This is a genomic window from Streptomyces sp. NBC_01546 (assembly GCF_045208355.1).
GTDB lineage: Bacteria > Actinomycetota > Actinomycetes > Streptomycetales > Streptomycetaceae > Streptomyces.
In genome coordinates, this window is record NZ_CP109380.1 from 288358 (window position 1) to 343947 (window position 55590).

At 69.6% G+C, this 55590-nt stretch carries 56 protein-coding genes, 5 pseudogenes and 1 riboswitch (1 of these 62 only partly in view); of the genes and pseudogenes, 24 read left to right on the forward strand and 37 right to left on the reverse strand.

Annotation, left to right across the window (positions count from 1 at the left end; all coding sequences use genetic code 11):
- The 5 genes and pseudogenes from OHA89_RS40005 to OHA89_RS40025 all read right to left on the reverse strand — a co-directional run.
- On the reverse strand, nt 1–396 hold the 5' portion of the coding sequence (locus OHA89_RS40005) for a hypothetical protein (RefSeq protein ID WP_331761829.1). Its footprint begins 45 nt before the window's first position; only the first 396 of its 441 coding nucleotides appear in the window; the start codon lies at nt 394–396; its stop codon lies beyond the left edge, outside the window.
- On the reverse strand, nt 393–1067 hold the full coding sequence (locus OHA89_RS40010) for a GGDEF domain-containing protein (protein WP_331761831.1): 675 nt from the start codon (nt 1065–1067) through the stop codon (nt 393–395). Before OHA89_RS40010 ends, OHA89_RS40005 begins: the two co-directional genes overlap by 4 nt.
- Before the next feature lie 55 nt (nt 1068–1122).
- A pseudogene (locus OHA89_RS40015) lies at nt 1123–1584 on the reverse strand (AAA family ATPase); the annotation flags it as partial.
- 59 nt (nt 1585–1643) lie between these two features.
- On the reverse strand, nt 1644–2153 hold the full coding sequence (locus OHA89_RS40020; RefSeq protein WP_331761833.1) for a hypothetical protein: 510 nt from the start codon (nt 2151–2153) through the stop codon (nt 1644–1646).
- Nucleotides 2150–2353, reverse strand: coding sequence for a hypothetical protein (locus OHA89_RS40025; RefSeq protein ID WP_331761835.1), 204 nt, complete (start codon nt 2351–2353; stop codon nt 2150–2152). Before OHA89_RS40025 ends, OHA89_RS40020 begins: the two co-directional genes overlap by 4 nt.
- Nucleotides 2354–2467: 114 nt before the next feature.
- On the opposite strand from OHA89_RS40025, the gene OHA89_RS40030 reads away from it, so the two are divergent.
- Nucleotides 2468–2662, forward strand: coding sequence for a hypothetical protein (locus tag OHA89_RS40030; RefSeq protein ID WP_331761837.1), 195 nt, complete (start codon nt 2468–2470; stop codon nt 2660–2662).
- An 84-nt stretch (nt 2663–2746) separates the two neighbouring features.
- Here OHA89_RS40030 and OHA89_RS40035 read toward each other — a convergent pair whose 3' ends face one another.
- From OHA89_RS40035 to OHA89_RS40100, 14 genes and pseudogenes are all read right to left on the reverse strand, one after another.
- Nucleotides 2747–3250 (reverse strand): hypothetical protein, encoded by a 504-nt coding sequence (locus OHA89_RS40035; RefSeq protein WP_331761839.1) that lies wholly within the window; start codon nt 3248–3250, stop codon nt 2747–2749.
- 82 nt (nt 3251–3332) lie between these two features.
- A complete protein-coding gene (locus tag OHA89_RS40040) occupies nt 3333–3542 on the reverse strand; it encodes a hypothetical protein (RefSeq protein ID WP_331761841.1) in 210 nt (69 codons plus the stop codon).
- A 28-nt stretch (nt 3543–3570) separates the two neighbouring features.
- Complete coding sequence (locus tag OHA89_RS40045; protein ID WP_331761843.1) at nt 3571–3762, reverse strand: hypothetical protein; 192 nt, start codon at nt 3760–3762, stop codon at nt 3571–3573.
- A 76-nt stretch (nt 3763–3838) separates the two neighbouring features.
- Nucleotides 3839–5278 (reverse strand): ATP-binding protein, encoded by a 1440-nt coding sequence (locus OHA89_RS40050; RefSeq protein ID WP_331761845.1) that lies wholly within the window; start codon nt 5276–5278, stop codon nt 3839–3841.
- Entirely contained in the window at nt 5275–6117 is an 843-nt protein-coding gene (locus OHA89_RS40055) for a hypothetical protein (protein ID WP_331761846.1), read from the reverse strand. Before OHA89_RS40055 ends, OHA89_RS40050 begins: the two co-directional genes overlap by 4 nt.
- A gap of 82 nt (nt 6118–6199) precedes the next feature.
- On the reverse strand, nt 6200–6634 hold the full coding sequence (locus OHA89_RS40060) for a hypothetical protein (protein WP_331761848.1): 435 nt from the start codon (nt 6632–6634) through the stop codon (nt 6200–6202).
- Between the two features lie 11 nt (nt 6635–6645).
- Nucleotides 6646–8946, reverse strand: coding sequence for a hypothetical protein (locus OHA89_RS40065; protein WP_331761850.1), 2301 nt, complete (start codon nt 8944–8946; stop codon nt 6646–6648).
- A gap of 133 nt (nt 8947–9079) precedes the next feature.
- A complete protein-coding gene (locus OHA89_RS40070; protein WP_331761852.1) occupies nt 9080–9280 on the reverse strand; it encodes a hypothetical protein in 201 nt (66 codons plus the stop codon).
- 3 nt (nt 9281–9283) lie between these two features.
- Complete coding sequence (locus OHA89_RS40075) at nt 9284–9739, reverse strand: hypothetical protein (RefSeq protein WP_406368898.1); 456 nt, start codon at nt 9737–9739, stop codon at nt 9284–9286.
- Between the two features lie 304 nt (nt 9740–10043).
- Entirely contained in the window at nt 10044–12377 is a 2334-nt protein-coding gene (locus OHA89_RS40080) for a DUF2637 domain-containing protein (protein WP_331761857.1), read from the reverse strand.
- Nucleotides 12378–12526: 149 nt separating this feature from the next.
- Entirely contained in the window at nt 12527–12895 is a 369-nt protein-coding gene (locus tag OHA89_RS40085; RefSeq protein ID WP_331761858.1) for a hypothetical protein, read from the reverse strand.
- Between the two features lie 263 nt (nt 12896–13158).
- Nucleotides 13159–13404, reverse strand: a pseudogene (locus OHA89_RS40090) (DUF5999 family protein); the annotation flags it as partial.
- A gap of 239 nt (nt 13405–13643) precedes the next feature.
- On the reverse strand, nt 13644–13916 hold the full coding sequence (locus OHA89_RS40095; RefSeq protein WP_331761860.1) for a WhiB family transcriptional regulator: 273 nt from the start codon (nt 13914–13916) through the stop codon (nt 13644–13646).
- Nucleotides 13917–14152: 236 nt separating this feature from the next.
- Nucleotides 14153–14719 (reverse strand): hypothetical protein, encoded by a 567-nt coding sequence (locus OHA89_RS40100; RefSeq protein WP_331761862.1) that lies wholly within the window; start codon nt 14717–14719, stop codon nt 14153–14155.
- A gap of 367 nt (nt 14720–15086) precedes the next feature.
- Here OHA89_RS40100 and OHA89_RS40105 point away from each other — a divergent pair, with 367 nt between their 5' ends.
- The 7 genes and pseudogenes from OHA89_RS40105 to dnaB form a co-directional block, all read left to right on the forward strand.
- Nucleotides 15087–15419 (forward strand): winged helix-turn-helix domain-containing protein, encoded by a 333-nt coding sequence (locus OHA89_RS40105; protein WP_331761864.1) that lies wholly within the window; start codon nt 15087–15089, stop codon nt 15417–15419.
- Nucleotides 15420–15574: 155 nt separating this feature from the next.
- On the forward strand, nt 15575–16975 hold the full coding sequence (locus OHA89_RS40110; RefSeq protein ID WP_406368901.1) for a helix-turn-helix domain-containing protein: 1401 nt from the start codon (nt 15575–15577) through the stop codon (nt 16973–16975).
- Nucleotides 16976–17009: 34 nt separating this feature from the next.
- A pseudogene (locus OHA89_RS40115) lies at nt 17010–18208 on the forward strand (dihydrofolate reductase family protein).
- Nucleotides 18209–18367: 159 nt separating this feature from the next.
- Nucleotides 18368–18673: a helix-turn-helix transcriptional regulator gene (locus tag OHA89_RS40120; protein ID WP_331761868.1), complete on the forward strand. Its 306-nt coding sequence runs from the start codon at nt 18368–18370 to the stop codon at nt 18671–18673.
- Between the two features lie 898 nt (nt 18674–19571).
- The gene (locus tag OHA89_RS40125; RefSeq protein WP_406368904.1) at nt 19572–21281 is read left to right on the forward strand and encodes a hypothetical protein; all 1710 of its coding nucleotides are present in this window, start codon (nt 19572–19574) and stop codon (nt 21279–21281) included.
- Nucleotides 21281–21907, forward strand: coding sequence for a DciA family protein (locus tag OHA89_RS40130; RefSeq protein WP_331761872.1), 627 nt, complete (start codon nt 21281–21283; stop codon nt 21905–21907). The genes OHA89_RS40125 and OHA89_RS40130 overlap by 1 nt, the downstream gene beginning before the upstream one ends.
- Nucleotides 21908–22271: 364 nt before the next feature.
- Nucleotides 22272–23594: pseudogene (gene dnaB / locus OHA89_RS40135) on the forward strand (replicative DNA helicase); the annotation flags it as partial.
- A 228-nt stretch (nt 23595–23822) separates the two neighbouring features.
- Here dnaB and OHA89_RS40140 read toward each other — a convergent pair.
- The 3 genes from OHA89_RS40140 to OHA89_RS40150 form a co-directional block, all read right to left on the reverse strand.
- Nucleotides 23823–24137: a hypothetical protein gene (locus tag OHA89_RS40140; RefSeq protein ID WP_406368906.1), complete on the reverse strand. Its 315-nt coding sequence runs from the start codon at nt 24135–24137 to the stop codon at nt 23823–23825.
- A 290-nt stretch (nt 24138–24427) separates the two neighbouring features.
- Entirely contained in the window at nt 24428–24841 is a 414-nt protein-coding gene (locus tag OHA89_RS40145) for a hypothetical protein (protein WP_406368908.1), read from the reverse strand.
- A gap of 157 nt (nt 24842–24998) precedes the next feature.
- Nucleotides 24999–25235, reverse strand: a complete 237-nt coding sequence (locus OHA89_RS40150) for a hypothetical protein (RefSeq protein WP_331761877.1) — start codon at nt 25233–25235, stop codon at nt 24999–25001.
- A 250-nt stretch (nt 25236–25485) separates the two neighbouring features.
- On the opposite strand from OHA89_RS40150, the gene OHA89_RS40155 reads away from it, so the two are divergent.
- Together OHA89_RS40155 and OHA89_RS40160 are read left to right on the forward strand one after the other, a co-directional pair.
- Nucleotides 25486–25701 (forward strand): hypothetical protein, encoded by a 216-nt coding sequence (locus OHA89_RS40155; protein ID WP_331761878.1) that lies wholly within the window; start codon nt 25486–25488, stop codon nt 25699–25701.
- Between the two features lie 50 nt (nt 25702–25751).
- Entirely contained in the window at nt 25752–26216 is a 465-nt protein-coding gene (locus OHA89_RS40160) for a hypothetical protein (protein WP_331761879.1), read from the forward strand.
- An 88-nt stretch (nt 26217–26304) separates the two neighbouring features.
- On the opposite strand, the gene OHA89_RS40165 is transcribed toward OHA89_RS40160, so the two are convergent.
- On the reverse strand, nt 26305–27201 hold the full coding sequence (locus tag OHA89_RS40165; protein WP_331761880.1) for a recombinase family protein: 897 nt from the start codon (nt 27199–27201) through the stop codon (nt 26305–26307).
- A gap of 282 nt (nt 27202–27483) precedes the next feature.
- Between OHA89_RS40165 and OHA89_RS40170 the strand changes: the two genes are divergently transcribed.
- Nucleotides 27484–28353: an IS5 family transposase gene (locus OHA89_RS40170; protein ID WP_257552065.1), complete on the forward strand. Its 870-nt coding sequence runs from the start codon at nt 27484–27486 to the stop codon at nt 28351–28353.
- Between the two features lie 98 nt (nt 28354–28451).
- Here the strand turns inward: OHA89_RS40170 and OHA89_RS40175 are convergent, their stop codons facing one another.
- Nucleotides 28452–29525 carry a hypothetical protein gene (locus OHA89_RS40175; protein ID WP_331761884.1) on the reverse strand — a complete coding sequence of 358 codons (1074 nt, stop codon included), beginning with the start codon at nt 29523–29525 and terminating at the stop codon, nt 28452–28454.
- 125 nt (nt 29526–29650) lie between these two features.
- On the opposite strand from OHA89_RS40175, the gene OHA89_RS40180 reads away from it, so the two are divergent.
- On the forward strand, nt 29651–29896 hold the full coding sequence (locus OHA89_RS40180; RefSeq protein WP_331761886.1) for a hypothetical protein: 246 nt from the start codon (nt 29651–29653) through the stop codon (nt 29894–29896).
- Nucleotides 29897–30059: 163 nt separating this feature from the next.
- Entirely contained in the window at nt 30060–30665 is a 606-nt protein-coding gene (locus OHA89_RS40185; RefSeq protein ID WP_331761888.1) for a hypothetical protein, read from the forward strand.
- A 134-nt stretch (nt 30666–30799) separates the two neighbouring features.
- On the opposite strand, the gene OHA89_RS40190 is transcribed toward OHA89_RS40185, so the two are convergent.
- The 4 genes from OHA89_RS40190 to OHA89_RS40205 form a co-directional block, all read right to left on the reverse strand.
- Nucleotides 30800–31582 carry a hypothetical protein gene (locus OHA89_RS40190; protein WP_331761891.1) on the reverse strand — a complete coding sequence of 261 codons (783 nt, stop codon included), beginning with the start codon at nt 31580–31582 and terminating at the stop codon, nt 30800–30802.
- A 123-nt stretch (nt 31583–31705) separates the two neighbouring features.
- Nucleotides 31706–32605: a hypothetical protein gene (locus OHA89_RS40195; RefSeq protein ID WP_331761893.1), complete on the reverse strand. Its 900-nt coding sequence runs from the start codon at nt 32603–32605 to the stop codon at nt 31706–31708.
- Between the two features lie 199 nt (nt 32606–32804).
- Nucleotides 32805–33611, reverse strand: coding sequence for a hypothetical protein (locus OHA89_RS40200; RefSeq protein WP_331761895.1), 807 nt, complete (start codon nt 33609–33611; stop codon nt 32805–32807).
- Nucleotides 33612–33619: 8 nt separating this feature from the next.
- Nucleotides 33620–34795, reverse strand: a complete 1176-nt coding sequence (locus tag OHA89_RS40205; RefSeq protein ID WP_331761897.1) for a JmjC domain-containing protein — start codon at nt 34793–34795, stop codon at nt 33620–33622.
- A 356-nt stretch (nt 34796–35151) separates the two neighbouring features.
- Here OHA89_RS40205 and OHA89_RS40210 point away from each other — a divergent pair, with 356 nt between their 5' ends.
- Nucleotides 35152–36396: a transcriptional regulator gene (locus tag OHA89_RS40210; RefSeq protein WP_331761899.1), complete on the forward strand. Its 1245-nt coding sequence runs from the start codon at nt 35152–35154 to the stop codon at nt 36394–36396.
- 100 nt (nt 36397–36496) lie between these two features.
- A riboswitch (cobalamin riboswitch) is annotated at nt 36497–36652 on the forward strand.
- 175 nt (nt 36653–36827) lie between these two features.
- Nucleotides 36828–37076, forward strand: a complete 249-nt coding sequence (locus OHA89_RS40215) for a hypothetical protein (protein WP_331761901.1) — start codon at nt 36828–36830, stop codon at nt 37074–37076.
- Nucleotides 37077–37152: 76 nt separating this feature from the next.
- On the opposite strand, the gene OHA89_RS40220 is transcribed toward OHA89_RS40215, so the two are convergent.
- The 3 genes from OHA89_RS40220 to OHA89_RS40230 form a co-directional block, all read right to left on the reverse strand.
- Nucleotides 37153–37377, reverse strand: coding sequence for a hypothetical protein (locus tag OHA89_RS40220; protein ID WP_331761903.1), 225 nt, complete (start codon nt 37375–37377; stop codon nt 37153–37155).
- 754 nt (nt 37378–38131) lie between these two features.
- Complete coding sequence (locus tag OHA89_RS40225; protein WP_406368915.1) at nt 38132–38614, reverse strand: hypothetical protein; 483 nt, start codon at nt 38612–38614, stop codon at nt 38132–38134.
- A 164-nt stretch (nt 38615–38778) separates the two neighbouring features.
- Complete coding sequence (locus OHA89_RS40230) at nt 38779–38952, reverse strand: hypothetical protein (RefSeq protein WP_331761906.1); 174 nt, start codon at nt 38950–38952, stop codon at nt 38779–38781.
- A 123-nt stretch (nt 38953–39075) separates the two neighbouring features.
- Between OHA89_RS40230 and OHA89_RS40235 the strand changes: the two genes are divergently transcribed.
- Both OHA89_RS40235 and OHA89_RS40240 read left to right on the forward strand, forming a co-directional pair.
- Entirely contained in the window at nt 39076–39273 is a 198-nt protein-coding gene (locus OHA89_RS40235; RefSeq protein WP_331761908.1) for a hypothetical protein, read from the forward strand.
- 97 nt (nt 39274–39370) lie between these two features.
- Nucleotides 39371–39685 carry a hypothetical protein gene (locus OHA89_RS40240; RefSeq protein WP_331761909.1) on the forward strand — a complete coding sequence of 105 codons (315 nt, stop codon included), beginning with the start codon at nt 39371–39373 and terminating at the stop codon, nt 39683–39685.
- 226 nt (nt 39686–39911) lie between these two features.
- Here the strand turns inward: OHA89_RS40240 and OHA89_RS40245 are convergent, their stop codons facing one another.
- On the reverse strand, nt 39912–41726 hold the full coding sequence (locus tag OHA89_RS40245) for a hypothetical protein (RefSeq protein ID WP_331761911.1): 1815 nt from the start codon (nt 41724–41726) through the stop codon (nt 39912–39914).
- A gap of 505 nt (nt 41727–42231) precedes the next feature.
- Between OHA89_RS40245 and OHA89_RS40250 the strand changes: the two genes are divergently transcribed.
- Nucleotides 42232–42549 (forward strand): hypothetical protein, encoded by a 318-nt coding sequence (locus OHA89_RS40250; RefSeq protein ID WP_331761912.1) that lies wholly within the window; start codon nt 42232–42234, stop codon nt 42547–42549.
- A gap of 138 nt (nt 42550–42687) precedes the next feature.
- Here the strand turns inward: OHA89_RS40250 and OHA89_RS40255 are convergent.
- Together OHA89_RS40255 and OHA89_RS40260 are read right to left on the reverse strand one after the other, a co-directional pair.
- Nucleotides 42688–42897: pseudogene (locus OHA89_RS40255) on the reverse strand (DUF402 domain-containing protein); the annotation flags it as partial.
- Between the two features lie 641 nt (nt 42898–43538).
- A complete protein-coding gene (locus OHA89_RS40260; RefSeq protein ID WP_406368918.1) occupies nt 43539–44015 on the reverse strand; it encodes a hypothetical protein in 477 nt (158 codons plus the stop codon).
- Between OHA89_RS40260 and OHA89_RS40265 the strand changes: the two genes are divergently transcribed.
- The 3 genes from OHA89_RS40265 to OHA89_RS40275 all read left to right on the forward strand — a co-directional run bounded on the left by OHA89_RS40265 (nt 44008) and on the right by OHA89_RS40275 (nt 47346).
- Nucleotides 44008–46398 carry a trypsin-like serine peptidase gene (locus tag OHA89_RS40265; protein ID WP_406368920.1) on the forward strand — a complete coding sequence of 797 codons (2391 nt, stop codon included), beginning with the start codon at nt 44008–44010 and terminating at the stop codon, nt 46396–46398. The two genes, OHA89_RS40260 and OHA89_RS40265, sit on opposite strands and share 8 nt — an antisense overlap.
- A 28-nt stretch (nt 46399–46426) precedes the next feature.
- Nucleotides 46427–46762, forward strand: a complete 336-nt coding sequence (locus OHA89_RS40270) for a hypothetical protein (RefSeq protein ID WP_406368922.1) — start codon at nt 46427–46429, stop codon at nt 46760–46762.
- A 110-nt stretch (nt 46763–46872) separates the two neighbouring features.
- Nucleotides 46873–47346 carry a hypothetical protein gene (locus OHA89_RS40275; RefSeq protein ID WP_406368924.1) on the forward strand — a complete coding sequence of 158 codons (474 nt, stop codon included), beginning with the start codon at nt 46873–46875 and terminating at the stop codon, nt 47344–47346.
- A 203-nt stretch (nt 47347–47549) separates the two neighbouring features.
- Here the strand turns inward: OHA89_RS40275 and OHA89_RS40280 are convergent, their stop codons facing one another.
- Nucleotides 47550–48296, reverse strand: a complete 747-nt coding sequence (locus OHA89_RS40280) for a hypothetical protein (RefSeq protein ID WP_331761916.1) — start codon at nt 48294–48296, stop codon at nt 47550–47552.
- Nucleotides 48297–48509: 213 nt separating this feature from the next.
- Entirely contained in the window at nt 48510–49220 is a 711-nt protein-coding gene (locus OHA89_RS40285) for an HNH endonuclease family protein (RefSeq protein WP_331762031.1), read from the reverse strand.
- A 572-nt stretch (nt 49221–49792) separates the two neighbouring features.
- On the opposite strand from OHA89_RS40285, the gene OHA89_RS40290 reads away from it, so the two are divergent.
- From OHA89_RS40290 to OHA89_RS40300, 3 genes are all read left to right on the forward strand, one after another.
- A complete protein-coding gene (locus OHA89_RS40290; protein WP_406368927.1) occupies nt 49793–50374 on the forward strand; it encodes an RNA polymerase sigma factor in 582 nt (193 codons plus the stop codon).
- 875 nt (nt 50375–51249) lie between these two features.
- Nucleotides 51250–52053 (forward strand): IclR family transcriptional regulator, encoded by an 804-nt coding sequence (locus tag OHA89_RS40295; RefSeq protein ID WP_406368975.1) that lies wholly within the window; start codon nt 51250–51252, stop codon nt 52051–52053.
- Between the two features lie 206 nt (nt 52054–52259).
- Nucleotides 52260–53849, forward strand: a complete 1590-nt coding sequence (locus OHA89_RS40300; RefSeq protein WP_331761920.1) for a hypothetical protein — start codon at nt 52260–52262, stop codon at nt 53847–53849.
- An 879-nt stretch (nt 53850–54728) separates the two neighbouring features.
- On the opposite strand, the gene OHA89_RS40305 is transcribed toward OHA89_RS40300, so the two are convergent.
- Nucleotides 54729–55496, reverse strand: coding sequence for a DUF3800 domain-containing protein (locus OHA89_RS40305; protein WP_406368929.1), 768 nt, complete (start codon nt 55494–55496; stop codon nt 54729–54731).
- Nucleotides 55497–55590: the final 94 nt, after the last annotated feature.

Sequence of the window (55590 nt, forward strand, 5' to 3'; positions counted from 1 at the left end):
GTCCGGCGTCGGCTTCCAGGGCACGACCTGCCCGCGTGCGGGGACGGGCAGGGGCAGCTCCTGGACGTCGGCGAGCACCAGGTGCCAGGCGCCGGGGAGGGCCCACTGCGAGCAGAGCGGCGCTCCCTCGGGGTCCTGGTGGCAGTCGGTGATCCGGGCGATGCCGACGACCGCGCCGGTGACCAGCTGGCGGTCGCGGATCGTGCGGCTGATCAGCGGGGCGCGCAGGGCGGGCCGATCGATGGTCTTGCTCGTGTGCAGCAGCACCCAGCCGGTCCGCCACCGGCTGGGCCGGTTCTCCACGGTCTTGGCACCGGCGAGGATGCAGGTCGCGTACGGCTGCCGGATGCTGATGCTGCGGATCCAGTCGCCCTCGGGCAGGGTCGCGGCGCTCATGCGGCCCGCCCCCACACGCTGGTGCCCGGACGGCCGGCCCGGCGGCCATTAATGGACGGCACCGTGACGTGCTGCCGCGCGGCGAGGATCGCCCGGCCGGTGTGCTTGCCGTCGTACAGGGCAGCGTCGGCGGCGCGTTGCAGCAGGCTCAGGTCGTGGGAGCCGACCGCGTTCGGGGTGGCGGCGCCGACCGAGGCGCCGACGTCGACCGTGCGGCCGTCGTCCAGGGCGATCGGGGTGTGCAGCATCCGGACCAGCTGCGCGAGGCGCTGCTCCAGGCGCTCGGCGGGCAGCTCCAGGACGACGGCGAACTCATCGCCTCCGAGCCGGCCGACGGATGCGCGCGGGCCTGCCCAGGCGGTGAGCCGGGCGGCGGTCGCGGCCAGGACGGCGTCCCCGGCGGCGTGGCCCATCGTGTCGTTCACGGCCTTGAAGTGGTCCTGGTCGACCAGGACCACGGCCACGTCGTCGTGCCGGGCAAGGAGCCGGCGGGCGCGGGCGGTGTAGGAGTCGCGGCGCAGCAGGCCGGTCAGCGGATCGCGGCGGGTGGCGGCGAGCCGCTTGTGGAGCGCGACGGCGTGGACCGCCCAGCCGGTCAACGGCAGTGCGGCGGTGGTCAGTAAGAGTGCGCGCTGCCCGAACCGGGCCTGTGCGCGCAGGACGGAGTCCATACTGGTGATCTCCCTCTCGTCTCGTACGGGGTGGGTAGGCCCGGGGCAGCCGTTCGTTGAAGCCCTCGGCCTGCAGCTTCGGGTGGGAGCGGACCATCGCGGTGTGCTGCGCGCGGACGGTGTCGTCCGGCACGGTCCGGTTGGCTGGCCGCGGGCCCTGGCGCTCCACGCACACAGGGGCCGGGGTGGAGACCATGACCGCGACGGCGGGCATGTTGTGGCGCTTGGCGGCGGCGACCAGCGGGGCCCGTGCCGCGGAGGTGACGTTCGTGGCGTCGACGACGGTGAACAGGCGCCGGCACATGCGGCTCTCCAGAAGCAGGTGCAGGGCGGCGACGGCGTCGCCGGTCGCCTCCTGGTCGCCGGCGTCGCCGCTGACCACCTCGCGCAGGGCGTCCAGGGACAGGACCTGGGAGGCGGGCCAGGTCCGCGCGAGCGTCGACTTGCCCGCTCCACTGGCTCCGATCAGGACGACCAGGCAGGCATCCGGCAGGTACGGGAAGGTCAGCGACGTCATGCGTGGGGCTCCTTGGATCTCGGGTGCGGACGGGGTGAGGCGCGTGCGGGAGGGCCGGGTCACCGGGTGGTCGCCTTGGTGGTGGCGATGAGCGCGGCGACGGTCTCGCAGCCGTGGTGGAACGCGCCGTCGAGGTGGAACGCCCCGTTCAGGCCCTGCGAGGCGAGCCGGTAGAAGCCGCCCTTGCCGGTCTTGTCGGCGAGCTTCTCCAGCAGGCCCTTGCCCGGGACGCGGCGATCCGCGGCGTAGTGCGTGCCGAAGGACACCGCGAGCGCGGCGGCGGCCGCCGCGGGGTGGACCCGGATGCCGAGCGCGCGGGCGCCGAGCCCGGCGACGACCGCCTGCGTGGCCACATAGGTCAGGCAGTGGTGCAGGCACGCGGCACGGCCACTGGCCGTTCCGTGGGTGGTCTCCTTCTCGGTGACCGGGTCCTTGTAGGTGACCGGGTGGTCGTCGGAGGCGCCCTTCACGCGGGCGCAGAAATCGGATTGGACCCAAAAGTCTCCGATGGCGCTTCCGGCGCGGGTCAGTCCGAGCAGGGCGGCGAAGACGGCGGGACGGTGCGTCATGCTGGGGTTCTCCTGATCTCGAAGAGGTGAGGGAGCGGGCGGCCGGCCTTTGCCGGTGCTGCGGCCGCCCGGGTTGTGCGGCCCTCCTCGATCAGCAGGGGCGGGGCCGCGGGGTGGCCGAGGGCCTGGCCGTGGTCGGTGGCCGGGGGCTCCTGGCGCGGGCCGGGGATGTTCGGGGTGCGGTCGTTGTGGTCAGCCACGGTCGGCTTCTCCTTCGAGAACGGTGACGGCGCGTACGGGATGGGCATGGCTCTGTTGCCGGGGCCTGGTGGTGCGACAGGCTGGGGCAGGCCAGGGAGCAGCAAGGGGGCGTGATGGCAGTCGAGTTCGATTCGGTGATCGCCGATGGGGTGATCTATCCGGCGTTCACGGACGACGACGGCGTGCTGTGGATCGACGACGAGGACGACTACGAGGTGGTCGTCGACCACGCGATCGTCGACGGGGTGATCTACGAGGCGGAGGTCGATGGGTACGGCCGCCTGCTGATCTACCTGGACGACGACTGAGCGCGCGGGCTGCTCCGGGCGGCCTGCCCCGTACTCGACTCCCGGCCAGCAGGGCGGGGTTCGAGTACGACGCAGGGTGCCGGGTCAGTTGTGGATGTCGTTGCGGGTGCGGGCGAAGAACATGCCGCGCGTGGTGCTGTGGTTGTTGATCTCGGTCCGCATGGTGACCGGGCCCTCGTAGATGTTCTTGGTGACGGCGGAGCGGGCGCGGTTGATCGCGCCGCCGATCGCGGTGGCGGCCATGGCGAGGCCGGCGAACGGCAGGGTGACCATCAGGACTCCGGCGAGGCTGACGGAGGCGAGGCCCTGCAGGACCAGCCAGGCGCCGCAGCCGATGCCGGTGACCCCGGCGCCGACGCCGATGGAGGCCACGGCGATTCCGGCCGCCCAGGCGGGCACGATCCGGTGGTCGGGCTGGTGGACGGGCGGGGTGTCGCCGTAGGCGGGCACGGGGGAGTGGTCGCGGTACGACGTCGGGAAGTGACGAACCGGCTCCTCGATGCGGAAGCTCGCGTCCATGATCCGCTTGGCTTCGGCTGCGGCCTCGGCGTCGGACATCGGGCGGCCGGCGGTGGGGTGGAAGTCCATCGTGCTGTCTCCGTTCGGGTACGGGTGCGCCCTCCCGGCCGTGGCGGCGGGGAGGGCGCGAGGGTGGGGGGAGCGGGCGGGGTTAGTGCCAGCTGGGGGCGGCCTCGAGTTCGGCGAGCGTCGGGTACTGCCGGAGTCGCAGGGCGGCCTGCGGGCCGGTCTCCGGCTCGAGCTGCTCCTGGCCGCCGTTCTTGCGTCCGGCGAGCAGCAGCTCGTTCAGCAGTCGGCGGGCCTCGGGGTCGTTGGCGAGGACGGTGGCGGCTTCGTCGATGACGGCCAGGGGGCGGTTCATGGTGGGCTCCGACCGGTTCGTGGGCGGGCTATCCGAGGGTGCTGATCCATCCGGCGATGTTGCTGATCGCGCCGTTGATGGCGGGCGCGATGCCGGTGGAGGCGAGGGTGAAGCCGAAGAGGACGGCGGCGAGCGCGGGCCACAGACGCAGGTAGCCGGTGCGCACCAGGACCACGACGAGGATTCCGGCGAAGAAGACCAGGGAGATGGTCAGCGCCACAGCGGGTGAGCTCCTTCAGAAAGGCCGGCGGCCGGGCGGGCGCGGTGGCCAGCCCGGCCGATGACGGGGGAGTGGGTCAGTTCCTGATCGCGGTCAGGGTGTTGCGGACGCTGCCGAGCTTGACCTCGCGGCCGCCGTCGGCGTTGACCAGCTCCAGGATCTGGAGCGCGTCCAGCGGGTCGTCGTGCGCGTCCAGGACGGCCTGGATGCGGTCGCGCAGGGTGCGGGCGCGGGGCTTGGGCACCGAGGCCGGGACGGGGGAGGGGGCCGCCTTGGCTCCGCCGCCGCCCTTCTTCTTGCCGCCGCCTTCGCCGTCTTCGTCTTCCTCGGGCTCGGGGAAGACGGCTCGGTACGCCTCCATGCCGTCCAGGCGCTGGCAGTAGGCGTCACCGATGAGGCCCCAGGCATCCTCTTCGATCTCGGGCGGGGCGCCGGGCCCGTACAGGTCGAGGACCATCGGGTCCAGGCCCTCGGTGGGCTCGTCGGAGCCGATGTTCCAGAACCGCATCTTGCTGGTCGGGTAGCGGCCGTTGACGTTGTAGGCGGTGCCCTGGGTGCCGGGCAGGTCGCTGTCGTCGTGCTCCTCGTCGAACTGCGAGACGAGGTCGACTTCGCCCGCGTACTTCGGGATCGGCGCGAGGACCTGCCCGGCGGGCAGCAGGCCGTCGGTCACCAGCTGCTTCATCATCGAGCTGGTCCAGCGAAGCAACACGACTTCGCCTTCCTTCAACATCGCGCGCAGGGTGTCGCTGCCGCCCATCTCTTCGAGGTGGCCGGCCTGCGCGAACAGGCCGATGCCGACGCCGAGGGAGCGGCCGGTGCGGCCGATGTCCTTGATGTAGAACGTCGCTTCGTCCCGGTAGGGGGCGCCCTTCTCCAGGAGGCGGTTGGCCTCGTCGATGATCTGGTAGATCAGCGGGTCGGGCCGGTCGCGCAGGAACTTGGAGCGGCCCAGGCGGGCGTAGCGCTCCTGGCGGTCCATCATGGTCAGCCACGTCGTGCGCAGCTGCGCCATCGTGCCTTCCTGCGTGGTGACCCGCCAGGCCACGTTGCCGTCCGAACCGGGCCCGGCCTGCCCGTACGCCTCGGGCGCGGACTGGCCGCCCTTGAGGTCGGCGTAGAGGACGGCGATCCCGGACCGCTTCATCGCGGCGAGGATGATCTGCCCTGCTGTGGACTTGCCCGCGCCGGTGGTGCCGAACAGCAGCAGGCGCTGCGCGGAGCCGCTCGCCGGGTCATACAGGCGCAGCAGGGAGGGCCGGCCGTTGTGGTAGCGGCCGATCCAGATGCGGCCGCGTTCGTCCATGACCAGCATCTGCGGGTCGGCGAGGATCACGCGGGCGAGCGGGTCGTCCGGGTAGATGGTGACCAGCGCCTTGGTGCCCATGACGCTGGTCTCCACCGCGAGCCGGTTGACGTCCCCGATGTGCAGCGCTGCGGCGAGGCGTTGCGGGTGGTAGGTGATGATGTCGCCGGGCTCGGCCGCTTCCACGGTCAGCTCGTAGATCCTGCTCATGCGGGGAGCTCCTTGGTCTCCTCGTCGGGGATGTCGACGGTGCGGATCGCGGTGATGACGGTGGAGGGCATGCCCTTGGGTGCGATGAGCTTCTCCCAGGCGGTGTAGATGTCCAGGGCTTCTTCGGGGGCCTGGCCGACGGCGAGGCGCCGCACCCCGGCTCCCTGCCGGGGAACGGAGGTGATGGCGATGTCGCCCTCGGGCCAGTTGATGGCCGCGGACAGCTCCAGCAGGTCGATCTTCGGGACCGGCTTGCCCGGGAGGGTGGAGCGGATGACGGCGGTCATCGACTCCTCACCGGTGCGTTCGATCTGCTCCAGCACCGTGTTCGGGGCGGCGCCGCCCTCGATGGCGACGTGCTGCGCCCAGTACGCGGCCATCGGGTGCTGCGGCCCGGCCGGGACGTTCTCCTGGGTCAGGAGCTCCTGGGTCTGCTCGATGGCCTCGGGGGTCAGCGACTTCTCGCGGCCGACTAGGACGCGGGCTACGCGGGCCGGGCGCACGTACAGCACGGCGGCGGTCCAGCCGGCGTCCGCGAGGAGCTCCCAGTACCAGTCGATGCCCGGGATGATGCGCTGCGCGGTGAGCAGGACGGCCATGGACACCGAGGGGGCCATGTAGAGGCCCATGGCGGTGTTGCCCGTCGCGTCGCGCCGCAGGGTCAGCGACCACGCGGCGCCCCATCCGGCGCAGCCGAGGGCGGCCAGGACGGAGGGGCCGTAGAAGTCGTGGGTAAAGGCGCCGGTGGCGAGCGCGCCGGTGCCGGCCACGGTGGCGACGCGGCCGAAGGCGTTGCGGGCCAGGGCGAAGCGGCTGCGCAGGGGTCCGAGGCGGATCATCGGTGGGCTCTCCTTAAGGGGCATAGGGAAGGGCGGCGAACCCTCTCGGGGTTCGCCGCCCTTCGTGCTGGTGCGGGGTGGGTCAGCGGTTGCTGTAGAAGGTGCGGTCGGCCATCTCGATGCCGTCGGGCATGTTGTTGGCGGCGTCCGCGACGGCGCCGTAGTCGGCGATGTGCCCGTCGGCGGTCGAGTGGAAGAGCGTGGACATCTCCTCGCACTCCACGGCCATGGCTTCGGCTTCGTCCTTGCAGGACCGCATCACGGTCGCTGCCTCGCGGTGCTCGTTGACGGTGGACTGGTCGACGGCCTTGGACGCGGCGAGGTCGGCGAGCTTGTCGACCGAGTTCGCGCAGTCCTCCACGTACTTGAAGGTGGAGCGGACCTGGTTGGACAGGCCCGCCATGGTGGCGCTGGCGGCGGTCAGCTGTGCGACGACGATGCCGAAGCGGACGGCGCCGACGATGACGGAGCCGGTCTTCTGGAGAGCGCCGCCGATGACGGGTACGAGGTCGGACACGGTGGGTTCTCCTATTCGACGTGGTAGTCGCGCTCGGCGGGGGCGGCGTGTCCGGCGTCGCGAACGGCGTCGGCGAGCGGCTTGTGGCGGCGTTCGGCGTTCTCGCCGGCGGTGCGGATGGACTCGGAGGCGGCGGGCAGCTTCTCCGCCAGGGCCTCCGCCTTCGCCTTCACGCTGACGGCCTTCTCGGCGAGGATCAGGACCCAGCCCTCCAGGACGCCGGGCACCTTGAGTTCGACGATCTTCGTGTGGAGGGCCTCCAGCCGCGTCATCATCTTCTCGCAGCCGTCCGCGGCGGCGTTGGCCTCGTCGACGCCCGCCATGATCTCCTCGGCCATGTCGGCGTCGGAGTCGATGACGTCGAAGATCGTCAGGTCGCTGTCCGCGTACTGGGTGCTCGGTGCCTTCGTCGGGACGGGCACGGTCACTACGGTTCCTCCTGTCCTTGCTGCGGGAATCGCTCCGGCGGGAACCCCTGCCCGGCGGCGTGCCTCACGCTGGCGTGCCTCCCAGACCTGGCCGCCGGTCTGTTCGACGGTGATCGTGGTGCCTTCGGCGTAGCCCCAGCCCGGGGGCGGGCCGAACCCTCCGCTCGGTGCCGTGTCCGGACCGGACGTCGTGGCGGAGCTGGTGGAGCTGGACGGGTCCGGATCCGGCCGCCCGGAGCGGCGCGCGCCCGCCCGCTCCCACCAGCCGCGCAGGGAACGGCGCCTGTCGCCTTTCCGCTTGGAGGCCGGACCAGCCGAACCGGTCGGGCCCGTACTGCCGGTGGGGCCGGCGGCCGGGCCCGGTCCAGGCTTGCGCGGCTTCTTGGTGAGCTTGACCTTCTTGCGCAGGTTCACCTTCGAAGCCGTACCGGGGGGACCGGCGGGAGCGCCCGGTCCCGGCTTGCGGGGCTTCTTGGTGAGCCGGACCTTCTTGCGCAGGTTCACCTTTGGGGCCGTGGTGGCGGGCTTGGGCTTCTTCGTGAGGCTGACCTTCGGCTTCGCCGTACCGGCCGCCGTGGTCGTGCTGGGCTTGGGCTTTTTGGTCAGGTCGACCTTCGGCGTGCCCGGTGCCGCCGTTCCGGTCGGGGCGGGCTTCTTTTTGCCCTTGTTCTTGCCCTTGGGGACTGTGATCAGGATCGGCGTCAGGTGCTTGCGGCGCTTCTTCAGCCGCCGCGCCGATTCCGCCGCGATGGCCGCCGGGAGCGTGACCCGGCCCTTGCCCTTGCGCTTCGGGGGGCCGCTGGCGCCCGGCTTCCTCCCGCCCTTCTTGCCCTTGCGGCCCGTGGCCGGGGCGGGCGAGGACGGGCGCTTGCGGCCCGGCTTCGAACCCGTTCCGGACGAGCCGGGCTTGGTGCCGGACGCCCCGGGCTTTGTGCCCGAGGTGCCGGGCTTCGTGCCCGTGCCGGGCTTGGACCCGGACGTGCCGGTCTTCGACCCGGGCCCGCGGCCTGGCTTCGAGCCGGAGGAGGGTGTGGCGCCGCCGCCCGCGCCGGACGTGCCGGGGGTTCCGGTGCCGCTCTTCGGCTTGGGGCCATTGCGGATCCGGTCGGCGGCTCGGTCGCGGACGGCTCCGGAGAGGCTTCCGGAGCTGTTCTTCGTGCCGGTTGTCGGGGTCTTTCCGCCCCCAACTCCGGGCTTTCCGCGTCCCTTTGTCCCGGAGGACTCCAGGGCGCCCCTGCGGCCTCCGCCGCCGCCTCCGCGACCGCCGGTGCCCAGTGTGGGCGTACGGCCGCCAGAGCTCCCGCCAGGGGCCTTGCTGGGCGTCTTGGATCCGGAGCCGCCCGGCGAATTGGAGCCGCCGGGGGAGCGGAACGTGCTGGGTGCGGAATTCTTTCCGGAGTTTGTCCGGCCCCCTCCGCCGGCCGACGTGCGGGTGCTGCGCCCGAATTCCGGACCGGGCTGCAGATGGCTTTTCTGGCGGGCCGCTTCCACTCCGATCTCGGCTTTATCGGCCGCCGCCCGCTGCTGATCTGCAATGGCCCGGTGGTGTTCGTGGCGGGCTTTCAGATAAGCGGCGGCATTCCATGCGCCGCGCATTGCGGCGACGGTGATACCGGCCATCATCACCACCGACATGGCGGCGATTCCAGGCCCTTGCGGACTGTCCGGGATTCCGGGGTCCGCGTGTGCGGCCGTCGTGCTGCTGCCTCCGCCGACGTCGGGATTTCCCGCCACCAGCAGGGAGGGCGGGGGCGCCAGGGTGGGCAGGGCGGTCAGGGTGGGGGCGTCGGCCCCGGGGGCCGGCGGGCCGCTGCCCACCGGCCCCGGGATCGTCAGCCCGCCGGGGAAGCCGAGGACGGTCCCCCCGGCGTCGTCGTCGGCCATTGGCCGTCTCCTTCGATCAGTCACTCCGGGTCACGGATCCGGGGGGCCTCACGCGCGCGTATAGGCGCGCATGTTGGGCCCCCCGGATTCACGGGGTGAGGCGGTGATGATGAGCAGTGATGAGCGCGGAGCGTTACGGCGAGGTCGGCCGGCCCTGCTGCTCCGTCGTCCAGCGCTGGAGCAGCAGGACCAGGTCGGCCCACGCCTTGTCGTCGGTGCCCGCCAGGAGGCGGGCCAGGTCCCACAGCGCGGTCGCCCGCGCCTTGTTCGTGGTGGTCTCCGCCAGGCGCTTGTTCCAGCGCGCCGTCTGACCCTTAGAAAGGTGGCCGGGCACTTATCAGGCCCTCTTTTCCAGGAAGTCCAGGAAGGTGTTCTGGCCGCCGTCCGTGCCGGTCTTCTGCACGACTCCCTTCCCGTCGCCGGTCGGCTCGGCCAGGGCGCTCGTGAGGCCGTTGAGCTGCCCGGCGGTGTTGACCGCTCGGGCGGTGTTCAGGCCATTCTTCCTGGTCTTATCAAGCTCCTTCTTCTCCGCCTTCTCCTCACGCTTCAACGGCAGTTCGACGTAGCGTCGCTGGAATTCGGCGTCGAGCTTTCCGGCGTGATTCACGGCGTCCCGCAAGTCGCTTTCGAGCTGCGCCAGAGGACGCGACGCGAGAAAGGCCCGGATTCGGGCCTCGAAGGGCCTGTCCCCGTCGAACCTGATGTTCTCCAGGTCCGCCCGGTACTCGCCGAGCAGCGCCCTGACCTCGTCGGCCATCTGCCGCAGCCGCTCGCGCTGCTGGGCGGCGTACACGGCGGTTCCGCCGGGCTTCATCAGGTGGTCCGAGGTCCACCGGTTGTTGTTCTCGGGCATGGCAGAAGACCTCCAGGTCTCGGGGGTGGGGAGGGAAAGGGGTTCGTGGGTCCGTGTCCCCGAGGCGTGTATGCGGGGCCGGGGTGGTGCTCGGTTCGGGCTGGCTGTCCGCGCCCGCTCGGGGCGGGCGCGGACAGCGGGCCTGCCGGCCGTGGCCGTCACCGGTCCGCGCTCACACTCGGGGAGCGCGGGCGCGGGCCGGGGGCGACCATGAGCGGCAGGGGGTGAGCGCCCGGGTGGGCGCTCAGGCGTTGACCGGGACGCTCGCCCCGGCACTCACGCTCGCGCTCGCCGGGGCGCTCGGGGTGCCCTCCTCGACCTGCTCTCGCAGGCGCTGGGCGGTCGGGCGGGAGACAGGCTCGTCGGACAGGCCCGCCTCGGTGAGCGCGTCGCGGATCTCCGTCCACTGCGGACGGCGCCCGAGCTCGGTGTAGAGGAGCCGGATCCGTTCGTGGCGGCGCTCGGTAAGCGCGCCCTGCTCGCTGCGCGTCCGGGCGCTCTCCGCTCGGTGAGCGTCGTCGTCACCTTCCGGGCGCTCACCATCATGAGCGCCTGCGGTGAGCGCCGGGCGCTCACGCTCACCCTGAGCGTTGCCGGAGGTGAGCGCGCTTGCGTCGGGGTGAGCGCCGCTCGGTTCCGGGTGAGCGTTGGCGCTCACGTCCACGCGCTCGACGGTGTGAGCGTCCTCAGGGGTGAGCGTGTCGGCGAGCGCGGCGGGCGCGCTACCGAGCTTGAGCGCCATCCGCTGCTCCAGCGGCGCCTTCCAACGCCACAGCAGACCGAACTCCTCACGCAGCCGCGCTCGCAGCCAGGTCTCCTGCTGGAGGCGGGTGAGCGCCTCGTCGTAGGAGTGGATCTCCCACAGGATCATCCGGCGGCGAAGGCGAGCGGTGGGGATCGGGGCGAGCAGCCAGCGGCTGCGGCGTACCGTCTCCATCCGCACCTTGCCGGTGACCGCGCCGATCCGCGTGGCGTACAGGTGGGAGGCGATCTCGGAGAAGACGACCCAGAGCAGGGTGAGGGCTGCGTGCCCGATGCGGCCCGACGCGGAGTCGGAGGCGTTCCAGTTCAGGTACACGGTCACCGCCGTCAGCGCCCTGGGCACCCACCGGATCCAGCGCAGCTCCATCCCCATCCGGATCAGGATCAAGTTGGCGCCGGTAAACGCCGGGATCGCGACGTCGATGCCGACCGGCAGCAGCCACGGCCACTCCCAGCCCCACGCGGCGGCCTTGGCCTCCAGCGCCGTGTAAGAGGAGAGGAGGCCGAGGGTGGAGACGGTCGCGGCCGCCAGGACGATCCCGACGACCAGGAGCAGCTCCTGCCCGGACAGCGGCGGGACACCGCCGGCGGGCCGGGCCTCGTCGCGGGCCTTGCGCCGCTTGGCGCGGGACTCGGCCCGGATCTCCCGGCGCCGCGCCCGGCGCACGGTGCGCTGCGTCGCGGCCTCGAGGATCCGTTCGGCCTCGGCCAGGGCTTGCGTGGCGGCGGCCTGGTCAGCCGTGGCCTTGGCCGCCGCCTCCCGAGCCGTCGCCTGGTCCGTCTCGGCCAGCTCCCGCAGCCGGGCGACGTCCTTGTCGACCGCCGTCCGCAGCTCCTCGGCGGAAGCGCGGGCGTCGTCCAGGGCGCGGTCGGCGTCGGCGCGAAGGCCGGCGGCCCGCTTCTCCGCCCCGGCCCGCACCTGCGCGGCCTGCTCGTCCGCGCTCCCGCGCGTCCGCTCCGCGTCGGCACGGGCGCGCTCCAGGACCTGCTCGGCGTCCTTGGCCGCGCCCGTGCGGGTGTCGGCGGCGGTGCGCTCGGCCTCGGCGAGGAGCTCGGCGCGCTTGTCCGTCGCGTCGGCGAGGACCTGCGCCGCCTCCCGTCCAGCCTCCGTACGGACCCGCTCGGCGTCGGCGGCCGCATTGGTCAGGGCGTCCTGCGCCTGGCGGCGCGCGTCGGCCAGGACCTCCTCGGCCTTCCCGGCCGCGGCCGTGGTGAGGGCGTCGGCCTTGCCGCGCGCGTCGGCGAGCAGCTGCTGCGCCGTCGCCTCGGCGTCGGTGCGGACCTGCTGGGCGTCGGCAGCCGCAGAACTGGCGGCGTCCTCCCGGATCCGGTCGCCAGCCTTGGCCGCGTCGGCCAGGACCTCGTCGGCCTTGTCGGTGGCTTCGGTGGTGAGGGCCTCGGCCTGCTCCCGGGCGGCGGCGAGCAGCTGCTCCGCCGCGGTCTCGGCGTCCGTGCGGGCCTGTTCGGCGGCCGTGGCGGCGTCGGCCAGGAGGCGGGTCTGCTCGGCGGTGGCCTCCTCGGTGAGGGGGGCCGCCTCCGTGCGGGCGCCGTCCAGTAGTTCGGCGGCGCGGGCCTCGCCCGCGGCGACGATACGGGCGGCGTCGGCGGCGGCCTGGTCGCGGAGGTCGGCGGCGCGGTCGGCGGCGTCGGCCAGGACCGGGTCGGCCTCTTCGTGCACCAGCGGCACGGTGTTCTCGGCAGCCGGGGCGGCGGCCTGGTCCGGGACGGTGGTCGGGGAGGTCTGCGGCCGGGCGGTGGAGGTGCGGGGCTGCCTCTTGGGCTGGCCCCGGCGACGGGCGGTGGTCTTGGTGGCCACGGGGGATGTCCTCTCGTACGTTCCGGCGCCTCCGTGAGGAGCGGCACCGCGGGGCAGCGTCGGTCGGTAGGGTCAGGACCAGGTCCTCCGAGGCCCCGGCAGCTCTAATGCCGAGGACTCGGAGGACCGTTGTGCTGCGGGGCTGGGGGTCAGTTGCGAGCGGGCAGCGCCGCGTCCTGCGCGAGGTGCAGGCGCAGCCAGGCGACTGCGGCCGGGGTCATCGCCCCGGTGTCCGGCTCGCTCAGCGGCGCGGAGTCGATGTCGTGCATCGCGTCGGCGGCCGGGAGCAGCCGCATGTAGTCGGGGTCGATTCCGGCGCGGTGCCGATTGGCGCTCAGCTCGACCAGGTCGTAGAGGACCTTGCCGGTGTCGGCGTGCCGCCAGGACCGCTCCACGCGGCCGACGAAGGTGTGGCCGGGCTTGCCGAGCCAGAACTTCTCGACGTCGCGGAACACGACGAAGTCGTCCTTGATGTAGGTGACCTTCGGCTGTCCGGCCTGCGTCTGGGGCTGGGTCACGTTCTCTCCTCACTCAGGTACACCGGCCCCGAAGGCCGGCGGGTCCGGACTGCCCGGCTCCCCGTCACCGCCCGACCCGGCCGCCGGGGTTCGGCGGTCGGTGCGGGCGGATCAGGCAGCCGTCAGGCCGAACGCGACGTGCTGGAGGAACTGGCCAGATTCGCCGCCTGGAGGAGCGCGGCCGCGTCGGCCTTCCCGCTGCGGACCGTGCCGCCGATGAGCGCGTGGGCGTTCACAAGCCGGAGCGGCAGCGCGGTGTCCACGGCGCCGGTGGGCCGGTGCGGGTCGACGATCCGGCCGTCGGGGAGCAGCTCGCCGGTGTCCTCGAAGACCAGGACGGAGTTGCACAGGAGGCTCCAACCCTGCTCCGGGTGGGCGGCCACGACCTTCGCGGCCTCCCGGTCCGGGCTGTCGGCCGCCGGGCACTTCGGGGTGTGCGTGCAGAGCGAGTCGGGCAGCCGGGTGGTGCCGGTGGCTGCCGCGGTGTCGAGCGGGGTGCTGGTACGCATGGGCTCTCCTGCGGGGATGCGGGCCCGAGACTCTCCCGGGCTGGAGGCGTGCGAAAGGCCGGCTGCCCGCCTGGCGGGCGACCGGCCTGGTGGAGCAGCGCGGTGCGGGAGCGGAGTTGGTTCTCCGTCCCGCACCGCGGTCAGCCGTGCGGGGCGTCAGCCGTGCAGGCGTCGGCCGAGGTCGTGCTCCTCGTTCGTGCGGCGGAGGTTGTCCTCCAGGCGCTTCTGGTCGGCCTCGCTCATGCCGCCGACTCGTTCTTCTTGTTGTTCCGGGCCCGGTTGCGGGCGGCGCGGCGCTTCATCGCCCGCCTCTCGTCCTCGGACAGGCCGCCCCAGACGCCGGATTCCTGGCCGGACTCGAGCGCCCACTGAAGGCACTGCTCCATGACGGGGCAGCGGCAGCAGACGGCTTTGGCCTCGTAAATCTGCACGAGCGCGGAACCGGTGTTGCCGATCGGGAAGAACAGCTCCGGGTCCTCGTCGCGGCAGACCGCGCTGTGTCGCCAGTCCATGGCCGTCACTTCCCGGAGCGGACGCGGCGCAGGGCCTCGTCCATGTCGGTGTCGGAGTCGCCGTTGCTGCGTGCGATGCTGTTGTCGTACATCCGGGCCTCCCAAAAGGTCCGTCAGACAGCCCCAGGGATGCGACCCCTGGGGCTGTCGTCGTATCGGCTGTCGTACGAGCAGCCACGGCCCCGGCCGCCCCCGTCGTGCGGGGCGGCCGGGGCCGTGGTCGATCGTGTGGTGGTTCAGCAGCCCGGGCGCTGGGGGTGGAGCGTGATCAGCGGGACCGACGGACCGTCCAGGGGAGCGTCGCCAGCGGGCAGGCGCTTACGGGCAACGTCGACGACACCAACGCGGCCCAGCACCGCGTTCCAGTCGGCTACGCGTCCGGCCGGAGTGCGCTGCGCACGGGCCCGGAGGGTCTGGTCGGTGCGGGGGCTGAACGCCTTCGGCAGCACGGTGGTCGGGCGCCGGGCGGCGGTCTCGGCGCCGCCGTCCTGGAGGCGCTCCTGCCACGTCTCATACGCGACGTCGACGTCGATCAGGCGGTTGCTGCCCTGGCAGCGGACCGACGGGTCCTTCCCCGCACGACCGGTGTCGTGCGGGACTAACTTCTGCTGCCGAGCCTGGATGCCGGTGATCGGCACCCACGTCTTGCAGTCGGGGCAGATCAGCGACGCACAGGCAGGGCGCAGGTCGTACTGGTGGGGGCGGAGGGTGGAAATGATGAGCGCCGGGCGGCCGTTGACGTTCCGGGAGCGGGTCCGGCTCCTACGGGGCCGGGCGGTGCGTTCAACGGGAGAAACAGGCATCTGGACTCCTTATGAGTGGAGTGGCAAGGGGCGCGTCACGATGCTCTCTCCGCCCTCCAGGACGCCCGGCGAGCCGGGCGTCCCGCAGGACAGACAGCGCACTGCGCTGCGACGTGCACGCAGTTGTCGTGCTGTCAGACCCGGGGGAGTTTGATGGAGCTCTCGACCCCGGCCACCCGAAGGCGGACGACTACTGCGGTCTCGCGGTGGTGCTCATGCTGTTCAGCGGGAGAGGCGACCGCTCTTCCAGGAAGCCATTTCACCGACATAGCTAACTTAGCTGATAAAGTCGGGGTCGTGTCAAGCAGCTCGTTAATGAAGCTAGGGAAGCTGTCTAAGTCGAGGGGGTCGTCTTACGATGTCGCTCATGAGTAACGAGGCCGTGCAGCCGTACCAACGGATCGTCCAGGACTACAGCGAGAAGATCCGCCAGGGACGACTCGCTGCCGGCACGAAGCTGCCCGGCATCCGGGAGCTCTCCGAGGAGTACGGCGTCGCGGCAGGCACGGTCCAGCGGGCTCTGACCGAACTGCGAAACGCGGGGCTGATCTACTCCCATCAGGGGCGTGGCTCCTACGTCAGTGACACCTCGGGTAAGTCCGCCCAAGACCCAACCGCACTCGCCATCACGGCGCTTCAGTCCCAGGTCGCGGAGCTCACTGCTCGTCTGGACAAGCTTGAGAGAAGGCGTCATGACTAACGCCGACTCCCGCCTCTCACGCTTCATGTCCATCGCTCCTTGGTCGCTCCCGGCTTCGCTACCAAAGTTGTAGGACCGAGAGTGGATTGCGTTCTACGTCTGACATGTGTCCAGCAGGTAGGACACAACAATCGGAGACATGAAGGGGATTCAGTGTGGGGCAGAAGCCGAACGTCTTAACCCCAGAGACATCACCCTTGCATCGCTTCGGCTACCAGATGCGAGACCTCCGGGAACGGCGCAACCACACCCTGCGCAGCCTGGCGGAGGCCACCTTCATCTCCTACTCCAAGCTCTGGAAATGGGAGAACGCACAGCGGGCACCGAAGCACCGCTCGGAGGTTGAGCAGCTCGACCGACTGCTCGATGGCCAAGGGCTCCTGGTGGAGTTGTGGGGCCGCATTGGTATGGACGGTTCCCCCACATGCGATGTGTCCGTTCCGGGGGGCCATGTGTCCGAATCATCTTCGGATCTGGCCCTACAAGCCTCCGGGCAGGCAGGCTCGAACGATGACGACACGGACACGGTTGTCGTCCCCTGCCGCGTCCACGGAAGGATCCTCTTCGTGCCCGTGCCCCGCCGCGTTGTCCTCGCGTCTGGCCTCGCCGGACTCGCCGCGACAGCTTTTCCGGCGCCGACAGCGACCGCCGCTACTACGGCCGCCGACATGGCCTCTCCCATTGAGCACTTCTCGCAGCTCCGCCGCGTGATGATCCAGACCGACAACTTGATCGGCCCTCGGCACGTCCTGCCCGCGCTCCAGCAGCACCTGGCCCGGCTTACCAGCCGCCGCCGAGCCTCCAGTGGCGCCGACGCCGCGGAGCTCCTCGCGCTCGAAACCCGCTACGAGGAACTAGCTGGCTGGCTGGCCCAGGACATTGGGGACGAGCGAACCGCTCACGGGCACACGGCGAAAGCGCTGGACGCGTCCCATATCACCGGCGACGCTGATCTCACCGCATACATTCTTGGCCGCAAGGCCCAGCTCGCCGTCGACACCGGCCTTGCAGCCGACGCCCTCGGCCTTGCGGCCGCTGCCCGACGCACTGCCCGCCCCGGTAGCCGTCTCGAAGTCATCGCAGTCATGCACCAAGCCCACGCACACGCCGTTCTAGGCGACGGTACAGAGGCTCTGACCTCATACGACACCGCGCTTGCTCTCCTCGGGCGCGCGGACACGGACGGGGTCTGGGGCTCCTGGCTCGACGAGGCATACGTCAGCACGGCCCGCGCTCGCTCCCTGGCCGCGCTCGGCGAGTACGAGCAGGCAGCAGCAGGTTTCGACACCGCCATCGCTGCCCTGCCAGCCGCTTACCGGCGCGACCGCGGCGTTTACCTCGCCCGCGCAGCCCGCGCCCACGCCGGCGCTGGCAACTTCCCCCTCGCTGCTCAGATTGGCCTACAAGCCGTCGGGATCGCGGCTGAGACCGGATCAGCGCGCATCGTGAGCCAGCTCGACCGGCTCGACCGAGTTCTCGCCGCCGCCGCCAGCGGCATAGTGGGCACCGCCGAATTCCGCGCCGCGCTCGACCAGATCGTCCTACACCCCGCCTGACGCCACCCGGCCCTACGCACTTCTGGAGAACTCCGTGCCTCGCCCGTTTGTCCTGCTGTCCGCCGCCGTCTCTCTCGACGGCTACCTCGACACCCGGCCGGGCGAAGACCGGCTCTTGCTCTCCAACGCCGCCGACTTCGACCGCGTCGACTCCGTACGCGCCTCCGTCGACGCAATTCTCGTTGGCGCCGGCACCCTTCGAGCTGACAACCCCCGGCTCCTCGTCAACTCGCCCGAGCGACGGGCAGTGCGGGTCTCCGCAGGCCTTCCCGAGTACCCGCTGAAGGTCACCATCACCAGAACAGGCGACCTGGACCCGGCCTGGAAGTTCTGGCACCACGGGGGTGAGAAGCTCGTTCTCGCTGTTGGCGAGGAAGCAGCAGGGAAGGCCCGCGCCAATCTCGGTGACCTAGCCACCATTCAGGGCATCCCTACTGAAGCAACCTGGCAGACCGCGCTCGATATCCTCGGCGATGTCTACCGAGTCCAGCGGCTCATGGTCGAAGGTGGCGGCACCATCCACACCCAGCTCCTCGAGGAAGCCCTCGCCGATGAGCTCCAGCTCGTCATCGCCCCGCTCCTCGTCGGCCAGCCTGATGCTGTAAGGATGCTCGGTCCTGCCAACTACCTCGGTGGCCCCTCGGCCCGGCTCAGGCTTTTGGAGACGAAGCCGATCGGCGATGTGGTGCTCCTGCGCTACGCCCCCAAGGACATCTCCATGGAACCTCGATGAACACCACGTCAGGCACGAGCTCTCCGGGCGACAGCAGTTCCCCTAACGCCGCGGACCACCGCTGGCTCGCCCTCGCGTGCGAGCTCGCTGCTCTCTGCCCGCCCTCGACGACCGCGTTCTCCGTCGGTGCGGTCATCGTCGCGTCGGACGGCACCGAGCTCGCCCGTGGTCACTCTCGAGAGTCCGACCCACATGACCATGCTGAAGAAGCGGCACTCGCCAAACTCCCCACCGGGGATTCCAGGCTTGCCACTGCCACGCTCTACAGCTCGCTAGAACCCTGCGCGAAGCGTGCCTCCCGAGCACGGGCCTGCTCCCAGCTCATCCGCGATGCCCGCATCCCTCGCGTCGTCACTGCCTGGCGTGAGCCCGACACCTTCGTCCCGGGCGCGGACGGCACTGAACTCCTTGAATCCGCTGGTGTCGTCGTCGTCGAACTTCCTGAGTATGCGGACGCCGCTCAGAGGCCGAACCGCCATCTACTCGGTAGCGGCAGGTAAAAACCGGTCAGCACAGCTCGTACAGCTGTGTATCGGCTGTACGGCGCCGAGAAGTCGCATAACCACACCATGTTGGCTGCACAGGAAACAGCATCAACCCCCTTCCAAGGACCGGATGCTGTATCTTTCAGAGATCTGTCGATCATGAGAGGCTGCGCCATGCCCGACCCGGACCGCCTGAGGCAGGTCGATGCCCTGCTGGACGGCCTGGACGACGTCCTGCCCCCGCCGCGAGTGCGCGCGCAGCTGCGCCTCGCCGCTGGCCTCACCCAGATGGATGTCGCTGACGTCGTGGGCGTAAAGCGTGTGGCAGTGGCACGTTGGGAATTGGGGGAGGCCCACCCCAGGCGCCCGCATCGCGAGGTCTACCTGCACCTACTCAAGGGGCTGGCAGAGCGTTTCCCTGAGGCCGCAAAGGCGGACGAGGGCATGCCGACGCCGGCCTCCGAAGGGGGATCGGGATGACCTAATGGCCATCGGCCGCGCGCCAGGCGGATTAACCACCCGCTCCTCGCGCGACCCGTCTACCGACCGGATTAACCACCCGCGTCGGCTGCTCAGGTCCCAGTTGTCGCTGGTCCTGAGCCGCGGCTCACCGAGCCGCTGATTCCAAACCGGCCCCTAACCAGGGCCACCGCTAGACCGGCCACTCACCACGGCCACCACAGCCGCAGCAGCACCAGCTGCGCGTGCTTCACCGCGAGGCCCCCACCACAGGGGCTCTGCGATTCAGCTCCACCGAGACGAGAGGAGAAATCTCCGCCCTGCCGTTCGGTGTCTGCCCGCTCCTCACGGAGGGGGCGAACACATCCGCACATTCACTCGTCGGCTGTCCCGCTTTCGCGGGGCGGTCCGGCTCGCACATGAGAGATGGTGTCCCCGCCATAGTGCACGACCTTGCGTCCCCTTGTCAGCTCGACTGTGCCCGATTCACACCGGTTCGAGCCCCCCGTTCTTCCCGTGTGACGGGATTGACTGACCCTGTTTGCCCAATTCACGGCATTAATCACGAAGATTCTTCGGGTTGGAGTGTCACACCGACCCCGGTCTCCGACACCAATACCGAGAGGGGGACCCCTGTCCTCCTGACGGCGCCGACCGCCGCGGTGCTCGGGAGCTCCGTCCCGTGTGGCGGGACGGGATCCAAGATTTCTGCCCGCCCGGCGGGAGCGATCGGGGTTCCTGCTGATGCGGGTCCCTTGCCCACAGGGGTCCTGCGCAACGCTGCCGAGATGATCTACATCTCGCACCTTCGGGTGGACCAGTGAACGCCGTGGCGGCGTCAGTCGCTGTGATGATCCCCGCCCCTCGCTCGTCCATGTCTGCTGCCCAGGCCGAGTCAGTGACGGTGCGTCGGCAGCGGGTGAAGGTACCGATGCGGCTGGTGTCGTCGCCGTTCTACGCGGATGTCGCGCTGTCGGTGTACGTGAAGGTGAAGGCGCTGGCCGCGCGCCCGGAGGGGTGTCAGGCGCGGTCGTCGACGATCGCCTTGTACCTGGGACTGTCGGTGGCGTCGGTGGAGCGAGGGTTGAAGCAGCTGCTGGGTCCGAGTACGGACGGTGTAGTGGAGCTGCGTTCGGAGCGGCGGACGATGCCGGGTGGCCGGGGGCTGTCCGCGCTGCGGTCGGTGCGGCCGATGTCGCGGGCGGAGGCATTCGTGTGGCTGCCGGTGGCGGCTTCGGAGGACCTCACGCCGAGGCAGCTGCGGGCGTACGCGGTGATCGCGTTCGCAGAGCAGATGGGCATCGCCCTGACCGAGCAGGACCTGGCCGGATACCTGTGCCACCACTCGGGGAAGAAGGCCGGCCAGCCCATCACAGCGGCGGCGGCCGGTGAGGTCGTCGACGGCCTGGAGGCGGCGAAGTGGGTGACGGTGCAGCGGCGCGCGGGCGCGCAGGGCCGTCACAGGTTCATCGCCCACGACATCGCCCCGGCGGCCGCTGTCGGGGTCGGCGAGCCGGTCGCGGCCGCCGCCTCGGAGGGGGTCCAGGAGTGCCTGCAGAAGCCCGTGCACGACTCTGCGGCGGACTCGGGTAGTTCGCTGGTTGGTGAGGGATCGGGTCTGTCGTTTGGTGAGGGATCCCTCGCGTATAAGGAATCACCTAAGACTGACTCACCTGATGACGAGCGTGCACTCATCTCACACGCCGTAGGCGAGGTACAGGTAGTTGAGGGCGCTGAGGCTGTGGAAAATCCGGCTGACGCCGCGGCACGTTCGGACAGCGAGGGTGATGTCGCGCTGCGCGCGGGTGAGACCAGCCAGCCCTCCTCGAAGCCGAACGGCGAAAAGCGCAGCAGCAAGGGCCAGGGGGCATCCCGATCGGCCTACACCGGACCGCAACTGGCCATGAGCCCAGAGATCTACTCCGTGCTGGAGCCGGTCCACGTGTTGCTGAAGAGTGTGACCAACGATTTCGTCGTCCGGAAGATCGCCCGCGAGGTGGGCAGGCAACTGCGCGAGGGAACCGTTGCCGACCGACTCCACCACCGGCTCACGGCCCGCCTGGCCAAGGTGATGATCTCCGACATCCGCGATCCCGGCCGGTGGCTGCTCGGCGTGGCCCTGCCCCGCTGGGGCTGCGGCCACCAGGACTGCGAGTCCGGCATCATCTGGCGGACCGGCGCGGCCTGCGAGCTCTGCGCCGAGACGGCCCAGGACCGGTTCGCCGCCCGCCAGCGCGAACAGCGCCTGGAGCAGGGCCTGTGCCCCCAGCACGGCACCCGCCCCGGCCCGTCCGGGCGCTGCGCCGACTGCGAGCTGGATGCAGCGCTCCGGCGCTCCGCGCGGGTCCCGGCGCCCCGGGAGCCCGAAGGCCCGCCTCGCTCCTCGTGCGGTGGTTGCGGATGTGTGATCTTCCTGACCGGCCGGGCCGTCAACACCGGGCTGTGCAAGCTCTGCCGCGAGGAGGCCAACACCCTGTCCGCCGCCGAGCCCGCAGCCACCGCTGCGCCGTCGATGCCGGGGACCTGCTCCGGCCGAGACGGTGAAGTGCCCTGCACCCGCAGGGCCCTGCCGACCCGCAGCGTCTGCCTCTCCCACCGCTCCCAGGAACTCGCCGCGGAGGTGGCGTGATGAGCCAGACCCTCCAGCCCAGCGGCGTGGACCTGGCCCGGGTCGCACTGCGGGCCGCGCGGGAGGCCGTCAAGAAGAGCGGCGCCCTCACGGCCAAGAGCAAGCTGCGGCTGACCCGGACGCTCCGGCGCGACGGCCGGGCCCCCTTGGGCCTGGGCGAGGCGTTCACCGCGCTCATCGCCGAGCGCGGCTGGGATGCCCCGACGGTCGGCGCCAGGCTGTGCGATCGGTGGGCGGCCCTCGTCCCCGGCCTCGCCGCACATGTCACCGCTCTCGCCTTCTACCTGGACTCCGGTCAGCTCACCGTCTGCCCGGAGTCGACGGCTTGGGCAACGAGGACGCGCCTGGAGCAGATCCGCGTCATCGAGGCCATCAACAGGGCAGCGGGCCGCACCGTCGTGCGGGCCCTGCGGATTCTGCCGCCCGGTGCCGTTCCCGCACCCGACCGTGCTGGTATGGCTCCGGTGGCCCTGGCCGACGCCACCACGGGCCCGGTGAAGACGCGGGAGACGGCATCCGCCGGCTACCGCCGCGCGCTCGCTGCGCATCAGGCGGTCGCATCGCCGCGCGGGGTGGATCCGGCGATTGCGGAGGCGGTGGAGCGGGCAGGTGAAGGCAATGCGTGAGCTCAGCCGCAGGGCCTTCCCCGAGCCTGACATCGCGCTGGCACCGATCGAGGCGACACGAGCCGAGCGGCGCCGTCATGCCGAAGCGGTCCGGCTGCCGTGCGGCGAGCGCGGGCCGAGAAGTCCGCGATGCTGCGCCGAGAAGCCCCACCCGCGCTCGGCGGGACGGCGTAGGTTGCATCCGCCCGCAGTCCACGGTCTGGGCAGCGGGAACCCGTCTGGAGCAGGCGCGCCATCAAGGCCGGGTCGCAGCGGGGTCTTTCTGGAAGGCACCATCCGTATCCGAGCTGCTCGCTACGCTGAGCCCTACATGATCAAGTGAAGCGGGGGACGGGATCCAGTGAGCTCCGACCAGGGACACGCCGAAGGGCAACCGCCGCACGACCTCACGGCAGAGCGAGCCCTCCTTGGCGAGATGCTCATCTCCACGGATGCGATCACCGACGTTGTGGAGACCCTCCACGGGTACGACTTCTACCGGCCGGCACACGAGTCGATCTACCTGGCCATCCTTGAGGTCTACGGGCGCAACGAACCCGTAGACACCATGACCGTGCGCCAAGTCCTGGCCGACCGCGGCACCCTCGCACAGGCCGGCGGCGTCGAGTACCTACTCAACCTGGCGAAGCGGCCAGCACGAGGCAAAGGCGCCACCACCTACGCCCAACGCGTACTGGCAACGGCCACCCTGCGCCGGATGATGGCCGCGGCCCGCCGCATGGAAGAGCTTGCTTCCACTGGCGCAGCCGAAAACGTGGACGAGATTGTCGACGAAGCGCAGGCAGAGGTGTTCGCCGCGACAGCACGGCCGTCCTCCCTACAACCGGCCCTGACGCTGAGTGACATCATGGAAGGAGCCCTCGACGAGATCGAACTGATCGGAAGCCGCAACGGGCAGCTCCCCGGCGTCCCGACAGGATTCCGAGACCTTGACGCTCTCACCGGAGGGTTCCAAGGCGGCCAGCTGATCGTGCTGGCTGGCCGGCCGGCGATGGGCAAGTCCACGCTCGCCCTGGACTTCCTGCGTGAGGCCTCCATCAAGAGGAATCTCCCCTCGGTCTTGTTCACCCTTGAGGCCGGTCAGAACGAAGTCGCCATGCGACTGCTCTCCGCCGAGGCCCGCGTAGCGCTGCACGCCATGCGGTCCGGCAAGATGGTTGACAGCGACTGGGAACGCCTCGCCCGGCGTATGCCCGACGTGTCCGCCGCTCCGCTATTCATCCAGGATCGCGCCTACTCAACCCTGGTCGACGTGCGGGCCCAGAGCCGACGCCTTCGCAGCCAACGGCACATCGCGCTCATCGTCGTCGACGCCCTGCACATGCTGAGCTACGGCACACGCCCCTTCTCCTCCCGCTACGAGGAAATCTCCGAGATCGCCCGGTGCCTGAAGCTCCTGGCAAAGGAACTGGACGTCCCCGTCGTCGCGGTCTCCCAGCTCAACCGGGGCCCCGAACAACGCAGCGACAAAAGACCCATGATCAGCGACCTGCGCGACTCCGGCGCGCTTGAGGACAACGCCGACATCGTGATCTTGCTGCACCGTGAAGACGCCTACGAGAAGGAGTCGCCTCGAGCCGGCGAAGCCGACCTGATCGTGGCCAAACACAGAAACGGCCCCACGGCTACCTGCACGGTGGCCTTCCAAGGCCACTACTCCCGCTTCGTCGACATGGCGCAGACCTGACACGTCCTGTTGTGGGATCTCATTTCCCGTGTCGGAATCACGGTCGATGTCGGATCCGACATCGCGGTGAGACACCGTAGTGCTGTGCCAGGGAAGTTCCGCCGCCGCTTCGGTCGTCGCGCACAACACGCTGTGCCCATGGCCGCGCCGCCCACCTCTGGGTAGGTGGCGCGGCCGTACACCACACTGGCCTGTTCAAGTCGCTGCCGGAGGATGGTGCTGATCTTGTTACGAGGTGCGGTAGCGGTCGTGCAGGATCTCGACCGTGTTGGTCCACACGCCGTCGGCCTGCTGGGGCAGATGATGACCGGCATGGTCGGCCAGTCGGCGGTAGAGCGGGTGCATGCCTCCCGCCTCATCGGTGATCAGGGCAGTGAGCAGAGCTGGGCGTTGAGGCTTCGGGCTGTGGGGACGAGCAGTGGGCTTGACTCGCCGAAGCACCTGCACCTGATCGGATTCCGTCAGCTTGCTCAGCCCCTTGACCTGGCCACACAGGCTGGTGAACGTCACGGTCTTCCCCAGCCGGGCAGCGTGTTCCAGCACGTCCCGGACACCGTCGGCGAAGCAGGCCGCGCTCGGGCCCGGAAGCGGCGGGCGGGGTACGCGGTGGCTGGCTGGGCAGGGGTAGCCGCAGGTCACGCGGTATCGGAGCAGACAATGTGGGAGCGGCCTGCCATGCCTGGATCTGGCCGCGTTGGTGATCGGTAAGCCAGCTGGCTGCCTGCTGCGCGGCCTGCGTGAGCTGGTTGCGCTGGCGGGTCGCGATACCGCGGAGGCCGCGGGCTTTCTGCTGCGCGAGATCGCCCAGCAACCGCTCGACCTTCTGCAGGGCCTTACGCTCGTACCGCCCGGTTCAGCCAACGGCGGATCTCCGTGCGGCTGCGGCCGTCGTTGACCACCTGTTTGAGGGCCGTTATGACGGCCGCGCGGTCCTCCGACGGAATGTCGTGCGCCTCGTCGCTGTCCTGGACGGTCGGCCGGGCCTGCGGCGGTGCGGTTTTGGGCGTCCTCACGCCGATGGGTCGCCGCGTGGTGCGCAGTCGGCGGATCTCGTCTACAGCCGGGGTGGTCAAGCCTGAGTCGGTGAGCTCCACTTCGTGCAGCTCGAACCACTCGGTGGTGCCGCCGTGGCGTTCGGTGGCGACCTGGATCCGGCGGCGGGTGTCGTCGGGGACGAACTGGATGCGGTTGACGTATCCCTGCTGCAGCAGCACGTCCGGGTCTGACGTCATCTCGGGGCCGAGCACCAGGCGCGTGGCGTCCCCTCCCGTCGGCGCGGGGAGGCCGGGTGTCTCGGAGAGCAGGACCCGCAGGTTGGTGCGCCCGGCGGGGGTGAAGATGACTTCTCCGCCGATCGTGCCGTCCGCATCACGGGGGATGGCGGCGGTGGCGGTGATGTCCTGCTCAGAGCCAGTTCAGGAGGTTGTGCTTGATGTACAGGTGGTCCGCGCTGGAGACTCCGGACGCCTTCCGGGCGCAGGTGGAGGTGTGCTCGGGGTCGGGCACGTGGGCGAAGTGGCAGGCGCGATCGGTGTACAGCTTGGTGGTGAGCTGGTGGCCGCACCCGCCCAGCCACACCCCGCACCAGTAGGTCTCGCTGGCATGGCGGGCCCGGAAATCGTCGAGCTCTATCGCTTCCATCGGAAGGACTACGGGGGGCTCGGAATCGGCGTGGCCGATCACTGCGGTCTGCACTCGGCGTTTGTCCGGGGCCATGCAACCTCCAGCCGTGCTGGAGACGGGATCCGTCTCCGGTTGGTGCCCGGCCACGCTGCCGGACGCCTAACTGACTGACGGTACCTCCCGCTACTGACAACGCCCGGCTTCTAGGGACCACGTTCGGCGGGGCCAGCACATCCGCAGCTCGGCGGCTGCCGTGCCGGTGGAACCTATGCCCCGCAAGCAGAGCATCGCCGCACAGCGCGCCCGCGAGACCCTCAGGCTGTCGGTCGATGGTTCGTGCGTCATGTGCGGAGACCCGCTGACCCGCGCCTTCGGCGTCTGGTCCGTTCCACCGCAGTTCTGCTCCGCAGCGTGTGCTCCGCCGCGCCCGCAGCCGGAGAAGGCCGCCGACCCGTGGATGGCGAACACGGACTCGACCACCTGACGAGCGCGCGCCGCCTTGAGCAAGCCGGATCAGGCCGGGAGGCTGCCGTCATGAGCAAGACCGAGTCGAAGAAGGTCGCCCGCCAGAACCGGGCGGCACAAGTGCAGGCATCCATCGGGGCCGTGGTCGCGTGCCCGCTGTGCCCTCACGTGACCGTGGAGAACGCCTTGGAGATCCTCACGACGGCGCTCGGCCCTAACGGCGGGCATGCCTGGTGGAACAGCACCAAGGTCGTACACGACCGTGCTTTGCAGCTCACTGGTGATCCGGCATGGCGGGAGCGCGCGCTGAGCTGGATCGACGACTTCAACGAGTCGCACGGCCACGGACCGAGCTGGCGGCTGTTCTGGCGGGCACCGGTGCTCTGGCCAGCCGACACCACGGTGTCTCTGCTGAACACCGTGATGCGGCAGCTCAACGAGGGCGGGTACCTCGACGGGACGAGAACCCCGTTCGGGCTCCGCAGACGTACGGAGCTGACACAGACCACCCCGGAGCTGGCCAGAGCGGGTTGACCCCTGCCGCGGGCGTGAACACAGGCCAGCCAGCCCCTGTTGGTCCTATTGGCCCCAACAGGGGCTCACTGCTGATCTACGCCGCCGGTCAGCTGGTCTCGGTGGCGAGCGTGGCCGCGGCCACCTTGTCGTCGTGGTCGCGCAGCATCCGCATGACGGTCGCCGGCGAGGGGTGCTGGCCCTTCTTCTTGCCCGTGCGGATGACCAGGCGGGCGGCGCTCTCGCGGAGGGAGAGGCCTTCTTCGCGCAGGCTCAGGGCAGTGGCGAGCATGTCCTCGTCGGAGACCTTCACGCCGCCGATCGCCTTGCCCTTAGTGCGGGCGGTCTCCTGGCCCTCGAGAGTCTTGTCCCGGATGTAGTCGCGTTCGGCTTCAGCCATGGCGGCGAAGAACGCGAACAAGGCGGCTCCATAGCCGGCGGGGTCGTGCTTGCCCTGGAGGGGACCGGTCAGGAACTCCAGCTCGATCCCTGCATCTCGAAGCTCATCGGCGACCTTCAGCAGCTCCAGGGCACCGCGCCCGAGTCGCTTCATCTCGTGCACCACGAGCGCCACCTTCGCCCCCAAAGCCCTGTACTCGCGGGCGGAGGCGAGCGCGGCCCTCATCTCCGGCCGTTCCCGGACACGGGTGCTGACGTGTTCTTGGAACAGCCGGTGGATGCCTGCCGCATTTAGTGCGTCGATCTGGGACTGGATCTCCTGCTGCTTCGTGGACACCCGGGCGTAGCCGATACGGATCTCCGCGTCCAGGACGGGCGCGGTCGTTGTCGGCGCGGGCAGAGCAGCCCAGGCGGAGGCGGGGTGCCGGAGCGCGGGTGTGACGATGCGCAACTCGGAGCGGAGCGAGGGCACGAGCTGGAACCGGGCCGTGTGGTAGGCCACCGCAACCTTGTTGGCGGACGTTCGGCACGGAGATCCAGCCGGGACCTGGCAGGTGGACAGCGGGCAGCCGTTCGCCTCGACCAGGACATGAGGGTCGCGATTCATGCCCCAAGCGTTTCACGAGTACGTTCCACAAAACAAGACGGCTCATGAGAGGTCGTTTTCGTCTGTACTGCCCATATATGAGCTGATTCTCGGGGCGTGCGATGGCGGTGCGGAAGAGGTGGCAGGTGTGGCTGGGGCCTGTGGGTCGGGTGGGGTGACGGGTGGGGCGGGATGTGGCTTGTGCCTGTCTCATCCCAGGATGCCTGGCCTTCAAGGCTGTGTGCTTCCGCCGTCATTGCCATACGCCTGGGCGCACTCGGTCCGCGGCGATACGCCAGAAGCATGTCGACGCGACGTCCATATCCGAGTGATCTGTCCGATGCCCGCTGGGAGTTGATCGAGCCGGTGCTCTCGGCCTGGCGTCTCGAGCGCCGCGGCAGGGCCCTGGATATCGGTCGGCCGCCTGAGCACGACCTGCGCGACATTATGGACGCGATCTTGTACGTGGACCGGACCGGAGTTCAGTGGCGCTACCTGCCGCATGACTTCCCGCACTGGAACACGGTCTACGGGTACTTCGCCAAATGGGCCGACGAGGGCGTGTTCGCCCAGCTCAACGGCCTGCTCAGGCAGCTCCTGCGGGAGAAGGAGGGACGCGATGCCGAGCCGTCGGCCTGCGTGATCGACGCCCAGAGTGTCAAGACCTCCACCAGCGTTCATGCCTCCGGCCAGGGCATCGACGCCGGCAAGAAGATCGTCGGCCGCAAGCGGAGCATCGTCACCGACACACTCGGCCTTCTCCTCGCGGTGCTGGTCACCGCGGCGAGCGTGCAGGACTCGGTCGCCGGCACCCGGCTCCTGGACCAGGTCGCCGCCGAACATCCCCGCGTCCGCAAGGTCTGGGTCGACGGCGGCTATCGCCAGCACCTCGTCGAGCACGCAGCCGCCCTCGGTATCGACATGGAAATCACCGCCCGCAAGCCTGGGACCAGGGGCTTCACCCCGATCCCGAAACGGTGGGCGGTCGAGCGGACCTACGGCTGGCTCATGCTCCACCGCCGCCTGGCCCGCGACTACGAGACCCTGCCCGCCCGCTCCGAAGCCGTGATCCACGTTGCTATGGCCGACCTCATGGCCCGCCGTATCACCAGCGAGAACACCATCTCCTGGCGCGACCCGAAGAAGCCCACCAAACAGACCATCCCGGGATGAAACATCGGACGAAAACGACCTCTGAAACACACGCGCTCCAGATCACCCCACCGGCACGCAACGTTGGAACAGGGACCACTCATGAAACAGCCCGGGACTCACTTGACTGTCTGGCCTCCAGGTTCAGGTCGGTGGAACGCCAGTCGGTTAAGGGCGTGCACCGGGATCAGCGACGCTAGGAAGTCTGCGAACAGCTCCAGTTCGTCCAGCAGGCTCGGCTCCTCCAGGCACACCACGATGCGCGACCCGTCACCGCTGTCGTTCACCGCTCCGGGGGCGATTCCCCAGCGCGTCCACATCGGGTGCGCCTGCATCCGCTGGATGTTGGCGACTGGCATGGCGAAGTCGTGCCACGTGCCGAGCTGCTCCGCCGTCAGGGTGCCGGTGCGCAGCGCGTGGGCCAGCCTCGCGGAGTGCACGGCGGCAAGCTGAACGCGCCGGACCTGAGGGACAAGGCGGCATGCCCGGAGCAACAGGCCTTCAGGCGTGGATCGGACGAGGTCGCACTGGTCGCGGAACGTTGGCGCGGCAAGGAGCCGTCGGCGGGCGTCGGCTCTGATGTTCGCCTCAAGGCCGGGCGGCAGGGCTCCGACCTGGACGCCGCTCAGGCGGGACACGTTCTCTTTCAGAAGCTCCACCATGCCGTCGACCACGATCTCCAGGTCGTCTGTGTCGATCTCCTCGTCGGAGTCCCGGTAGAACAAGGCCACCGTTTCAGGCGAGTACGGCGACTCTTCCCGGACCGGGCCCGTCTCGACGTTCTCGAGGTTCCAGGTGCGCCCCGATCGCCGGGCTTTCCGTTCAGCGGCGCCCAGCCGGGCCATCGCTGCTTCTTTCGGTGAATCGGCCCGCACGTCCATGCCCAGACGTCGGCGCCCCGCTTCCAGGTTCTCGATGACAGCTTCGCGAAGGAGAGCTACATCCGGTTCGGACAGCGTGGCGATCAACGAGATCGGGCCCATCGTCAAGGTGCCCTGCCGCGCGTGATCGATGAGCACCCGCGCCCGCTCGACGATCTCTTCGCTGAGCTCCGATTCGCTGCCACCGCCGCCGGCGTAGGCACGGGGGAGTCGAGGCAGGAAGCCCCGCTTCTGCCACCGCTCGATCTGCGTCTGGGACGCCCCGGACAGCTCCATCAGCTCGCGCATTGCCGCGCTCGTGGTCCTCGCCATACGGCCGAGGGTAGAACCTCGCGAAGTTCCGGGATCGCCCCGTCCATAGCCCTGTTGGTGACATGACGTCGTGCCACTCGGCACAGACGGACCGCCAGTTCGGGCGGACGGAGAAGGAGAACGTCGTGACCATCCAGATCGCGCCGCTGGCGGCCCTGCTCATCGTCGTGGGCTACGCCGTCGGCTACTCGGTCTTCAAATACACCGCCCGGGGACATGGCGCCGCGGGGCGAGGGGACCTGGGGGCGTCCATTGCCTCGGGGGCCACCGTGGCGACACTCCTCGCGTTGTTGCTCGCCCCCGGCTTCGGACAGCCTGCAACACCTGCGTCGCCGGCGCCGAATCCGACTTCGGCCGCGACCACTCGGTAAGTGTGGACAGCAGTCCCCCGGGGAGATCCCACTCCTCGCGGCGGGCCACGCTCCGGAGAATCTTCCCCCCGCCTTCCTGTCCGCTGCCGCCTTTCCGCCCCGAAGGCCTGGAGGGCAGGGCGTCCTTCACGGGCGTGCTGCCCGCGAGCCGAGGGAGACGGCGATGGAGTGGATGGACGTGGTGCGGGCGCTGGCGGAGGACCCGCTGGCACGCCTGGTGGTGCGGGAGGGCGTCCGGGGGATCGCCCGGCGTGTGCTGCGCGGGCGCTTGGCGGAGGCCGCGCACAGTGAGGCGGGGCCGGTCACCACGGCCTCGGGTGCCGAGGGAACGGAGACAGTGGTGACGATGGTCGCGGACGGCAGGACGGGCGAGCAGCTCGCCGAGGGCCTGCTGCAGGGCGTGGGCAACGAGTGGATGCGGGCGGCAACCCGGCTACTGGGCAACCACCGTGACGGGTACTGGCTGCGGCGCTTCCTGCACGAGCAGGACCCCCAGCCGGAGCACCTCCGGTACGTCGACCGCACCGGCACGCACCCCAGCGTGAACTGGAACGGCATCTCCCAGCGGCTGATGGGCGAGATGGTCCTGACGGACCAGGTCATGATCGAGGCCTCCCGCAGCGAGATGGCCATGCTGCGCATCGCCATCTCTCTGGCCGGCGCGACGTTGCCCGTCAGCCTCCGGGGGGTCCTGGACGTCTTGGACGAGGGGGAGCTCCGTCTCGTCCAGCGGGCGATCACGGAGGCGGCGACCGGCAAGCAGGGCTGACCACAGAGGTTCGGGTTACGGCTCGCTGATCCGGCGCTGGCCCGGTTGAGCCCGTGCTGGAGGTCACCTCGCCGCAGGGGGCGAGGAGCAGCACCTCGCCGGCCGCCGTGCTCGGCGTCACCTGCTCGATGGTTTTAGTCGTTGACGCCGAGGATGGCGCGGGCCTGTTCGATGAGGTCGTTCATCGCCTGGTAGTGCCTGTCCCGGTGGCGGGCAAGCGCGGGGCGGAGGGGTTCGTAGTAGCAGTCGACCAGGAGAACGTCCTGCTCGTGCTCGGGCAGCTGAGGGACCTGGCGCAGCGCCTCCTCCGCCAAGGCGTGCAGCTCCAGGGCGTTGGGGGCGTCCGCGACGGCGGCGGTGCGGAAGGTCTCCAGCGCCGCGACAGCGCGGTAGAGGGGCGTGGCGTCGCCCTCGTGGGGTTCCAGCCTCTGCAGGTGGGTCATGGCGCGGTTGGACTCGGCGCGTTCGTGGGCGAAGTCGCTCAGGTTCCGCGTCGTCGTGGCGAGTTCCTTGACGGCGGGGAGCAGGCTCGTGGGGGCGCACAGTTCGACGGTTCCACGGGCCTGGATGAACGCCTCGTGGAGAGCGTTCGTGGTGGCGGCGTCTCCCGTCTCGCGGTACTGGCGGTCGAGGGCGCGCACGAGCTCGCGGGTGGCGCGGAGCAGGTCGGCTATCGCGGTGGTGCGCTGGTCACGCACGGCGGCGGCGTGGGCAGCGGTGGCCGCGCGGTCGCTCTGCTCGCGGACCGCCTGCAGGGTGGCGGCGGCCGCCGTTTCGGCGGCTTCCTTGGCGGCCTTGGCCTGGGCGAGTCCGCCCTTGGCTTGGATGTGCGATCCGAGCCAGGTGCCGCCGAACGCGGCCGCGACGGTGAGGAGGGCGAGGAGGATCGTGGAGTGGTCTTTCAGGAACGCGATCACACGCCCGATCCTCCCGTGGGGAGGAGGGCTCGGGACAGCCCTTCGCCGCGGGTGGCGAGGTGGAGCGCCTGTTCCGTTGATCCCCGAGGCCGTACTGGGGTGGCAACGGGCGCGAGCTGCGCGTTATCCACTCCGTAGCCGGGCAGCCTGCTGCTCTGCCCGGCGGTCCACGGCCGGGTCCACAGCCGTGAACGCACGCACGCGGAGGTGTCCGCCAGCGCCTGGGTCGGGGCCGCCGAGCGGGAGCAGGCCGACGTCCTGGGCGACGCCGTCGACCCACCGCCCGTCCGCGCCGGGGCTGCCTTGAAGCTGGCGGAGGACCGGCGCAGTGCCCAGGTAGACGATGCGGCGCTGCGCGTGGCGGTAGGCCCGCAGGATCGTCCGCAGTGCCGCCGTGGACTTGGGGGTCAGCTCGACCTCGACGGCGACCAGGGGCTGCCCTCCGGGCGGCACGGCAACCAGGTCCGGCCAGTGCACCGAGCGGGCGCCGACGGGTACGGCGAGCGTCTCGCCGCGCCGGGCTCCGGTGGGCACCCCGGGTACCCGCAGGGCCGCCAGGAGTTCGGCCGCCCGGCCTGACACGGCTTCGGCGGCGTGTATCTCCCGCTCGGAGAGCACGGTGTACCCGCCTGCCTCCAGGGCGATCCCGGCGTCCGCGACGGCCAGGCGGTGCAGCAGCCTCTCCCCCGGCGGCCGCGGAGCGCTCAGGCCGGTGCCCGCAATCCGGACGCCGCGCTCGGTCGGCCACACCACCGTCCGCGCCCACCGCACGTCCGCGCTCCGCTGCAGCAGCCCGGCCTCGACCATCAGCCGCACCCGCCGCCGGGCAGCCTCGATCCGCCCGCCCCAGCACGCGTACGCGGCCTGGTGGAGCGTCAGCGTGCTGTACCGGGTGGCCAGGCGCAGCAGCTGCTCGTCCTCCTCGGTGCGCTGCCAGCCGTCCCCGCGGGACTCGCCCGTTCCCCGGGTGCGCCGCCGGCGCTCCGCCCGCTCCCGGTAGACCCCCGTCGCTCTCGTCTCCACTGCCTTCCCCTCTCCCTGTAGTTGGCGCACGGCTGCGCATGTGTGCGCGGCGCGAAGGGGAGCGTGACCTGCGAAGCGGACACCGGCCGGAACGGGGGTCGTCCTCCGCCTGGCGGAGGACGACGGGGAGGACTCGACGGCGCACCGGGATCGAGGCCCATTGGGTCTAACAGGGCTAACCGGGGGTGAACAGGCGCGTCTAGAGACGGGCCAAGTGCTCGCGCACGGGGCTGGCGAGCTCGGCGTAGAAGTCGACGCGGTCCTGGGCCTGGAGGATCTGGGCGGCGACGGTCAGCAGGCCGGTGCGGGCCTCGGGGCGGTCCAGGATGGGGGCGAGCTCGGTGTGGATGTGGGCGGCCGCCTCGGGGACCAGCAGCGCGTACAGGTACAGGGTGGCGGCGTCGTAGCCGTACGGGGCGCGGCCCCATCCTTCCCAGTCCAGGATGTGCGGGCCGCGGGTGACGTTGCCGTAGTGGAGGTCTCCGTGGGCGGTGGACCAGGTGACGTCCTCGACCTGGTGGCCGGTGAACTGGGGGATGACGCGGCGCAGGTACTCCTCGCGTACGGCCTCGCGGTCCGCCGGCGGTGGCACGTCGGCGAGGGCGTCCAGGGCCGCCAGCATCTCCTTCCACCACGTCTCGGGCAGGCCCGGGTCCTCGTCGAGGACGGGGCGCGGGGAGACCATCGGGTCGGGGGCGAGGGCGTACAGCTCGGCCCGGTAGGCGTAGCCGTCGGTGGTCCAGTCCCGGATGCGGAACAGGTCGGGGCGTGGCACCGAGGCGGGCAGGGTGCGGGAGGTGGACGGGCCGTTCCACAGCGTGCCGCCCTCGGTGCCGGCCTCGGCGCAGACCAGGCGCAGCCAGTGCGGGCCCGCTGCGCCGGAGAGGGTCCGGCCCCGGTACCCCCACACCCGGCGGCCGGTGGCACGCAGGCCGAACTGGTCGGCGGCGTGCTGCTGGGCGGCCAGCATCCGGTCGACGGTGGCGGGGGCGGGGGCCTCGAACATGGCGGGTCCTACCTCGGCTGGGAGACGGCGGCCGCGTCCTTGGATACCAGCTCGGTGGCGAGCGCCGCGACCTGTTCCACGGTGAGGCCGGAGCGCTCGGCCAGCTCCCCGAAGGTGAGGCGGGCGCCGGAGACCAGGGCCTCCAAAGCGGGGCAGACGGAGGTGTGGAGCTCCCATTCGTGTCCGGCGGCGCGCAGCACGACGGCCTCGTCGGTTCCCTCCAGCGCGGCCCGGGCGGTGGTGAGGGCCAGGACCAGGTCGGGGTCGGCGGGGACGTCGCCGATGTACGGGAGGGAGGGGGCCGGGCGGCCGGGGTCGCGGGCGTCGAGGGAGGCGGCGAACTCCGAGACGATGTGGGGGTGGAGGGCCTCGGACACCTCCTTGCGCAGCTGCTCGGCGTAGGCGGTGCGCTCGGCGGGGCCGGCCACGGTGGGTACGTTCGCGCGCAGGGTGGGGGAGTGGAGGAGCTGTCCGGCGAGCCACACCAGGAGGTGGTGTCCGGTCGCCGGGGTCAGGCCGCACGTCAGATGCAGGGACCGGCCCTGGGTGGCGGCCACCGCGTGCCACCAGCCCCGCGGCACGTACAACATGTCCCCGGCCTGCAGAACCACCTCGGCGAGTGGCGGCCCCTCGGGCTTCTCGGGCGCTTCGACGTCCAGGCGGAGCGGGTCCGTACGAGTCGCCCCGTACAGGTTCCACCGCTTCGCCCCTTCGAGCTGGAAGATCACCGTGTCGTGGTCGTCCCAGTGGATCCCGAAGGCCTCGGTCGGGTGCCAGGACGCGTACAGGTTGGCCTGGACGTCGGTACGGAAGTGCCGCTCCAGCGCCTCGGCGAGGTCTTGGACGCCGGGGTGGAGCTTGTCGACCGCGTCCAGCACCAGGGAGGCGCCGTCAGTGATCTGCCGGTGGAGCCCGGAGGGTTCGACCCGCTGGCGGACCTCGGAGCGCTTGGTGACCGAGGTGTGCAGGTACTCGTACGGCGGGACCTGCTCCCCGTCGTTGAACAGGCGCAGGCGCGGGGCGTCCAGGCGGTGGCGGGCCACCAGGTCGTTCAGGTCGTCCCACGTGAACAGGCCGCGCAGCCCTGCGGCGGCCTGTGACCAGTGCTGGAAGGAGCGGCCGAAAGCCCCGGCGAGGAAGTCCCCGCCGAGGCTCCGGACCGCCGCGTCAATCGCGGTGGTCATGGTCGGCGATCAGTCGTTGCCGTCGCCCTTGCCGGTGCCCCCGCCGTCGGGGGTCCGGGTCGCGGCTCCCTTGATGGAGCGGCTGGAGAGGATCAGACCGTTCATGACGTACTCCTTCTCTCGTGTCGGATGGAGCGCTGGACGGCGCCCGCCGCCCCCAGGCGAAGCGGGCGCCCAGTGCGGGACAGGCCGGAGGGGGAGCCCCGTAAGGCGTTGTCCCGGCCGGTTCCGTTCGACCATTGAAGGTCCGGGGAAGACCACAGGGGAGAGCCGCACTGGGGGGCCGATTCCCGCTGCGGGGTGCCGCGTTGGGGGGCCAGGATGGTCTTCGACACCCAGACAGGGGAGGCCCCGGCATGGTGAGCCCGGACGGAATCGGCGAGCTGCTGCGCACCATCAGGGAGCGGGCGGATCGGACGCGCGAGCAGCAGGCCAAGCGCATGACCGCCGCCGGCCTCGTGTGCACGGTCGAGAACCTGAAGCGGTGGGAGACCGAGAAGCGATTACCGACTCCGGTCTGGCGTTCGGCGATCCGCGCCGTCTACGACCTGACCGACGAGCAGCTGGACCAGGCCCTGGACAACACCCGGTGGCACCGCAGGCAGCAGAGGAAGGAGAACGACGACGTGAAGCGACGCAAGCTGTTCACCCTCGCGGCGGCCACGGCGGGGTTCGCCGTGCTGCCCGGCATCGCGCAGGCCCGGGAGGGAATCGACACTGGCTTGGACGCCGACGCCGCCGGCGACCTCGCCTACCTCGAGGGCGCCTTCGAGCGGCACCGCGGCGGCTACAACGGCCGGGCCCCCGACGCGGTCCTGGGCGAGATGCGTGAGGACCTGGCGCTCCTCGCCACCGTCCTGCGCCGACCACACCCCGCGCGGGACCGCACCGACCTGGCGCGCACGGCCGCCGGAATCTCCGGCCTGGTGGCGATCGTCCAGCACGACCGGGGCGACCAGGCCGACGCGCACCGCTGGTTCGCCACTGCGGCGAAAGCCGCCCGCGAGTCCGGGGACCGGCGGATGACCGCCTGGGTCCTGGGGCGCCACGCTATGGTCGGCCTGAACTACGGCGCCCCGGCACAAGCCGCCCGCATCGCCGCCCTCGCCCGCCGGGAAGCCGGGACCCGCCCGTCCGGCGCGGCCGCGCTCGCGGCCGCCGTCAACGCCCGCGCCCTGGCCGCCGTCGGCGACATCCCCGGCGCCCGCCGCGCGGTCGACGACGTCCGCACCTTGGCTGAGCAGTTGGACGGCCCCGAGGCCGCCGACACCTGGTTCGGGTACCCCGCCCAGAAGCACGCGGTGCACCTGTCGCAGGCGTACACGCTGCTGGGCGACACCCGCGCCGCCTACCGGGCGCAGGACGAAGCCTTGGCCCTGACGACCTCGCCGTCGGTGATGACCCGCGCGCTGGTCGCCATGGACACCGCCGCGTGCCTGCGGGTGGACGGGGATCCGGGCGCGGCCGCCGAGATGGCCGCCGCCGTCTACGACTGGCTGCCGCCCGCGTACCGGGGCGGCCTGGTGCACTCCCGCGCCCAGCTGCTCCACCGGCACCTGGACGGAGCCCCGCGCCAACTACTCGGCGACGCCCTCACCTGATCGACCCATTGGGTCTAACAGGTGCACGCGGGAACTTCCTGAACGCCCCTTCTGGACACGTAACTGACCCCGGATTCCAGCTCCCGGGCGTGTCGCGGGGGGTGTGCGGAAACGGATCGGTTCCTGGACGGCACAGGCCGTATGATGGCCGTTGGACGCAGCAGGAGAATCCGGTGTGAATCCGGAACTGTCCCGCAACGGTATCCGCCCAACTGGGCGAGGAGTCCGAGGACCTGCCGACCAAGAACGTGCCGAGCGCCTACGCGCCCGGCTCTTCCTGGCTGGGCCTCGGGACACCTGTAACGAGGCTCGATTCGTAATGAATCGGGCCCTTTTGCTGTCCAACCCCGAGTTTCTCCAACGAAGAGCTGAGGTCTGCGTACGCGGACGAGTCACCGCCGTTCGACGGCGGACACAGCTTGGAGGACTTCGTGACCATTCAGATCGCGCCGCTGGCGGCCCTGCTCATCGTGGTGGCCTTCGCCGTCGGCATCTCGGTCTTCAAGTACACGGCGGGCAGCCAAGGGGCCGGCGGCCGCGGGGACCTGGTGGCGTCGATCGCCTCGGGGGCTGCCGTGGCCACGCTCCTCGGGCTTCTGCTGGCCCCTGGCTTCGGACAGACCCCGGCGGGGCCCGGGGCGCCCGAGGCCAACCCGGGCTCGGCCAAGCCCATCCGCTAGGCGCTCACGGTAACCAGGCACCGATCCGATCTCTGGCACAGCTGCCCCGAGCACTATGTGCTCGGGGCAGCGCTGATCACCGTTTGATGTTGATGGTGATTTGAACCCCTCCGGCACCGGCCAAGCCTGCGCCGATGACGGCCACGGCGGTGGCCAGCTCTATTTGGCCGATGACGGTCAGGATCACCGTCGCCACGACGGCCAGCAGCGCCGTCATGCCGGTGAACCAGCGCAGCAGGGTGGTCCGCGCCTGGAGCGATTGGGGCTGGGGAACAGCTGGGGTACGGTCGAGCGACGTCACTCGCTGGGTCTCCTCACTGCGGAGCGGCAGCCCGACGTCAGGTGAGAGGGAGACCGCGCCACGGGTCAGGCCGGCAAGCAGACCCCGGGGCAGCGGTCTCCCCTTCCCTTTCGAAGGGCTCTGATGGCGCCACTGTACGGAGGCCGGGTAGAGCCGATGCAACGCCACCGGTCCCCAAAACCGGTCCTCTCAACGCGAAGTGACGGCTTGAAGAGGGCTTCCGCAGCTGGTGGAACTCGTCGTGGGCGTGCAGCTTCCTCTAGAAGGAGGTGCTGACGACGTGCCCTTCGGCACAACGGACGACGGTGTGCTCCATCGAGTCCCTTTCCCCAACGCAGCAATACGCAACATATGGTGCTAATCAGGCCAGGGGTGGACATTAAGTTCTTGGTGTAGCCCTTGGAGTCATCGACCTTCTCGACGTTCTCGTCGAAGTTGCGCTCCACGTACGCCATAGGGATCTTCGCCGCTGCTGCCGGAGCTGAAGGGCGTCTTTCTCGCCTCGCGCGCCAAGGGCAGTCTGCTGGCGTGCGAGGCTTCGCCGGTGAGCACCATGCGCCGCCCGCTCGGGCACGGACCGGATCCCGTCGTCGAGGACCAGGAGCCGCGTACCGTGCGTGGCCGTACGGCCGCCGAACTTGCCGCCACCGACATCGAGCATCTCCTTGCGCGACCCGATGTTGGTACGACGGCTCGCCGAACGCTGGGTGCCGGCCCCCGGACCTGAAATCCGGTCAGGGGCCAACCTCCTGGGCTAGTAGTTCCGCCTGGGCCCCTTCTGTGCCTGCTGCTGGGCCAGGGCCGCGCTCGCGGCCGGGACGTGCTGCTGCTGGACGACCTTCGGCTTCGGCTGTGCCTGGGCGGCGCGGGCCTTCGTCTCGGCGTCGTGCAGCTTCGGGTACTTCTCCGCGATGTCGCGGCGCTGCTTCTGTTCGCCGGCGGCGAGTGCGGCGTGGCTCCGCGCGTCGGCGGCCTTCTTCGCTGCCGTCCGGGCGGCCTTGCTCAGGTCGGCCAGTTCGTTCTCGTCCAGTTCGTCCTTGCGGTGCCCCTGCTGTGGCAGGGCGGCCCGTCGGCGAACCAGGGGCTGGACCGCCTCCCAACACGCCCGTGTCTTCCCCGTCGACGAGGTGCCCACCAGCACCACGATCCGGCTGTGACCGGCCATGACGTCCCGGACCGCTTCGCCCAGCGCCCGGTCATGCTCGCGGGACACATACCCGGGCAGCGCCCGCGCCATGGAGGTATCGGACTGTGATCCGGTGCTGCTGGGCCCGGCAGGATGCACCTCCAGATCATGCGGCTCCCATTCCCCGATCGGACGCCCCGGCCCGTGCGTTGTGACCGTGCCTGACTCCTTGGCCGCGGTCCGCTGCAACGTCAGTAACTCCTGTACCGGCAGCTTCAGTGCGCGGGAACAGGCTTCCTGGGCGAGAGCGCCTCCGACACGGTTGTGCGTCCCAGTTCCGCCCGGGCGGCGAGCTGCGTCTGGTTCAGCCGGGCCGCGACAAGCCCGTCGGCCAGTCTCCGGCGCAGCTCGGTCAGCGCCAGCTTGTGGCCTCTCTGCTCACCATGCATGTGCTCGCCCCTGGCCCCGGATGTGTTCGCCGGTGTTCATCTTCGTCCGGGCGAACCCCGGCGCACACCGTTTCCACGACCTTCGAGCACGTCAACGTCCTCACCGTTTATAGGGAGCTTGCCGTGACCGTCGCCGTTGTCCTCCTGACCACCGCACTCGTACTTCTCATCGCGCTGCTGGCCGCGGCCGGCGCGGGCAAGCTCGCCCGCATGGACGGCGCCACCTACCCCTCCGCCCTCACCCGTGCCGCCACTACCTTCGCCACAGTCATCACCCTCGCCGCCACCGCGACCGCAGTCCTCGCCTCACTCCTCACCTGAGCGGATCAGAGGTTTGCCCTCGGCCCCTTCTGCTGCGGTGTCTGCGTCGCTGCTGCCGGGGCTGCGGCCGACGCCTGCCGCTTCTGCTGCTGTTGCTGTGCTTCGGCCAGGCGCGCGCGACCGCAGCACCAGCACCCGCAGCCGCACCCTCACCGAAGCCACCGCCCGCACCCGGCCAATCACCACCACCGCCTACGACATGTACCGGGCGCTGGGCTTCCAGCGAGCGCGGGTACGCGGCATCGCACTTCGCTGCGAGCAGCTGGTCGACGCGGCCGCGGTAGCCGAGCAACTCTCGTTCGACCTGAGTAGGGAACGTCAGATGCGGGTGGAGAAGGCCATCGACCTGCTCAACGCCCGCTTCGGGTCCGGCATGGTGGGCCCGGCGTCCAGTTACCGCTGGGCCGGCTGAAATCGCAGCACCCGCACTGGGCCACCATGCGATGGGTCATTCCGAACATTGCCCGGGATCCCGACAGCAGGAAGGTTAGTCAGCGACGACGAGCAGGAGCCCTACGGCATGAAGGCCGTGTGGAAGGCGGTCGACCAACCGACTGCCCCGCTCCGCCGGGCCGCCATGTGCACCCGGGGGCTGGCCTGTCTTCAGCCGCCGCGGCCAGCCGCGGGTGCCGGCCCCGTCACGTTGCGGCACCGCCGCCCGGTGCGAGCTTCTGTTCAATCCACTCTGTCGGCGCCTTCTCGATCCAGTAGTCACTGTGGACACGCAATGGGGGGGCCGAGTCTGAGATCGTCTCGGAGATCTCCTTGTCCTCGACTCCGCTCACCACATCCGGCATCGCTGTCGCGATTGGGTCTGTCGCCCGCCAGGCGTTGCACCATCCTTTAGTTCTAGCCAAGGCGTTGAGGAAGAACTGGTCGTTGAAATAGAACGGGAAGAAGCCCCGGTACAGCGAGTTCAGCGGCGATCCGCAGGTGACGAGGAAGAGGTTCTCCTGTGGCGGCAGCAACGACGGTTTTGGGGGCTTGTCGCCCTCCGCCTTGTCCTGAGGCATATCGTTGGCCAGCAGCCAGGTACCCAGAACCGAACCCTGGCTGTGGGCGAACAGGACGACACGGTGCTCCCGGTGGAGTTTGAGTTCTTCTCGCAGCCCGTCCACGACCTCCTCGCGGTAGGAGCGGCCCGCCAGCGGGTGGTACCGAACCGGCCAGAAGCCAGCGACGTCGGCGATCGCACCGAAGACGGCGGGAGCCACAGAGAACCTTCCGCGCATGACGATGAACACCAGCACCCCTGCGACGGCCGCGTGTGTCAGCACCAGCGCCACGGTCAGCGGCCAGCCGCTCCAGCTCGTACAGCGGGCCACGACGCACACCACAGCCGCCAGTACGACGTAGACGGCGATAGCCCACAAGAGGGCGCGCCGCATCAAGCGCGGCAGCGTGGTTACCACGAGGTGGACAAATCTCAGACGCCGGTAGGCGCAATACCCCTTCCACTCGGCTGTGTCCTTCCACCCCCAGGTGAAGGCTGCGAGCGCGAATGCCACGGCGAAGCCCGCAATAGCGGCCCACGCCGCGATGGGCACGAGGTCGAGAAGCAGGACCCGGTCTCCGTCGGGATCGGCTGACCTGAGCAGGTGGGACGCGGCGGGCATGCCTGAGGCCCGGCTGGCTACGGCTCCGATGTACTCCAGGTAGGCCATCAGCCACCCGGCTGCGAGCCGGAGGATCGCGCCGGTGGAGTGAACCAGGAGGACCACGAGCACCGTCGTGATCGCGGCCGCCGAGTTGAACAGCAGGAAGGCAAGAACCAGGGCCAAGGCGGTGGAGGCGACGACGAAAGCCATCATCGCGTCGAGACGCGGGTCCACCACCTCAAGTACCGCACCGGGTGCGTCACCGCCGTAGCCGGAGCTGTTGGGCCAGATACTCCACGGCCTCTGGGCCGGCTTCCATACGAACACAGCCCCGGCCACGACGAGAACGAACACGGCGTGGACACAGGCAAGAATCCGAGGGATCCAGCGCGACGGCCGCAGGAAGGTCCGGCAGAGGATCGCAAGAACGACGGCGGCGGCCGGAACCCCAACGGACAGCCACTCTGCCAGTGACTCCTCGTCGGCCAATCCCGGTACGTACTCCAGCACAGTCTCCACGATGACGATCAGCCATGCGGTCAGCACCACGGTGACCAACAAGCCCGCCAGGCACGTGATGAAGGTGTGCCAAAAGCGCCACCATCTGTCGGGCTTCATGTAGCCGACGACGTTCATCAGCGTGAAGGGGGTCGCGAGGTACCAGAGGAAGCCAGCGACGCTGCGCGAGGTCCGTGACCAGTTGATGAGGCGGAGGCCATGGGCCGGGATCTTCGGCTTCTCGTACGACTCGATGCCCTTGAGCTTCTCCTTCGACGGTTCGAGGCCCACGCTGCCCAGTGCGCTCAGGGGACCGTGATCGCCGACGCCGTGGACGCGGATTTCGATCGAGCTCATAGACCCAAACACAGCACGGGCGGAACAGCTGGCCAACCCATGACGCGCGCTCGTAGCTCATAGGAGCGCGCGACTTACGCTCGATGCCCTAGCCCTAGCCCTGCAGGAATCCGGCTCTGAGGCCACCGCCCGACTAGTATCCGGACTGGAGTCAGGCAGTGAAAGACCTGGTGAGGCCGCCTCCTCCGCCGGCGCCGAGAACGGCGGGCGGGCTGACACGGCACGCTTGCGGCCGTCGATCTTCCTTCGCGCGTCGCGTTCGTAGGGGCTCCGGCGTCCGCTCACCGAGCATCCGCACGGGCGCTCAGGGGCATGACCCTGAGCGCCTCCTCTCTACGCCGTCCTTGTATCGAGGTCTTCACTGGCCCCACCGCGCGTCGGCCGACCGAGCGCGGGTTGTGTTTTAGCAGGCGAACCCGACCAAGCCCACGGGACCCACGCACGAAACCACCGAACCCACGCGCCGACCGCCCCCAAGGCCGCCTCAGAGCGTGAGTTCCCGCAGTTGACCACCCGAGAATCCGCGAACCCGCGCGCTTCGCTCTACGACCTGCTCGCCCTCCAGCGCGCCCGAGTCCGCGCCATCAGCCTGCGCGCACAAGACCTCCGACCCTCGAGCGAAGCCACCCAGCAACTCACCCTCGACGCCCGCGACGACCGAGACCTGGCCATCGAAGCGGTCACCGACCGGGCCCGTGCCCGCTACGGGCCCGGCACCATCCGACCCGCCATTCTCGCCATAAAGGCCAGGGGGAACACCCCGTTGCAGGACTCGCAGCGGAAGTCGCTGAGGCGGGTCTATCCGATGAGGCCAAGCCAGTAGCGGTAAGCCGAGGCGAAGGGGTTCGTCGCCACCACCGTCGTCTTCGCGACGGACCTCTCCATCAACCCCTCGCAGGGCCGCCTCGACAACGCTGTCGGGGTAGCCGTGGCGCATCCGCCGTTCGGCGAACTGATCCTCGTCCCGAACATGGGCCTCGCCACCCCGAGCCCGCACGACATCGAGATCGAGGTCCACCATGCTCACGACGGTCCCGTCCGCGTTCCAATCGGGAACCGTGCACACGTCGCAATACACCTCCGGACCCGGGTCCGCACAGAACGTAGCGGTCCGCCACCAGGTCCACGAGGTCTGTCCGGGCCGGACCGTCAGTGCAGAGCGGCGCGTCACCCTCTCTGGTCATGGCGTGACTTCACGGCTGTGAACGACAGACAGAGCAGAGAGGTCCAACACCTTTCGGTCATGTGCATGACTCTCTTCCCAGCCTCATTCGGCTGGGGCCCGAGCCGAGGCGTAGGGCCAGCGGGCATCGGCCGCTGCACCCCGACGGCTCCGTCCAGATCGAGCTATGCACGGAAGGAACTGGAGTGCTGGTCTGAGGCTGGAGGGACGCGCCAGCTGCCGCCCTTGGCGGCGGCGGCCCAGGCGCCACCCTTCAAAGCCTTCCGCTGGCCCCAGGCTTCGGCCTAGGCGGCGAAGAAGGGGCGCCAAGGTGTGGCGCGACACCTGGCGACGCTTCATCCGGAACCAATCGCACGCGGCAAATGGGGAGGCTCCGATTTCTCTCGGTCGAGGTACCTGCGTGCTACGCACAGGCGGGCGGCACATGGTCACCCGCTCGGACATTCAGTCAATTCGACGTTGAAGCTTACCGGCCAAACCTGAATCCCCCGCACAGGCTTGCTGTGTAAGGATCGGCGCCTCTCCGGGAATAGGCTCCAACCCGCTCCGAAGGCGTGGGGTCAGCTTCTTGTTCCTGCAGATGAGTAACGGATTGGCTGATTCTTTTCGGTCGATCGACTAGGGGGGACCTACGTGCACTTGAAGAGGCTGTTGCCAGCTGCGGCAACAGTGATCGCTGTATCGATGCCCATCACAGCTTTCGCTGCCCCATCACCGCCGGTATCAACCAACGCCACATCCGCACCTGAGCCGGGAATCGATCTCGACTCCGTCCTTGCTGCTGCGGGTATACCTTCACCCACCGGAGCGCCGTCCAAGACGCCCTCGCCGATCAGGCCGCCGGAACCGAAAGTCGGGTCTGCGGCAGCCGAAGAAAAGTTCTGGACTCCGGAGCGGATAGCCAAAGCGAAACCTGTTGACGAGCAGGCCGTGCGCGCCGCGAAACAGAACACCCCGGAATCTGAGAGGGATTCCGCCGATCCGGATACTGCGGCGGTCTCCGAGAAGCGCGACCAGGTCGGATTGTTCTTCTTCGTATCCGGCGACGGGTACAAATTCTGCGCCGGTACCGTGGTTCCGGCGCAGGGAAAGAATGTCGTGGCCACCGCCGCGCACTGCTTCGACGGGGCCACGCCCATCCACCACATGGTGTTCGTCCCCGGGCACGGGGAGACGACACCCCGCCCCTTCGGCGTGTTCCCCGTCGCCACCTCGAAGATGCACATGGTTCCCGCCTACAAAGCCCCCGGCGGATTCCACACCGCCACCGACCTGGACTTCGCGTTCGCCGTCGCCGCGCCCCGCGCAGACGGCAAGAATGTCGAAGACGTCGTCGGATCGATCCCTCTCGCTTTCAGCTCCGGCTTCAACCACCCTCATACCAAGGTCGTCGGTCAAGAGCCGAACAAAGCTCCCACCGAGTGCGACGCCCCGATGAAGCAGTCCACCACGGAGACTGCGGGGGAGTGGGTCGGAGGTGTTTTCACCCGGGTCGATTGCGCCGCCTCGCCACCCAGCACCTCTGGCGGGCCCTTCCTCATCGACGTGGACGGCCGCCCGGCGCTGGCCGGTGTCGTAGGTGGCTGGAAGACCGGCGGTGACGAGCCCGGCACGGTCTACGGCTCGTACCTCGATGACGACGCCAAGGCCCTCTACGAGGCGGCCACAACCCAGAATGATCCCCCGCCCACACCTACGCCCTCCACCTCGGCCACCCCGGGGCCGGCCGCCACTCCTGCGCCGCCCACACCGTCGCCCACACCGTCTCTCCGGGCCCCGGTGAACTCGCTGGCGGCCGAGATGGAGGCGTTCTGGACCCCGGAGCGCATGCAGCTGGCGAGGCCGGATGCCCGTCAGGCAGCACGTGAGGCGCTGCTTTCCCCGCAGGCCCGTGCCTTCGCCGCCTCCCCCTCCAAGGAGTTCGGGGGCATCAAGGAGGTCGGTACGTTCTTCTACGCCACCGACGACGGGTACCGGTTCTGCGCGGGCACTGTGGTGCCTTCACCAGGGAAGAACATCGTCGCCACCGCCGCGCACTGCTTCGACCCGGACGACAGAGCCACGAAGCTGGTCTTCGTCCCGAAGCACAACGCGACGACACCCCGCCCGTACGGGGTGTTCCCGATCGCTGTCGGCCAGATCTACATGGACGCGGCCTATGCGGCACCCAACGGCGAGAAGGCCGCCACCGATCTCGACTTCGCGTTCCTGAAGACCGAACCGCGATCGGACGGGAAGAACCTCGAAGACGTGGTGGGGTCCATCCCCCTCGCCCTGAACCAGGGCTTCGACCACCCGGGCACTCAGGTCATCGGCTACCCCTACCTGCCTGGTGACGACAAGTACAAGCCGAACCAGAACCCGCTGACGTGCACCACGCCCACGAAGAAGTTCACCACCGGCAACGCGCAGGGCTGGAGAGGCGGCACGTTCCTCCAGGTCGACTGCAAGGGATACGTGTCCGGGACCTCGGGCGGCCCCTTCCTGATCAAGATGGGCAGCGGCCTGGGATTGGCCGGCGTCACCGGAGGCTGGATGACCGGGGGCCACTCCCCGGACACCTCCTACAGCTCCTATTTCGGAGACGACGTCAAACGGGTCTACGACGCCGCGGTGGCCGGGAAGCAGCCCGACCCCAGGCCCGGTTCCGCTCTCCCGCCCGGGGAGACCTGGCGGGACTACGCCCGGGGCATCGCCTCCGGCTACTTCACTGGCGGTGGCGACAACTCCCGTGAGCGTATGGACATGCTCGTCTGGTGGAAGGACGGCGAGGTGAGCCTGTACCGGGGCGCGAACCCGGAGAAGGGCTACTTCGACAGAGAAACCCGGGTTCAGGCGCCCAACGACACCTGGCGGGACTACGCCGTCGAAATCACGGCCGGGGACTTCACCGGGGACAGCCGATCAGATCTGGTGGTCCGCTGGAAGGACGGCGAGGTGTCGCTGTATCCGTCCGTGGACGAGAACGGATTCCACGGCGAAATCCAGATTCTCTCACCCAATGACGACTGGAAGAACTACGCGCAACAGATGACCACAGGCCGGTTCTCCGGCAACGCTCGCCAGGACGACATCGTCATCCGGTGGAAGGACGGCGAGGTCAGCCAGTTCACCGATGTGTCCGAGCGGGGCATGGGAACGGAAACCCAGGCCATAGCCCCGAATGACACCTGGATACATGCGGACGAGATCGCCTCGGGTGACTACACCGGGAACGACAACTGGGACCTCATCATCCGGTGGAGTGATGGCGAACTCACCAACTACCAGGACTTCACCGGGAACGTGGGCGCCTCCGAGGAGAACCAGCTCGTCGCCCCCAACGACACGTGGGATCACGCCACCATCCTTTCCGGCGGCGACTATTCGGACAACCCGTGGCCAGACGACACCGTTGTCCGCTGGACCGATGGAGAGATGACTCTCTACACGGACGGCAACGGCACCACGATCGGCGCGGAACACAAGATCGTCAGCGCAGCCTTGTGAACCCCCAGACATCCGTGTGAGGAGAGAAATGAACCGCAAGAAGATAGCTTCCGTCGCTGCTGCCTTTGCCCTCCCGATAGCGGCTCTGCAGGTCGCTGGCGCCGGCGCCGCGACCGCAGCGCCGGCACCAGGGCAGGGTAGTTGCGGCACTTGGGTAAGCGGTCCGGGCCAGACCGGCAATGTCACCTGCCCGTCGGGCGGAACCCGACAGTTCCGTGCCAAGGTCACCTGCGTGACCAGCCGAGGAAGTACCTTCACTGTGTACGGGGAGTGGCTGTACCAGGGCGTTTCGGAGGCCACGTGCTCTCTGAACGACGCGGCGGGCGTGTTGTACATCGACTGGGAACGGCGGAACAAGGGCTGACGTCCCCGGCGGGTTGTCGGGGCTCTACGCCCCGACAACCCGCCGGGGAACCTGCGGGCGGGATGCCACGTCTCCTCAGTACAGGGGACCAGTCGAAAGAGCGGAAGCATATGAACCTCAACGACCAGAGTGACTCCGCCACCTCTCGCGGTGCCGCTCGAAAACTCCGTTCCGGCCGCCGTCGCGGGATCTGTCTCAGCGCGGTGACCGTCGTCCTTTTAGCGGGTGCAACGCTGTCCTGTAGCAGCCAAGACAGCTCCCAGGACCTTGGGCCTTCACCAACGTGGACGTCCGAGATGAACCCGGCTACGGAAGCGTTCCGCAAGTACCTCGAGCAAGACAAGGCGAACGAAGATCTGACGGACCTTTTCATACACGTGGTAGACGCACCGGACGGTCAGCCTGTGGCGGCCCGCATCCTTACCGGTCTCAACCGTGATTCCGAGGGAACCGAAATCGATAAGGCGAAGGCGGAAAGGATAGCCAGGGCTTTCGCCGACTGGCACGCGGCCGAATTCAAGGACCACGGTACCGTCAGGGTCTCCGGCCAGATAGGCAAGGCGTTGGCCACCCTGGAATGGTGAACGCTGCCACACCCGCTGGCGGGTGTTGCGGTTTACACCACTGGCGACGGGTGCGGGTAGACACCAGCGGGCGCCGCCAGAAGCCCGCACATGACTTCCCCCAGTGCAGCGGCCCCTCCGCACAGCCAGCCGTGGAGGGGGAGCAGCCTGGCGGCCGCGGCAGACCGGGCGCCGGTCACAGAGCACGACGAGCTGATTTGTGTTCACCTGGCGTCCACACGGGTGCAGAGGTGTGCAGAGGGGCAGGTACCGCAGCCCTTCTCGTGTGCCAGGTCGGCGACGGCCTCGAACAGCCGACGGGCGTGTCCTACGGAATCGATGCCGTCGTGCTCGGCGAACTCTTCGGGGAGCGGCTGGGTGCCCCGGGACATGTGCGGCCTGATGAACGCCAGTGCTGCGAACTCGTCGGCGGGTAGATCGCCGGGGCGGGCGGGGATGCAGGTCGACGGCACGAGTGCGTCCGCGGCGGTTCCGTGGAAAATCCACGGGTCCCCGGGGCGCTGCGGCGGCTGGCTGACGACGCGGACCAGCGGAACTCCCTCGGCGACTTCCTCCACCAGGAACGCGCCGACGGAGTGCAGTCGATGCAGGCTCTCTCGGACGTCATGGCCGCTGGAGTCGGCGCCCATCAGGGCAGCGATTTCCTCCATGGGGATGAGAGTGGCGTGCTCGTCGGCGCCCTTGCTGATCGGGATGGCGCCCTGGTCGAGAGCCAAATCGAGCTGCACCGCTTGCATGGGAATCAGCCCGCGGTAGAGAGGCCGCAAGCGCGCAAAGCGTCTCATCAGGTCGACCGCGTCCTCGTCGAGGCGCGAGTCGGCAGCGGCTGCGTCGGCCGTGAAGTCGGATCCGATGGTGAGCCACTCGTCGTAGCCGGGGGGCTGCAACTGCTGCAGTGTGTACGTCTGGATCCGCTCGCGTCGCGGCTTGCCAGGCTTCCTTCTACCCACAGGTGATTCTCCTGATCTCGGCGGATAGGCCGGCGCCTGCCCGGGCAGCACGCGCGCATGGGGCTGGCGCCAGCACAAGAGGTGATCGTCTCGGGACGTGTCAACGCGACAGCCCCGCGGCGCGGCGGCCAGCCTCGATCGGGGAGCCGCGAGGCTGCGTGGCCACAGGGCCGGATGGTGGCGGCCTGCGGCCAGCTCACTTACGTCGGCCGGTCAGGACGCGGTCTCGTAGACGACGGTGCTGTTCGGGCAGTCCTCAGCGACTCCGAGGAGGGCCTGGCGTTCGGCGTCGTCGGCGGCGAGGTTCCAGCGGAGTTTGGTCGCGGTCCACTGGGCGGCGTACTCGCAGTGGTAGCCGCCGGCCGGGGGCAGCCACTGCGCGGGGTCCTTGTCGGCCTTGGACCGGTTCGACTTCGCGGTGACCGCGATCAGCGTCAACGGGGATGCCTGGTCGTTCGCGTACGCCTCACGCCGGGTTGCGTCCCACGCGAAGCCACCCGAGTCGTGGACTTCGGCCAAAGGTACGAAATGGTCTACATCGAGACCCGCGGCGTCCGTCACGGTGACGTCGTCGTAGGGGCTCAGCCACGATCCGCCCGACATCTTGCAGCCGGGAGCTACCTGCGGGGCCTCGACGGCCTCGGACAGGATGACCTCCCTGCGGGTGTCACAGCCGTCGGTGGCGTTCAGTCCGCGGTTCCAGTGCTTGTACAGGTCCCGCTTGTAGCCGGCGCGTTGCTCGTCGGCGACGGGGATCTGGTCGATCGCCTCGAAGAGCGGGATCGGCGCGCGGAGTCCGGCGGCACCGGGTACGGCCGCCGCTGAGTGGGTGGCTGAGCGGGGCGGTTCGGCGTGGGCGGCGGGTACGCCGGTGGTGAGGAGGGGAAGTGCGGCGAGGGTGAGCGCGGGCAGGCCACGGAGCATCAGGTTGTTGATCACGCTCGGGTTGTAGCGGCCAAAGGACACGGGTGAACAGCCCCAGATCGGCTGCTTCACCCGGCCGGGTGGGCGGATTCACCGCGGAAACGATCGCCCAACGGACGAGGTGTCATGTCACCGGGGAGGGGCGTGCGCGGGCGCATGAGGGCGCGCAGGGAAGCGGATGCGCCCGCTCCAGAAGTTTTACCAAGATGTCCTGAACGTTCGCGGGGTCGTTTCGATTGGCTGGTCAGTAGGAGCCGCCTAGTGGTGGTGGCTCCCCGGCGGCCGACTGGGGAAGGCACGCCTGGATCTACCGTCTGAAGATCGCCTGGAAGGACTTCCCGCGCCGTGGAAATCACCGAACCGCTCGCTCTGGCACTGATAGGGACAACTGCCGTGCGGGTGTTCGCCCCTGACGTGGCGCGAGGACTCCGCCGCCTGCTGGGCGCCGGAGTGCGGGTAGGCGCCGCCGAACTCACCGCAGGCCGCAGCCTGGCGGCCGGTCACCTGAACCGGCCGCGTGACATGCCGAGTACCGACCTGAATGGGGCCGGGGAGCAGCCGTGGGGGAGTTCATGACCGACACCGAGGACGACCCGTTCGGAGAGCAGGCAGTCGACGTCGAGCTTGCCGGGGTCATGCCGGTGGAGTTCGTTGCGTTCCACTCGCAGAACCACCTGGCTTTTCTGCACTACGCGCAGTGGGAGCTCGGCGACGGCAACGTCGCCGCGGCCGCTGTCGAGGACGTGTTCACGTTCCTGCTGCAGGTATGGCCGGAGGCGCTTCAGGAAGCCAGCCTCCCGGGCTTCGCCTGGTCCCACCTGCGCGAGCATGTCGCACGCTACAAGGCAGCCGAGGTCGTCCCGGTCGCGCTGGTGAAGACCGCCCAGTTCGCCGCGCTGCGGCGTGCGTCCCGCCGCCAGCTGAAGGCGCAGCAAGTGTCCACGATCGGTCTCTACGAGGCGATCGCCGAGCTGCCCGAGCGGCACTACGACGTCGTGCTGCTGACCTTCGTTCTTGAGCTGGAACGGAGGCAGGTCGCACAGCTGATGGGTATCACCCCGACCACAGTGCGCTCCCACATCCACACCGCCCGCCGAACACTTGCCGAAAAGATCAACTTGGACTGGACTCCAGGAGAGGAGAAGGACCTGTGAACGACACAACCGGCAACTCTGCCGGAACGCCTAGTGAAGTGGATGACGAGGCTCTCCTGGCCGCCGAAGTCTTCAACGGCGACTACGCCTCCTACGACGAGACGGACGCGCGCCGTCGCATCGCCCTGCGCGTCGTTGGTCACCGCAAGGGAGCGGCGGCGCGGCGCCCCGCACGCGGTGCCCTGCCATCAGCCCCCTACGGGATCGCCGCGGCTATTTCCCGGGTTCCGGCCAACCGGGCAGAACGTCAGCTGGTGCTGGACGCGGCCTGCCACGTGCGGGCCGCCCGCGCCCTCGACCAGCTCGCCCGCGACCTGGTGGACAGCCCGCAGTTCACCCGGATCGCCCTGGACGCGGATGCCTGGCCTTACAGCCGGCCCTCGGCCCTTCTGTTCGCGAGCCTGCTGCACCTGTCCGGCCGGATGGAGGGCGCCCAGTTCTGGTTTCAGTACGCCGCCGGTGCCGGCTCGTCCACTGCTGCCCGGGCCCTTTACCTTCTGCACCTGTCCCGGGCCGAGGTCACGATCGCCCACCACTGGCAAGAGCAGACCACCAGCCCCGCCAACGATGAAGAGACGGGCCTGCCGGCCCTGCCGCCGCTCCCCGAAGACCTGGAATCCCCCCTGGGCGCCTCTGTCATCTGGTCCTCGCCACCCATTTCCACCACCGACCTGGCCGCTCACCCGCCCACCGACCACAGGGCCCTGCGGCAGTTCCCCCTGCCGCTGCACCGGGCGATGACCGCCCTCGTCCCATGTGAGGACATCGCCCTCGGCGAGGTCTACAGGACCACCAGTCAGCTCGCCTCGGCCCTGGCCCGCTGCGCTCGTCTGGCCCCGGCCGGGCTGACCGCCGACGCCAAGCAGGGAGCGCGGATCGCCCGCCGGGCTCCCCGGCGGCCGACCTGCTCCAGCCTGGGCGCAGCCCACCGGGCTCTGCGTGTGCTCGAGGTCGTCCACCGCCACATCGGCGGTGTCCGCCTCACCCAGATCGCGCGGGAAACCGGCTTGGGCCAGCTCCACCTCAACCAGGCACTGCAGCAACTCGTCCGTGCCCAGCTCGCCGCCCCGATCATCCCCGGCGTGTACTCCGCCGGCTCCGCCCTGCAGCTCGCGGCCGCCGACCGTGACCGGATGGGCGAGCTCCGCGAGACCCTCGGATACCTGCGCGACGCGGTCGGAGCGGCCGTCTACGTCGCCAGCTACACCGAAGGCGAGGTCTCCATCACCCAGTACGCCGACGGCCCGCGCACCCCAGCCGTGCACGAGTGGGTCGACTTCCGCGAAGCCGCCCACGCCTCCGCCGTCGGCAAGGCCCTCCTGGCGCAGCTCGGCCCGGACGAACGCCGCAACCACCTCAACCGATACCGCATGGAACAGTTCACCCCCCACACCATCACCAGCCCGGAGGTCCTCTTCGACGAACTCGACGACCGGCGGCCCGGCCAGCCCCTGCTCGACCTCCAGGAGTACACCCTCGGCACCGTCTGCGCCGCCGTCCCCCTGGGCACCGGCACCGACCCCCAATGCGTAGCCCTGTCCCTGCCCACCCCGGACCCGGACCGCCTCCAGCAGGCAGCCCGCGTCCTGCGCAACGAAGCCGTCGCCGTCGTCCTCGCCCTCCTGGTCGCCGGCGACGACCTCCGCACACCCACCGAGGCGGCCACAGGCCGCCGCTGACACCGCCGCGTGCCGGCCCTGCGGCCCAACCAGCCGCGGGGCCACCCTCCGTGTGTGGCCGGCGACCAGGTGGGCCGCACTGCTGCCTGCGTGCAGCGTCGGCTGCGGCCCCCGGATCTGTTGCTTAGCGTGACTAACCCCTGTCCGATTGTCAGTGCCGCCGCCTAACGTGAACGCAGGGATCGCCGGCAGGGGGAGGGCACACCGTGGCCAACATCGTCTGGCACACCACGTACAGGTTGCTTCTCGATCTCAAGCAGGAAGACCTCGGGCACGAGAACTTCGATGACCTGTGGAACTTCCTCTACAAGGCGGATCGGATGGCGGCCCAGCGCAATGTTCCGGTCTCCGAACGGGGGCTGCAGTGCGGCGGTGTCTGTAAGGACGTCGGCGTGGTCGCGTGGATGTACTTGCGGCAGCAGGCCAACGGTCGCCGCGAAGCCGTCCATGAGCGCAAGGAGGACGAGGAGCGCCACAAGGCTCCGGTGAGCGACGAGCACAAGGCGTATCAAGAACGGATTCTGCGGGCGGCCGAAGAAGGCGGCTTCCACGGTGACTGCGAGGTCCGCACACCCGTCGGGCGCAGCAGTTTCATCCAGACCGACACCCTGATCGAGGGCGAGGGCGGAAGGCGGATCGGGTGGGAGGTCCAGCTGTCTTCGGCCGGAGTCGACGGGCCAAGCAGCGTGAAGTCCCGGGCCGCGAAGGCAGCGAAGCGGGGCATCACCCCGGCCTGGCACACCGACCGGGCGGACTACGCACGCCGTAGCGATACGCAGTGGACCAGGAGCAACAACCTGCCCGCACACGTCATCGCGAAGATCGGCGACCTTCGTGTCATCTCCGGTTACCGGGCCCTGGACTTCTGGGTCTGCGACCTGCGGGCGGTCTACCCGTGCCCGGACGGGGTCCGCCGGTGTGGCAAGCCGCACGTCACTCCCAAGCCGCGTGACGTGCTGTTCGACGATCTCGTGCGCCGGACGGCGGCCGGAACGATCGTTCCCGTCGAGTACCTCAGGGGGACCAAGGTCGACAGGTTCTGGGTGACCGACGCGGATCGTGACCGCCTTTCCGAACTTCAAGCGGGCGTGATCATCCTGCCCCCGACACGGCCGGACGACTCCAGCTCGAAGACGAGCCCCAACCTGCCCACATGCCGTCCCACGGCGAGCCTGGGCGGGTCCGGCCCGGCGGCGGCCGTCGCGTCCGATGCGACTGCTCTGATCCCGCCGCAGCGAGCCTTCGCGCCAGCGCCACCCCCGGTCGAGGCCTTCGACCCTGGGCCCCAGCCGCTGAGCCACCCTGCGGTGCTCTCCGCGCCTTCGTCGCCGCCCGCCCCGGGGGAGGCCGGCCATGGGGAGCCGGAGACCGAACAGGTGACACTCCCGAGCGCCGACTTCCCTACAGAAATCGAACAGGTTTACGATTCAAGTGTGACCACCACCGCACCCGCGTTCCCCGACGACCTCCTTCAACTACAGGAGCGCCTCCACCGCGCCCACGCCGAGCACCGCACCTACCTGGCCGACCTGCCCTGGAGCGTGGAACCCATGGCCGGCTGGGCGCGCGGTGAGCGGTTCTCCCACCGCGGCGATATCCCCGACAGCCCCGGCTGGAGCGACGAGCAGAAGGAGACAGTCGACCGGATGCGGGCGGAGCTCCGGGAGCTGTCGACCGCCGTCGTCGACCATCCCCACTGGGTGACCGTTCCGCGTGAAAGCCTGGTGGACGCCCGGATGCAGCTCAAGAAGCAGACCCGCCTGGTGGAACCCGATGACGTGACCGAGGCGGCGTAGCCCCTCATGCCCGAACCCCTCCTGCCCCTGCCGCCGGCCCTGGACCAGCTCCTGGTGATACGCCGCTGGCTGGAGCTCACCCCTCGCCCGCGTCGACGAGAAGATCAGCAGCGTTTGGGCAGCCGACGAAGAGCGGGCCTGCCGCCGGTTGCCGCTGGAGCCGCCCCGCTGGTGGATCGGCTACGGCACCGGCGCCTCCTACAGACCCGACCGCGTCCACACCAGCGCCTGCAGGATCACCAGCCAGCTCCCGGGCGGCCACCCGGGAGCCGGTCCTGGAAGCGCTGCGCACCATGCCGGCCGTGATCGCGTGCCCAATGCGCCGCCTCGACAGCGAACTGGGACTTCTGGAGAGCTGACCGGGTGAGGCGGGGCGCAGACACAAGGAGGAGGGAGTTGTCATGGGTGATGATTCGACGCAGTTAGCGCCTGGCCCGGGTCGGCGGCAGGTCTGTTCCACCCGGACTGAGGCGGGCATCTCTGTCCGCTGCAAGCCCGAGCCAGTCTGTTTTGGCCAGCGCTGTTCAGGCTCTCTCCGTCAGGGGCTGAGACGAGACGCCGCCGTCTTTCTTCGGGACGCGGGACTGCCATGATGCGGCCGCCCAGGGTGACCGTCTGTTCCTCCCCGCAAGGCATCACGCTGGCGCACCTCTGAGGCGCGCGGCATTTCGCCAGCCGAAAGGGCCTTGGGACAGGCAGTCCCAGTCCCCTGACCTGGTATTTTCCGTCCTTGGATGGCGAAAAGTATTGCCTGTATGTGTTGCTCTTTGGTATGCGTTCTGGCATCCTTCATTGTGCAAGGTCCCATGTGCCCAAGTGAGGGCACCCAGGGGATCTTGCTCTCGTGGGCCCCCGGTTTTCGCCGGGGGTTTCTGCGTTTCAGTGCCAGGTTTCGTCGTCGAGCCAGACGACGCCGTCGGTTCCGTGGCCGGGAAGCCAGTGCTGGGACAGTCGCTTGTACGCCTTCGACATCGGTCCCATGGGCTGCAGCTTGGGCCAGACCTGCGGGCGCTCGAGTGCCAGATGGTGGAAGGCTGCATACCCGACCAGGTCGGCTGCCTGGATGAACTGGCTGTACCTGCTGTCCTGCATGATCGGGTCTTCCAACACGCGTCGGGAGGCGAGCGGCAGGCCGCGGTGGGCATCGCGGTAGGGCTTGGCTCCGCGAATCGCCTGCTTCCACGCCTCCTGGGCCTTCTCCTGCCCCGTCTCCTCCACGTCGTCAGGGCCGGACTGACCATCGAACATGATCATGACTCGGGTGTCTTGTTCCGCTGCCCAGGCCTCGAGGTGGTTCACGAACGAGTGGTACACCTTGGCAATCTGAGCTGTGGCACCAGCGACCGTGAGCACACGTACGCTCTCGCACTTGGTGACATGCCTGATCATCAAGTCGTGAGCGGCGATCCGCGCCTGCCTGCCAAAGCTGTCGTTCTGCTCCTCCGTCGCGCACGGCCGCCCGCGGCCCTTCACCAGGTGGACGGCATGCAGTTCGGTGTTCTTCGGCACGCCCCACGTCTCGTCCAGCTTGCGGCGTCCCTCTAGCCAGTGGTGCAGCAGATCGCTCCAGCCCTCTTCCGGGACCAGGAGACCTGTCAACGTGCGGGTTTGATCGGCGCCGGAGTCATCGACGTAGCAGAAGTACACGAACGGAATATATGGCTGCCCGCTTCCGCAAAGGAAGTTGGGCCGGATCGGGGGCCACACCACTCGAACACCTTCCGCCTCCACCGCAGTGCAC

What these genes read in the sequence shown, in the direction of transcription:
- OHA89_RS40010 (WP_331761831.1), bottom strand. Translation starts at nt 1,067, where the DNA reads ATGGACTCCGTCCTGCGCGCACAGGCCCGGTTCGGGCAGCGCGCACTC.
- OHA89_RS40020 (WP_331761833.1), bottom strand. Translation starts at nt 2,153, where the DNA reads ATGACGCACCGTCCCGCCGTCTTCGCCGCCCTGCTCGGACTGACCCGC.
- OHA89_RS40030 (WP_331761837.1), top strand. Translation starts at nt 2,468, where the DNA reads ATGGCAGTCGAGTTCGATTCGGTGATCGCCGATGGGGTGATCTATCCG.
- OHA89_RS40035 (WP_331761839.1), bottom strand. Translation starts at nt 3,250, where the DNA reads ATGGACTTCCACCCCACCGCCGGCCGCCCGATGTCCGACGCCGAGGCC.
- OHA89_RS40040 (WP_331761841.1), bottom strand. Translation starts at nt 3,542, where the DNA reads ATGAACCGCCCCCTGGCCGTCATCGACGAAGCCGCCACCGTCCTCGCC.
- OHA89_RS40050 (WP_331761845.1), bottom strand. Translation starts at nt 5,278, where the DNA reads ATGAGCAGGATCTACGAGCTGACCGTGGAAGCGGCCGAGCCCGGCGAC.
- OHA89_RS40055 (WP_331761846.1), bottom strand. Translation starts at nt 6,117, where the DNA reads ATGATCCGCCTCGGACCCCTGCGCAGCCGCTTCGCCCTGGCCCGCAAC.
- OHA89_RS40065 (WP_331761850.1), bottom strand. Translation starts at nt 8,946, where the DNA reads ATGGCCGACGACGACGCCGGGGGGACCGTCCTCGGCTTCCCCGGCGGG.
- OHA89_RS40095 (WP_331761860.1), bottom strand. Translation starts at nt 13,916, where the DNA reads ATGGACTGGCGACACAGCGCGGTCTGCCGCGACGAGGACCCGGAGCTG.
- OHA89_RS40100 (WP_331761862.1), bottom strand. Translation starts at nt 14,719, where the DNA reads ATGCCTGTTTCTCCCGTTGAACGCACCGCCCGGCCCCGTAGGAGCCGG.
- OHA89_RS40105 (WP_331761864.1), top strand. Translation starts at nt 15,087, where the DNA reads ATGAGTAACGAGGCCGTGCAGCCGTACCAACGGATCGTCCAGGACTAC.
- OHA89_RS40120 (WP_331761868.1), top strand. Translation starts at nt 18,368, where the DNA reads ATGCCCGACCCGGACCGCCTGAGGCAGGTCGATGCCCTGCTGGACGGC.
- OHA89_RS40130 (WP_331761872.1), top strand. Translation starts at nt 21,281, where the DNA reads ATGAGCCAGACCCTCCAGCCCAGCGGCGTGGACCTGGCCCGGGTCGCA.
- OHA89_RS40150 (WP_331761877.1), bottom strand. Translation starts at nt 25,235, where the DNA reads ATGGAAGCGATAGAGCTCGACGATTTCCGGGCCCGCCATGCCAGCGAG.
- OHA89_RS40155 (WP_331761878.1), top strand. Translation starts at nt 25,486, where the DNA reads ATGCCCCGCAAGCAGAGCATCGCCGCACAGCGCGCCCGCGAGACCCTC.
- OHA89_RS40160 (WP_331761879.1), top strand. Translation starts at nt 25,752, where the DNA reads ATGAGCAAGACCGAGTCGAAGAAGGTCGCCCGCCAGAACCGGGCGGCA.
- OHA89_RS40165 (WP_331761880.1), bottom strand. Translation starts at nt 27,201, where the DNA reads ATGAATCGCGACCCTCATGTCCTGGTCGAGGCGAACGGCTGCCCGCTG.
- OHA89_RS40170 (WP_257552065.1), top strand. Translation starts at nt 27,484, where the DNA reads ATGTCGACGCGACGTCCATATCCGAGTGATCTGTCCGATGCCCGCTGG.
- OHA89_RS40175 (WP_331761884.1), bottom strand. Translation starts at nt 29,525, where the DNA reads ATGGCGAGGACCACGAGCGCGGCAATGCGCGAGCTGATGGAGCTGTCC.
- OHA89_RS40185 (WP_331761888.1), top strand. Translation starts at nt 30,060, where the DNA reads ATGGAGTGGATGGACGTGGTGCGGGCGCTGGCGGAGGACCCGCTGGCA.
- OHA89_RS40200 (WP_331761895.1), bottom strand. Translation starts at nt 33,611, where the DNA reads ATGTTCGAGGCCCCCGCCCCCGCCACCGTCGACCGGATGCTGGCCGCC.
- OHA89_RS40205 (WP_331761897.1), bottom strand. Translation starts at nt 34,795, where the DNA reads ATGACCACCGCGATTGACGCGGCGGTCCGGAGCCTCGGCGGGGACTTC.
- OHA89_RS40210 (WP_331761899.1), top strand. Translation starts at nt 35,152, where the DNA reads ATGGTGAGCCCGGACGGAATCGGCGAGCTGCTGCGCACCATCAGGGAG.
- OHA89_RS40225 (WP_406368915.1), bottom strand. Translation starts at nt 38,614, where the DNA reads ATGGCGCGGGCGCTGCCCGGGTATGTGTCCCGCGAGCATGACCGGGCG.
- OHA89_RS40230 (WP_331761906.1), bottom strand. Translation starts at nt 38,952, where the DNA reads ATGCATGGTGAGCAGAGAGGCCACAAGCTGGCGCTGACCGAGCTGCGC.
- OHA89_RS40245 (WP_331761911.1), bottom strand. Translation starts at nt 41,726, where the DNA reads ATGAGCTCGATCGAAATCCGCGTCCACGGCGTCGGCGATCACGGTCCC.
- OHA89_RS40270 (WP_406368922.1), top strand. Translation starts at nt 46,427, where the DNA reads ATGAACCGCAAGAAGATAGCTTCCGTCGCTGCTGCCTTTGCCCTCCCG.
- OHA89_RS40275 (WP_406368924.1), top strand. Translation starts at nt 46,873, where the DNA reads ATGAACCTCAACGACCAGAGTGACTCCGCCACCTCTCGCGGTGCCGCT.
- OHA89_RS40285 (WP_331762031.1), bottom strand. Translation starts at nt 49,220, where the DNA reads ATGCTCCGTGGCCTGCCCGCGCTCACCCTCGCCGCACTTCCCCTCCTC.
- OHA89_RS40290 (WP_406368927.1), top strand. Translation starts at nt 49,793, where the DNA reads ATGACCGACACCGAGGACGACCCGTTCGGAGAGCAGGCAGTCGACGTC.